Below are 57,671 nucleotides of genomic sequence, written 5' to 3' on the forward strand. Positions count from 1 at the left end.
CGCTCGGGCAGACCTCCGCGGGCGCGTTCCGGTACGTCACGCTCCCGCTGGTCGCGCCCGGGCTCTTCGGCGGCGCGGCGCTCGTGTTCCTGACGACGATGAAGGAGCTGCCGGCGACGCTGCTTCTGCGACCGTCGGGTTTTACCACGCTCGTCACGCATATCTGGACAGCCTATGAATCGGGGTACTTCGGACAGGCGGCGGTGCCGGCGCTGGTCTTGCTTTTCGTCTCGGGGCTCTCGATGCTCGTGATTCTCAGACAGGAGGGATACGATGTCAAATAGCACGCACGCTGCAGTAGAGTCGGACTCGGAGCAACGCACGGAGACAGGGGCTGGCGAGGGACCGGCGGACGCCGAATCGCCCGCCGGCCCCTCGGCAGCGGGTACCGACGGCGACGTCGTCCTCGAACTCGACGGACTCAGTAAGTCCTACGGGACCGAGACGGTCGTCGAGGGGCTCTCGCTGACTGTCAACGAGGGCGAGATCCTGACGCTTCTGGGCCCGTCCGGCTGCGGTAAGACGACGACGCTTCGGCTGGTCGCCGGGCTGGAGAGGCCCGACGGGGGCGCGGTGCGGCTGAACGGTCGCTCGGTGTCGGGGTCGACGTTCGTCCCGCCGGAGGAGCGCGGCGTCGGCGTCGTCTTCCAGGAGTTCGCGCTCTTTCCGCACCTCACGGCGCGGGAGAACGTCGCCTTCGGACTGAAGGACCGGCCCGACGAGGAGGTCCGAGAGCGCGTTGACGAACTGCTCGAACTCGTCGACCTGGCCGACCAGGGCGAGAGCTACCCGGATCAGCTCTCCGGCGGGCAGCAGCAGCGGGTCGCCCTCGCGCGCTCGCTCGCTCCCGAACCGGAGATCCTGCTCCTCGACGAGCCGTTCTCGAACCTCGACGTCGACCTCCGCGTCGAGATGCGCGAGGAGGTCCGTCAGATCATCAAAGAGACCGGCGTCACGGCCGTCTCGGTCACCCACGACCAGGAGGAGGCGCTCTCCATCTCGGATCGGGTCGCGGTGATGAACGACGGACAGATCGAACAGATCGGCGACCCCGAGGGCGTCTTCCAACACCCCGAGTCGCGCTTCGTCGCCGCCTTCCTGGGTTACGCGAGCTTCGTCCCGGGGTACGTCTCCGGCGACGTCGTCGAGACCGACCTCGGAACCGTCCCGCGCGACCAGATCCACGGCCTCGCGAGCGAGTACGACCACACCCGGATCGACCTGCTCGTCCGCCCCGACGACGTGAGCGTCCGTCACCTCGACTGCGAGGGCGTGGAGTCGAGCTGCGGCGAGGTCGTCGCCCGCCGGTACCTGGGCCCGACGTTCCTCTACGAGGTGGAACTGGACACCGGAGAGTCGATCCAGTGCATGCACAACCACGACGAGAACGTCCCGAAGGAGGGGCCGGTCGACCTCGAACTCGACGCCGACCACGAGCTCGCGTGGTTCCCGCGCGAGCAGCGCCCCGAAGACGACTCCCGATACGGCGAGTGAGCCGTGTCGCGACGACAGTTCACTTCTCGACTCCGGTCGCTCGTTCGCCGCCTCCGCCTCGCCCCGCGCTCGGTCGTCGCCGCAGTCCGCGACCGCCTGGAGCGAGTCGCCGTCGCCGCCCGTGCCGTCGTCGCCGCCGGACGCGACCGACCCGAGCGGGTCGTCGCCGCCGTCCTCGCGCTCGCGGTCGGCGGCCTCGTCTACTACCTCGCGATCGACCTCTTTCCGTACCACTCGGTCAACGACGACGAGGGCGTCTACCTCTATCAGGCCGCGATGCTCCTGGAGGGGAAGCTGTTCCTCCGCCCCGGCGACATCCCGTGGGAGGCGGTGCGCCCGTGGTTCTTCGTCGTCGACGAGGTCGGCGGCGAGGTCCGGATGTACAGCAAGTACTCGCCGGTCGCGCCGGCGGTCTTCGCGATCGGACGGCTCCTCGGCGACTGGAACATCGCGCTGGGGCTCGTCGCGGCGGCGACCGCGGGCGGGGTCTACCTCCTCGGATCGGCCGCCTTCGACCGCCGCGTGGGACTCCTCGCGGTGCCGATCCTCGCCGGGTCGCCGCTGTTCCTGCTCACCTCCGCGACGTTCTTCTCCTACGCGCCGGCGACGATGCTGAACGTCGCGTTCGCGGCCGCGTACGTCCGCGCGGCGCGGACCGGGAGCCGTCGGTGGGGCGCTGCGGCGGGGACGGCCGTCGGCGTGGCGTTCTTCTGTCGGCCCTACACGGCGGTGCTGTTCGCGCTCCCGTTCATCGGCCACACGCTCGCCTCTCTCGACGTGGCCTGGCGGCGGTCCGGGTGGTCGCCGGGGTTCCGGGGGGTACTCGGGCGGTCGCTCGCGATCGCGCTTCCGGGCGCGGCGTTCGTCGGCGTGACGCTCGCGTACAACGCGGTCGTGACCGGCGATCCGTTCCTCTTTCCCTACGCCGCGTTCGCGCCGAACGACGGCATCGGGTTCGGCACGCGGGAGATCCTCAACTACGAGCGGGAGTACACGCCCGCACTGGCGGCCGACGTGACAGAGCGGATCGTCGAGTACTTCTTCACCGAGTGGGTCGCCGCGGGGCTCCTCGGGACCGCGCTCGCCGCCGTCGGCGTCCTCGCGGCGCTGTGGCGCGAACGGGGGCGGAGCGGACCCGGTGCGATCGCTCGCTTCGATCCCGCGGCGGGGATGGGAAGCGGCGAGGTCGCCGCGGTCCTCTTCGCGGTCCTCCCGTCCGTCTTCCTCGGCGAGGCGTACTTCTGGGGGACCCACAACGGGCTCCGGAACGGCCTCATCGACCTCCTCGGGCCGTTCTATCACTTCGATGCGCTCGTCCCGGTCGCGGTGTTCGGCGCGGCAGGCGTCGCGTTCCTCGTCCGCGGTGCGGGGTCGCTGCTTCGGTCGGTGACCACCCGCCGCCGCGCCCGGATCGCGCTCCTCGTCGGCCTCGTCGTCTCCGCGCCGGTCGTCGCCTCCGCCGAGGCGGCCGTCGTCGAGGGGCCGTTCGCGGCGAACGAACGGCGGACCGACAGTCTGGAAGCGACCTACGAGCCGTTCGAGGACCGCTCCTTCGACGACGCGCTCGTGTTCACGCCCGACCCCTACGGCGACTGGCAGGCGCACCCGTTCCAGTACCTCCGCTCCGGCGGCGGCTACGACGGCGACGTCGTCTACGCGACCGACGGGAGTCCCGAGCGCGACCTGGCCGTCCTGGCCGCGACGAACCGGACGGCGTACCGGTTCACCTACCGGGGGGACTGGACCGGCGCGTACTTCCCCGTGAACTCGGAGCTCCGGCGGCTCCGCGTCCTCGAGGGCGAGTCGGTCCGGGCGACCACGACGGTCGGCGTGCCCGCGGCGGCGTCGAGTACGAGCGTCCGCGTCGAGACGCCGGAGGGGTACGCCCGCTACAGCGTCCCCGACGCCGCGCGGACGAACGACACGGTCCGCGTCGAGTGGACCATCGGCCCCGACGCCGCGCGGGCGGAGAACCTGGTGTACGAGGGCGGGTCGCGCTTCCGCGACGTTCCGCTCGCAGACGGCGGCGCGGAGGTCGACCTCGTCGTGACGTTCGTCGGCGTCGGCGGGTCGAGCGTCACCTACAGACAGGAGGTCACCATCGACGGCGACGCCGACGGAGGGGTCCGGGCCGTCTGGCCCCCGGAGACCCGCGTCTGCCGGCTGACGACCGAGTGCGGGTACGAGGGGACCTGGGTCGGCCCCGACGGTGACTACGTCGACGGCGTCTCCGTCGCGATGGACGCGCGCGTCGCGTCGTGACCGCCGAGCTTTCGGACGGTTCGCGGCAGCGCGCGTCGTGAGCGGCGGATCCCGGTGAAGTCCGCGGCTGCCGCGCGCCGTGCCGGCCGACGCTCAGATCGGTCCGGTGAAACTGATATCGAGGAGTTCCTCGCGGATCGCGTACCGGAGCCGATCGTCGAGCGGCATCTCCTCCCAGTCCTCGGGTCGCTGTGGTTCGGGTACCTCGTCCAGTCGGTCGGCGAGGGACCGGTGAATGAACCGCCCGTTCTCCCCGCAGTCGGGACAGGTGAGAACGATGAGCCGGACCCGGTAGGGGCGTTCCTCGATGTGCCCGCAGTGCGGGCAGACGTACGAGTCTGTCACTGCCCGATCATAGGGGCGGGGGTAACTCGTATCTGTGGGTTTCGAACGGCGTCTCGACGCCCCTCCGCGGCCGAGTCGGCAGACGGGCGCCCGGTCAGGGGTCCCGCCGCCAGACGACCGCCTCGGCGTTGTCGAGCGTCACCGCGGGGGCCGACCCGTCCGCGTCGCCGGGGCGCGCCTCGGCCCCCGGTGCGATCAGCGCGAGTTCCCACCCCGCCGTCGGGACCGACGGGGCGTTCGCGTCCGCCGCCGCGTCGGCCGCGAGCGAATCGGGGGCGACCTCGACCGCGACGCCCTCCATATTCGCCGCGAACAGGAGTTCCTCGTCGCCGTCTGCCTCGGGCGGCGCTCGGCGGAGGCCGTAGTAGAGCACGGTCCCCTCCGTCGGGTGCCGGTAGGCGAAGTACTCGTCCGCCCGGAGGTCCGCGCGGAGCCACTCGCGCGCCTGGCGGAACTCCCGGGTCCGCAGGCGGAACCCGGTCCGCTCTTCCTCCTGCGCGTCCCGCCAGTGGTCGAGCGTCGAGAACTCGCGGACGTCCCGCATCCACGCGTCGGCGAGGGCTTCGAGGTCCGCGGGGGAGACGTCGTCCTTCCCGAGCGGCGGATCCAGCGCCGACAGCATCGCCGCAACCGCCGTCAGGTCGTAGTCGGTGACGTCGACCGCCGCCGCCAGCGCGTCCATCACCGTCTGGAGTTCGGCGAGCGACTCGAAGCCCAGCGACTTCACCCGCTCGAAGAACCGGTCGTCGGCGAAGTCCGACTCCCGCACCTGCCAGTGGAGGAAGTTCGCCTCCTCGGCGACGACCTTGACGTTCCACGCGTCGTCGGTGTCGCGGACGAACCCCCAGGGCGCACGCATGTTCGCGTGGGCGAAATCCATCGGGACGCCCGGGAGGAAGGCGTGAAACAGCATCGACGCGGCGGCGTTGTCGTAGGCCTCGTCGAGGGTTTCGGGGTACCCGTCGCCCAGGTAGGGGTTGATCGGTGAGCGGGTGAACGCGGTCGTCGGATCGACCTGCGTGCCGCGGCGGACGGTGTCGTGGTTCGCGACGCCGGTGATCCAGCGGCTGCCGAACTCGCCGATCTCGCGGACGCGCCACCACTTCGTCGCCCAGAAGGTGAGGAGCGCGGGCGTGTTGTGCGCGAACGTGACCGGCGACCACTGGAACGCGTGGGGGTGCTGGTCGGTCAGCGCGCGGTACGACGAGGCCAACTCCCAGTCCTCGCGGGGCCACGGCCGGCCGTCCTCGTAGATCATCCACGGTCGGTACTCCGTGCCGGCGACCTCCTGGACGACCCGGTCCATCTCCGCGAGGAAGTCGTCGTCGTGGTACATCTCGCCCGTGTCGGGGTCGTAAGCGGTGAAGTCCTGCGCTCCGTCGACCCTGATCCCGTCCGCGCCGAAGTCCATCTTCCGACGCTGGAGTTCCAAGAAGACGGCGCGGGCGGTCGGCTCGGTGTAATCGAGGTGCTTGCCGTACATCCCGGGGCCGAGGACGTAGCGGTCGGCGAGCAGTTCCGCCCCCCGGTCGTCGGCGTGACCGAGCGCGACGTCGAAGACGACCTTGATCGGCCGCGGAAGCCCGTGACAGGCGGCGATGAAGTCGACAAGTTCGTCCGGGCGTCCGGTCTCCAGTACCGCCGGGTTCGGCGCCGAAAACGCCGAGACGACGATGTCGTACCCCCAGTTTATCTGCTCGGGCCGTGCGACGGTCGCCGTCAGCGACTCCTCTGTCGCCGTCTCGGCCGTCCAGAACTCGTGGGACGTCTCGTTCTGGGTGAGCGGTTCGACCGGCATCAGTTGCACGGCGTCGTAGCCGACGAAGTTCCGCTGCCAGGCGTCGAGGTCGCCGTCGCCCCGCTGGGCGTCGCCGATGGACTCGTACACGTCGGCGAGGCCGGCCAGCGACCCGCGGTCCGTGGCGGTTCCGGGGTGGATCTCGAGCATACTCGTCGCCGGTTCGATCCGCGGGAGGCCGTCGTCCTCGCGCGTCGGGACGCGCTCTCCGTCGGTCCCGAGGGCCTCGAAGTAGCCCCGGTCCGCTCGCGTCTCGTCGAGCCGATCGACGTCGTAGAACTCCGCGGGCGCGAACGGCCCGAACGGGACGGAGTACGCCAGCGGGTCCGCGACCGTCTCCCACTCCCCCTCCCGCGTGCGGTACGTCAACCGATAGAGCGACCCCAGGCGCTCTCGCGTCCCCGGTCGAAGCCCGGCCACGACGCCCCAGTGGTAGTCGCCCTCGCGCTCCAGCGGAACGCGCGAGCGGTCGAACGTCACCTCGCGGGCGTCCGTCGCGCCGGGATCGAGATCCGCGGGCGGCGTGAGTACCTCCAGAAACACCGCCGACTCGGGCACGCCGGCCTCGACGAGGTCGGGCGTCCAGAAGCCCACTTCCGCGTTGCCGTCGTCATTCGGGTGCGCTCCCAGTCGCCCCGTCAGTTCGGTCGCGGCCGCGAAGTCGTCCTCGTGACGCGATTTCACCGCCCGGTGCCACGCGAGCAGTTCCGCGGTCTGGTCTTCGAGCAGTCCGCAGGGGGTCGACTCTGAACTCCGATCCGCGGTCGAGTCTCGGCCCATCAGGCCGTCCGGAAGACCGCGACGTCGTCGACTTCGAGGCCGTCGGCGGTCGAGAGCGACTCGCCCGAGACGAGGTCGGTGGCGTCGACGTCCAGTCCATCGAGCGTCACCGTCGCCGACGACGCGCCGAAGTTCAGCGCGCAGACGTAGGTCTCGCCGTCGCGTTCCCTCGCGAAGGCGACCGCGCGGTCGGTGTCGGTCTCGTGGTCGACGCGCGCTATCGAGCCGTCGGGGCCGAGCGCGGGGACCTCCTCGCGGAGCGCGACGAGTCGCGCGTAGTGCTCGCGGAACTCCTCGCGGGCGTCGTCCCAGGCGATGGCGTCCCGGCGACCCCGCTGGCCGAGTTCCTGACCGCCGTAGAGCATCGGCACGCCCGGGAGGGTCACGAGCGCGCCCGCCGCGGCCATCGCGGCGTCGTCGCCGCACTCGACGAGGTAGCGCGTCTCGTCGTGGTTCTCGATGTAGAGCATGAACGCCGCGTGCGGCGGGAAGCCGACCGCGGTGCGCTGTTCGACGGCGTCGACGATCGACTCGGCGGGGGCGTCGCCGCGGCCGACCTGCCGCAGCGTGAAGTACAGCGTGGTGTCGAAGTGCATGTCGAACATCCCGTCGTGGAAGTCCGCGATGTACGGGATGGTCTCGTCGAGGAGGAGGAAGTCGGGATCGCGGGCCTTCACGCGGTCGCGGAGTTCCCGCCAGAACGTGTCGGGGACGGCCCACGCCATGTCGCACCGGAAGCCGTCTGCGACCTCGAACCACGTGTCCACGGCGTCGAGGAGGTGCCGGCGGACGGCGAGGTTCTCGAAGTTCCAGTTGGCGATGTACTCCCAGTCGAAGTACGTCTCCGGTTCGCCGTCCTCCCGCCAGTCGTACCAGTCGTAGTACTCCGAGTCGGGGTTCTTGTAGGCGTCCTGGTAGAACGGGTGGTCGCGCGCAGAGTGGTTCAACACGAGGTCGAAGAGCACCTTCATCCCGCGGTCGTGTGCGGCCTCGACGAACCGCTCGTAGTCCTCGCGATCGCCGAGGTCGTCGGCGATGCTGAAGAAGTCCGTGATGTTGTAGCCGTGCGGCGCGTGGTCGTTTTCGAGCACGGGCGTCAGCCACAGGCAGTCGACGCCGAGGTCCGCCAGGTAGTCGAGCCGCGCCTCGATCTGCTCGAAGACGGACGCCTCGCCCTCCTCCGTCCCGCCCGCGAACCCGCGGACGTAGATCTCATAGAGCGTGACCTCCGTCGCCCACTCCGGGGGGTCGTTCGGGCGGACGACCTCGAATCCCGTCTCCCGGACCGCGCCGCCGTCCGGGGCGTGGGCCTCCTCGGCGGTGGCGAACGCGTTTCCCGGGCCGCTCCCGTCCGGGAGGGCCTCACGGACGAACTCGATCGTGTCGGGGACGCTGTAGGCGTCCGCGACCGCGACGGCGTGGACCCGCACGCGGTCGCCCACCGCCGAGGTCGGGATCCGAAGCTCCCAGCCCTCGGTCTGGATTTCGTCCGGGTCGACGTCGTCGCGGTCGTCGAGCAGGAACTCGACGACGACCTCGTCGCGGTCGGTGTCGCTGTCGGGGTGCGGTTGCGGGTCGGCCCGGACGACGAGTTCGTCGCCCTCGATCGATCCGCGGAGCTGTATCCGCGGTCGACCGCTGCCGCCGCCCTCGGAGTGGGTGCCCGACCCCGAGCCCGAGACGCCGCCGCTCTCCGCCGGCGGCCGAGCCGATCCGCTCCCCCGGCCGCTGTAGCCGCTCGCGCCGCTCGCGCCGGCGGTCCGCCCCGCGGGTGCGAGCTCGCCCGGGAACGCCCTGACGGTGAGTCTGTGGGTCTGATCCGGCGCGGTGAGCTCGAACTGGTAGGTACCCGCCGCGTCGGGGACGAACTCCACCACCGCCTTGCGTTCGGGAAATTCGATCGTGCTGCTCGCCGGCGCGCTCCGTACCCGCCAGTCGTAGGTCGCGTCCGGGTCGGGGTCGCGGGGCGCGAGCTGGACGGATTCGCCGACGGCGACGAACCGGGGGGGGCCTGGATGGTCCATACCGGTTCGAACGGGACCTCGGGACTTTGTCTTTGCCCCGCCCGGCTGTCTCTGTCCATCTATCGTGTGGTATACGGGGGCGACGGGACGATTTCCGCCAATACTTATGTCGTAGGGACTCTGGTCCGTGTGTATGAGACTACGGACCGTGCTGAACGAATATAAGCGCGACCGAGACGGGCGGTTTCCCGGGGAACTGCCCACGACCGAGGGCGCGCTCTCCGGGCACGGCGACCGGCTCGTTCACGTCGGGAAACACGGATCACTGCGGGACTACTCGTCTGCGCTGTCGGGGCTGTACGGGATCGACCGTTCCAGATTCGCGATCGAAGCCGACGGCGAGATCCGCTGGTTCGACGACCTCGAACCGGTCAGACAGCACTACTACCGCGAGACGAGCCTCGTCGAAACCGAATACGACGCCGAATCGTACACCGTCCACCAGTACGACCTCACGCTCGGTCGGGCCCACGTCACCCACGTCGAACTCCGCGGGGCGATTCCGACCGACGCCCACCTGACTGCGTTCTTGACCCTCGCGCCCGAGGGCCGCGAGACGCAGGTCGGCCGGCTCATCCACGATGAGGGCGGCCCGAACGACACGCAGGCCGTCGAGGTGTTCCACCGGAACGAGCACGACTACGTCACCGCCTCGACCGGGATCGACGACGTTCGCGGTCAGGTCCCCGAGCGGTTCGAGGAGATGCTCTCGGCGGACGCCTTCGACTTCCCGCGCGACGCCGTCCTCGAACGGTACGAGGACACCCACCTCAGCGGCGACATCGTCGTCTCCGCGCCGCTGGAACAGGAGGGCCGCGGTGTCCAGACGACGCTCGTCACGCAGGTGTCCGACCACGACGAGGTGGACCGCGAGACCGCACTGGCCGACCTCCGGAACTGCGCGCTCTCGCACACGAGTGCGGCAGACATTCGAGCGGCCGCACGGGAGCGAGCGGAGATCGTCGTCCCCGAGGGGACGCCCCGCCAGCAGTCGGTCCGTTCGGACCTGCGCGCGCTCTCGCTGCTGACCGCACCGTCGGGGGCACACATCGCCGGCCCCGAGTTCGATCCGTTCTACACCCACACCGGTGGCTACGGCTACACCTGGTTCCGCGACGAGGCCGAGAGCGCGCGGCACCTGCTGCGAAGCGACGACGCGCTCGGACTGGACGCGACCTCGCGGCTCACGAAGGTCGGGTCGTTCTTCTGTGAGACCCAGCTCGACGACGGGTCGTGGCCCCACCGCGTGTGGGCGATCGACGGCTCGCTGGCGCCCGGCTGGGCGAACGCGCGGATCGAGGACTCGGAGGACCCCGAGTACCAGGCCGATCAGACCGCCAGCGTCGTCACCTACCTCGCGACGCTGCTGTCCGAGCGACGGTCCGACCTCACCGCCGAACAGCGGAGTCGGTTCCGCAGCGCCGTCGAGGACGGCATCGACGCGCTCGACGACGACCTCGAAGCCGACGGGCTTCCGACGACGTGTCAGAACGCCTGGGAGAACATGGTCGGTCGCTTCGTCCACACCGCCGCGACGTTCCTGCAGGCGTACGCGACGGTCGCCGAGGCGCCCGTCGGCGACGCGCTGGCGGAGCACGCGGCCTCCCAAGCGGAGTCGGTCTTCGAGGGACTCGATCGGCTCTGGGACGACGAGTACGAGGTGTACGCGCTTCGGGTGCGCGACGGCGGCCTCGACTCGCGGCTCGATTCGGGGTCGTTCGCCCTCGTCGAGGCGTTCGCCGCCTACGACGAGATCAGCGCGCTCGACGGACTCTCTCCGGGGGCGGTGTCGCGGCTCGAGCGCCATATGGAGACGGCGCTCGAGGACCTCTACCGCGAGTCCGACGACGGCGAGGTCGCGGGCCTGATTCGGTTCGAGGGCGACTACTGGCGAAGCGCCGACCAGGACGACGAGAAGGTGTGGTCGGTCTCGACCGCCTGGGGCGCGAACGCCGCCGCCGAGCTGGCGGCGCTGCTCGACGATCACGGGCGTTCGAGCGCGGCGGAGACCTTCCTCGAACACGCGACGAGGCTGTACGACTTACTGGGCCGCGACGGCTCGTTCTGCTCCGGGGCGGGGTACCTCGCCGAGCAGACGTTCGACGACGGCACGCGCGACAGCGCGACCCCGCTCGCGTGGTCGCACGCGATGCGCCTCAGGGCCACGGGGACCCTCGCGTCCTCCGACGCGCTGCCGGCACCGAAGCCCGCGCCCTCCGGCCCCGCCGGTCGACCCCGGTGGACGACGGGCGAAAAGTACGGCGTCGGGACGGTCGCCGACCACACGGCAGAGGACCCCTCGCGGGTCTGGTTCACGCTCACGGAGGGCTCGCTGACGGAGGTCCGGTTCCCGCGGGTCGACCTGATGAACCTCCGGACGTTCGACTTCCTGGTGGTCGACACCGGCGACGGCGCGGACTACACGGCGCGGACGCACAACGAGACGCGCCGCGACGACGACGCCGACACGATCGAGCGCCGGGCCGAGATCGTCGACGACGACGCCCTGTTGTTCCGACACGTGATCTCCGAGACCGGCGACGGCCGGGGTCACGAGTGGACGCTGACCGCGGAGTACGTGACCGATCCCGAACACGACGCGCTGCTCGTCGACGTCGCGTTCGAGGCCGCCGACGACAACGAGTACGAACTGTACGCCGTCGCCGACACCTCGCTCACCAACACCGGGTCGACCGACCGCGGCCTCCGACTCGGCGGATCCGCGGGGTATCAACTCGTCGCTCGCGACGCCAGCGCGTACGATCAGGGCGAGGACGTCGAACCGCTGCTCATCGACGAGGACGGCACCGAATACAGCGTCGCGGCCGCGATGGCCGCGGCGGGCCGCTTCGACTGGGCGACCGTCGGCGTCGCCGGATCGGAGTACCTCGCGGAGCTGTTCACGGACGGTATCGAACCCACGCCGGTCGACAGCGTCGACGACGAGAGCGTCGTGCTCGTCGGCCGGATCGGGTCCGGATCGGCGGTCGACCAGCACCTGGCCCTCGGGTTCGCCGAGGACGCCGATACGGCGGCCGCGCTCGGCGAGGCCGCCGGCGCACTCAGCCGCGGCTACGAGACGGTCCGCCGCGACTACGTCGGCTCCTGGGACGACTTCCTCGCCGATAAGGAGCTTCCGGCGTCGGTCCTCGACGACGAGTCCCTCGCGAAGCAGTACAAGACCTGTCTGATGTCGCTGCGCGCGGTCGAGGACAAGACGTTCCTGGGCGCCGGGATCGCCTCGCCGTCGGTGCCGTGGGGCGAGGCCGTCACCGCCGAGGAGGCGAAGGGCTACGGCTACAACTTCGTCTGGTCGCGCGACCTCTATCAGGTGTTCACGGTCTTCGAGGCGGTCGGAGACCTCGAGACGGCGCGCCTGGCGCTGGAGTACATCTACCGCTATCAGCAGGACGACCGCGGGTTCATCCCGCAGAACACCTACCTGAACGGGCGGGCCCGGTGGGGCGGCGAACAGATGGACAACATCTCGTTCCCGCAGGTGATGGCGTGGATGCTCCGGCAGCGCGGAGTCGGCTTCGCGGACGCCGAGTACGGCTACCAGAACGTCAAGCGGTCGGCGGACTACGTCGCGCGCAACGGCCCGCCGACCGCCCAGGAGCGCTGGGAGGAGGAGGCCGGCTACTCGCCGTCGTCGATCGCCGCCGAGATCGCCGGACTGGCCTGCGCGGCTGACATCGCGAGCGACGAGGGAGAGTCCGCCGACGCGCTCATCTGGCAGTCGCTGGCCGACGACTGGACCGACCGCGTCGAGGAGTGGACCGCGACCGAGACGGGGACGGAACGGCACACCAACACGCCGTACTACGTCCGGATCACCCGCGACGGCGATCCCGACGCCGGCCACCTGCGGACGCTCGCGAACAACGGACCGACGCTCGACGAGCGGGAGATCATCGACGCCGGCTTCCTCGAACTCACCCGACTCGGCATCAAGCCCGCCGACGACGAGGTGATCCGCAACTCGATCGCGGAGGTCGACGGGACGCTCCGCGTCGACACGCCGCACGGGCCTGCCTTCTACCGCTACAACGGCGACGGGTACGGCGAGCGCGCGGTCGACGAGGAGGGTGCGCCCTGGTCGATCGAGTCGAAGGGGAAGGGACGCCTCTGGCCGATCTTCACGGGCGAACGCGGCGAGTACGAACTGCTCTACGGGACCGACGAGGAGGCGCTCGAACCGGGGAACCTGCTGGAGACGATGGCCGGGTTCGCCAACTCCGGTCGGATGCTCTCCGAGCAGGTCTGGGACCGCGAGCACAGCACGGAGTACAACTGGGCGTTCGGCGAGGGCACCGGGGCGGCGACGCCGCTCGCGTGGTCGATGGCCCAGTTCGTCAGGCTGGCGCACAGCATCGACGCCGGCCGGCCGGTCGAGATGCCGTCGGTCCTGCGCGAGCGATACGTCGAGGGCGACCGCCCGGAGGGTCCGCGACTGCAGGTCAGTACCCGGTTCAAGGGCGACGAACTCGTCGTCTCGGGACGGACGGACGCCGCCGTCGTCGCGGTCAAGACGCCCTCGGAGACGGCGCTCGTCGACCCCGTCGAGGGGTCCTTCGAGACGTCGCTCGACATCGAACACGGGGAGAACCAGATCACCGTCGCGGCCGCCAGCGACGAGGAGTTGCAATCGGCCGGGACGAGCGTGACGCGCTTCACGCTGTGAGATCGAGGTAGTGGATGGATCGTCCGCGTCGACACGATCCGCTCGGACGGGAGAGCGTGGGGCGAACAGTCGGCACGGGGAGACAGTCGGTCGGTTCCGACGTTCGACCGACGACGTCGTTGGTGCGACGTTCGACCGTCGACGTTCTGTCCGACGCCCGATCGGCGACGTCGCTGCCGCTTTCGTGACCCGCGCCGGTGTGCCGAACAACCGCGGAGCGGCGCGGGACGAGAGTCAGATCACGGGGCGACTGGCCGCGCCTCCGTATATAAAGGTACGTCCGGTCGGTGCGGCGGTGTTAAGTTAAGGATGAGGCGGGACGGGGATTCAGTGCTCTATGCCGAAAACCGCCCCCCTCACCGAGTGTACCGAGTGGATCGACTTGGAGTTTGTGGAGCGAGAGCGGACACCCCGCGAGATCATTGAAAAAGGTATTCGCCACCATCTCGCAGGACTATCACTTTCGAATACAGTTATTCTTCTTGAGGATTTGGGTGTTGATCGAAGTCGTGTCGCTGTTCACAATTGGGTACAGAAAGCCGATCTACAGCCAGCTGACGGTGAGAGCCCGGATCGCGTTGCGGTCGATCAGAAAGCGATCCGGATCAACGACGAGCAGTACTGGCTGTACGCTGCGGTCGATCCTGAGACGAACAGTATCCTTCATTCACGGCTGTTTCCGACGTATACGATCGCGATCGCACGAGAGTTTCTCACTGAATTAGCTGAGAAACACGATGTCGAAGACGCGCTGTTTCTCGTCAATGATGCAGACGATTTGATCGGTGGTCTCCGCCGCGAAAACTACAGCTATCGCGTCGAACAACACGGCTTCAGAAATTCTGTCGAACGTATTTTTAGAGAAGTACAACGACGAACCTCTTCGTTTTCAAACTGTTTCAGCCACGTCGATCCACCGACCGCGGAAACGTGGTTGCAAGCCCACGCCGTCTGGTGGAATCATACTTAAGTTAACACGACCGTCGGTGCGCCGTCTTCTCGGGGTGACGGCGAGCCGGTCGGACGCCTCCCGCGCGGCCACGTCGCTTTTGCGTGGCGGGCGCGTCTCTCGACGTATGACCACGTACTCGCGTCTCACCCGCGTCGACGCGCCGCTGTCTGCGGTCTGGGAGTTCCACTCGCGGATCTCCGGCCTCGAAGCGCTCACGCCTGACTGGATGAACCTCCGCGTCGAGTCCGTCACCGGCCCCGACGGCGATCCCGACCCCGAGGTCTTAGAGACCGGCTCGGAGATACGCCTCTCGATGCGGCCTTTCGGTATCGGGCCGCGACAGCGGTGGACGTCGGTCGTCGTCGACCGCGAGGAGAGCGACGACCGGGCGGTCTTCCGCGACGAGATGCGCGGCGGGCCGTTCGCCGAGTGGGTCCACACGCATCGCTTCGTCGCCGACGGCGAGGAGACGATCGTCGAGGACGAGGTCGAGTACGAACTCCCCGGCGGGGCGGTCGGGCGCAACGTCTCGCCGCTCGCCGTCGTCGGGTTCGAGCCGATGTTCCGCGCGCGCCACCGCAAGACGAAGGAGCTACTGGAGTAACGACCGGGGATCGAGCCGCACCGAAGACACTTATCGACGGCCGAGACAGAGGGCGGTATGAAACGCCCTCCACGCGGTCCCGACTCGTCGGCCGAGGCCTCGCGGTCCGAGGACAGCGAGCGCATCTCGGACGCCGTCGATACCGCCGACCTCGATGGCGGTTCGAGAGCCACTGGACCCTCCCGACGCCGGTTTCTCGCCGGGATCGCCGTCGGTGTCGGTGGGGTGCTCGCCGGGTGCGGCGAGACGACGCCCGGCGGTCCCGGTACGGCCAGTGACACTGACGGAACCGACGGCTCGCCGACCGAGGCCACACCCGCCCGGCCCGGCCCCGCACCCGACGTCGCCGGCCCGTGGCCGCAGGCCCGCGCCGACGCGGGGAACACCGGCGCCGTCGACGCCTCGGGACCGACCGCGGCCCCGAGCGTCCGGTGGGCGACGGACAGCGCCGGGACGGTCGGCGCGGCAGTCGGTGCGGCCCCGGAGGCGCGGGTCGAGGGAGGCGACGGCGACGCCCGAGACGCGGCGGTCGGCCCGTACGTCGTCGCCGAAGACGGCCGCGTCGCGGCGCTCGATTCCGCGGGCGAGGTCCGCTGGCGAGCGACGCTCGGCGACGGCCAGTTCCCGCCGGCCGCCGGGTCCGGGTTCGTCGTGGTCCCGACGCGCGAGCGACTCGTCGTCTTCGACGCCGCGAGCGGTGAGCGGCTTCGGGAGATCGACCTCCCCGGCGGCGTCCTCTACGCGCCGACGCTCGTCGGGGCGCGAGCGCTCGTCGGGACGTTCTCGAACGGGGTCGTCGCCGTCGACGTCGAGAGCGGCGAGGTGCTCTGGGAGGCGGTCACGCCCAGTCGGGCGTTCCCGCCGCTCGTCGTCGACGGCGTCGCCTACGTCACCGCGCGACGCTGGGAGACGGGCGACGGCGGCGACGCACCGGGCGTGCTCGTCGCGCTCGACGCCGACTCGGGCGACCGGCTGTGGGAGCGACCGCTCGACGGCCCGCCGACCGCGCCGCCGGGCCATCGCGACGGCGTCGTCTACGCCGGTACGAACCGAGGTTCGGTGGACGCCGTCGACGCCGCGTCCGGCGATCGAATCTGGCGGGAGACCGTTGGCGACTGGGTGACCCGGGGACCGACCGCCGGCGCGGACGGCGTCTACGTCGTCGTGCTCGGGGAGGGCCCCGTGAAACTGGACCGCGACGGGACCGTGCTGTGGCGCTCCGACGTCGGCGGCGGGACGAATCCCGTGCTCACCGAGGACGACGTCGTCCTCGGCACCGACGGCGGCGTCGTCGCGGTCGGTCGAGACGACGGCGAGGTGAGTTGGCGCGGGGAGACCGGTTCCGTCGTTCAGTTCGACGTTCGACTCCGCGACGGTACCGTCTACGCCGGCGACCAGTTCGGGACGGTCGTGGGGTTCGACGCCTCGACCGGGGACCGGAACTGGGAGTTCCCGTTCCGCCCGGCGACGATGCCCGGACCGGTCGTCGGCCCGCGGACCGTCGCCGGCGCGGCCGGGGACGGCGGAACGTACGACGTCCTCGCGAGCGAGGGCCAGGAGCTGTCGCTCGTCGGCGGGGCGGCCACCCCCGCGATCACGCCGGTGTTCCTCGAAGACGAGGCGGATGAGAGCGGGTCCGAGACGGGCGGCGAGGGAAGCGCCGGATCGCCGACGAGGACGGACGCGGGGACGAGGACGACGACGGCAGGCGGGTCAGCGACAGCCGAGGCGGGAGCGGAGACGCTCCTCGGCGGCGGCACCGACGGGTCGCTGTACCGCGTCCGGACGGTCGACTACGGGGACCCACCGGGAGACGAACTCGAACCCACGCCGACGCCGACCGCGACCCCCGATCCGGGGGAGCCGACGCGGACGCCGACGCCGCACATCGACCTTCCGGAACCGGAGGCGCTCTGGGAGCGCGACCTCGACGTGCGCCCGCGCTCGCCGGTCACGTACGCCGACGGGCGAGCGTACCTCGGGACCGACGAGGGAGTCGCCGCCGTCGACCCCCGGAACGGGCGGTTGCTGTGGCGGCTCTCGCTGGCGACGGGAGACGACAGGAACGGGGACGACGGCGGCAGTGATGGGGGTAGCGGCGACGGGGGCAGCGGCGACGCAGACGACGGGTCGGAGGGCGGCGGCGGGCGCGTGAGCGGAGCGCCGGCGGTGACCGGAGAGCGCGCGTTCGTCGCGACCGACTCGGGGCGGCTCGTGGCCGTCGACCCGGGGACGGACTCGACGGCCGGCGGGGATGGCGACGGCGAGGGCGGAACCGCCCGCCCCGGGATCGAGTGGGAGGTGTCGCTGGGCGAGTCGGTCCGTGCCGGCCCCGTCGCGGTCGACGACTCGGTCTTCGTCGCCGACGAGTCGGGGCGAGTGACCGCCTACGACGTCGCCGGCGAGCGCCGCTGGCGGCGTGAAGTCGGCGGCGCGGTATACGGCGGCCCGTTGGTATCCGACGACCGCGTCTTCGTCGGAACGGACGCGGGCGAGGTCGTCGCGCTGAGTCGCGGCGACGGGTCCGTCTCGTGGCGACGCGAGACCGACGGCGGGGTCCGCGCGACGCCCGCGGTCGGACGCGAGACGGTGTACGCCGGTGATCACGAGGGGACACTCTGGGCGTTCGATGCGGCGAGCGGCGACGTCCGCTGGCGGCTGACGCTGGGGCGGTGGATGGATGCCCCGCCGGCGGTCGGTCACGGTGCAGTGTTCGTGGCCGATCAGACCGGGAACGTGTACGCGGTCGTCGGCGAGTGAGCGTCGGGAAGCGACGGTCGGTGAGTGAAGCCGGGGCCGACGGTTGGTGAGTGAGCGTCGACGGGTGAGCGCTGGCGAGTGAGGCCGGGGGCGACCCGAAACGAGATCGTCGCGAGAGGGAGTGGCTGTCGCTCAGGCCTCGTCGCGCAGGCCGCCGAAGACCTCCTCGGCGGTGGCCGGCGTGTCGAAGTCGTGGTAGTGTTCGCCCTTCTCCTTCGAGAGGATGTTCAGCGCCGCCGCGGCGCCGTCGCCGGCGGAGATGACCGCCTGCCACTCCTCGGCGCGGACCATCCCGCCGGTGGCGTAGGCGTCCTCGACGCTGGTCTCCATCGAGACGTCGACGTCGACGGTGTCGTCGTCGGAGAACGCACAGCCGAGCGACTCGGCGAGGTCGCGGTTCGCGCCGGTCGCGAGGACGAGGTAGTCGGCCTCGTGCGTCTCTCCGTCGGCGGTGACGACGAAGCCGTCGTCCGCGGACTCGACGCCTGTGACCTCCGCGCCCTGGTGGCGTTCCGCCCCGAAATCGTCCGCCTGCTGTCGCGCCGTCTGCACGAACGCCGACCCGTCGAGAGAGCCGACGCCGGGGTAGTTGAACAGGTGCGCCTTGTGCATCCACGTCCCGTCGGTGTCGAACACGACGGCGTCGAGGCCGTTCTTCGCAACGAACAGTGCTGCCGAGAGGCCGGCGGGGCCGCCGCCGACGATTGCAACTCGTGTCATTCGTTACCGATACGATTTCCAGGCGATTGAGTGTTTGGGCGGCGGAGGCGTCGTAGCGGGGGACGCCGGCCGAACGTCCGCGATCGCGTGACGCAGTTTTATTACGATCTCGGTCGAACTATAATGAGGTATGCCGATGGACACACGGCCCTTCGAGAACGAACGCACCCTCGCCGCCCACCGAGAGAACGGGAGCCTCGACGAGTTCCATCGGTCGTACGCCGACGCGGTCGCGAGCGTCGAGTCCGAGTTGGGCGCGTCCCACTCGCTGTGGATCGACGGTCGGTGGGTCGAGACCGACGAGACGTACACGGTCACGAGTCCGGCCGATGAAAACCTCGAAATCGGCCGGTTCGCCGCCGGCGGTTCCGACGAGGTCGACCGGGCGGTCGCGGCCGCGAGCGACGCCTTCGACGAGTGGCGCGGGACGCACTGGCGCGAGCGGGCCGAGATGTTCCGACGTGCGGCAGAGGTGATGCGAGAGCGAAAGTTCGAGCTCGCGGCGACGCTGACCCTCGAGAACGGGAAGAACCGAGCCGAGGCGATGGCCGACGTGGACGAGGGGATCGACTTCCTCCGCTTCTACGCCCGCGAACTCGAACGCAACGACGGCTACGAGTACGACACCGGCGAGCCGACGCCCGGCCAGCACTGCACGAACGCCCTGGAGCCGTTCGGCGTCTTCGCCGTCGTCGGCCCGTTCAACTTCCCCTTCGCCATCTTCTGCGGGATGCTCTCGGGCGCGTTGCTCACCGGGAACACGGCCGTCGCGAAGCCCGCGAGCGCGACGCCGTTGATCGCACACCGGGCCGTCGAGATCCTCGTCGAGGCCGGCGTTCCCGACGGCGTCGTGAACCTCGTCACCGGCAGCGGGCGGGCCGTCGGGCAGCCGCTCGTCGAACACGAGGACGTCGCGGGCGCCGTCTTCACCGGTTCCAGAACCGTCGGCCGAAGCATCCGCCGGACGTTCTTCGACCTCGAGAAGTCCGGCCCGGTGATAGCCGAACTCGGCGGCAAGAACCCGGTGATCGTCACCGCGAACGCCGACCTGGAGAAGGCGGTCTCGGGCGTCAGAAACGGGGCGTTCGGCTACAGCGGGCAGAAGTGCTCTGCGACCAGCCGCGTCTACGTCGACGAGCGCGTGATCGAGGCGTTCACCGATCGGTTGGTCGACGCGACCGAGGAGCTCGTGATCGATCGGCCCCGTGCGGAGGACGCCTTCGTCTCGCCGCTGATCGACGACGACGCGCTCGATCGCTACGTGGAGATCTGCGAGGCGGCGCGGGAGGTCGGCACGATTCGGACGGGCGGGCGGGTGGTCGCCGGCGGTGACGGCTCAGGCGGGAGCGGCGCCGAGGACCGAACGGGGGACCTCTCGGCCGGCCGGTTCGTCGAGCCGACGGTCGTGACGGGCGTGCCGCACGACCACGAACTCGCTCGCGATGAGCACTTCGTCCCCTTCGTGACGGTCCATCCCGTCTCGGGACTCGACGAGGCGATCACGAAGGCCAACGACAGCAGCTACGGGCTGTGTGCCGGGCTCTTCTCCGAGGACGAGGCCGAGATCGACGCCTGGTTCGAGCGGATCGAGTCGGGGATGTGCTACGTGAACCGAGAACAGAGCGCGACGACGGGCGCGCTCGTTCAGGCCCAGCCCTTCGGCGGCTGGAAGGCGTCGGGAACGACGAGCAAGTTCGCCGGCGGCTACTGGTACCTCCCGCAGTTCCTGCGCGAACAGAGCAGGACCGTCGTCGGGGACGTCGGTCGCCGGTAATCGTCTGGGACGTCGACTGGCGGTGGTCGTCGGGGACGTCGGTCGCCGGTAGTCGTCGGGAACTTGGGCTGGCGGTAATCGTCGGGGGCATCGGCTGGCGGTGGTCGTCGGGGCTGCGGTTCCGGCTATCGAACCTGCGCTCCGACCCACGTCGCGTAGGAGTCGAGGACGTCCGCCTCGTCGAACCGCTCGATGCAGGGAACGTCGTTCGGATGCTCGGATTCGAGCGTGTCTCGCAGTTCGGGGTATCGATCCGCCGTCGTCTTCGCGAAGAGGATCGCCTCCTCGTCGCCCTCGAAGGTCTCACCGTCCCAGCGGTAGTACGAGTCGCAGTCGACCACGTTGACGCAGGCGGCCAACTCCTCGTCGATCAACAGCGCGGCGAGATCGCCCGCGGCTTCTCGTGGGGCGGTAACGTATACCGTTGGCATCGTTCGGAGATGACACCGCAACCGGTTAATCGGTTCGGCGGGCCGTCCGTAGTCGGAGAGAAAATCCCAAAATTCTGAGTATCCGATACGGGCCGATACGGACGGGAAGATCCGGACCGAGCTTCGAGGAGATGTATGGGCTTAATCAGATCAGGGAGGGCATAAATAGCGAGTGAATCGCCGTATGAGGCCGATCGAAGCGTTTTCCACCGGTGTCGTTTTCCGGGTCCGAACGCTGCGGTTCGACGGCTCGTCCACCGCACTCTTCGTGTCATATATGTTGATATTACTCCCTGAAACTGGTTTCTAACAAAGTCCAAACGCTCGGACCAATGGGTGGAGATGTCCGCCCACGTCTTATCGATCACTCTCTCCGTCGTACTCGTTCTCGCGATGGGCGCTAGTGGCGCCGTCGGCAGTTACCACGAATCACCCGGAGCGGACACGTCCCCGGCGGTCGCGGGAGATACTGGAGACAGTGTTTGGAGTGATCGAGCCCCGGGTGAGCACGACCGATCCGTAGGCGATTTCGATCCGTCGGCCTCCACGCGCGACCGCGAACCGGTCCCTGACGATGCAAGAGCACGCGAGCGGATCGCGTCGGCGAGCACGACCCAAGAGATCCAAGAAGACGTCTCCTGGCTGAACGCCCCCGAAGGATTCCGCGTGACGGAGTTTTCGACGGCGGACGAACTCGGTGGGAGGGACACCTTTACGGCCGGTCCGACACCGGGTGCGCGGATCCTCCGCTTTCACAACGACACGCTCTACGTGTCGGTCCCGACCTTCGGTGCCGGAACTGACCGGATACTCGCCCTCCCGGACGACGACGGCGACGGAGAGGCCGATCGGGTCGTCACGGTGCTCGAGAGTCCCGAAATAAGCGACGCCCACGGCTTCGACTTCGCCGACGACCACCTGTATCTGGTCAATCACGGCCCCCATAGCGAACAGAACAACATCGTCCGGTATCGGATGTCGGGGCTCTCGGTCGACACCTCCTCGAGGACCGTTCTCAACGACAGCCTCCCGAGTAGAGGGGAGTACTGGCACTGGACGCGAACGCTCGAAGTGCGGGACGATCACCTCTACGTCGCCGCCGGCTCGGAGTCGAACGTCGACGAGTCCTCGGGCGGCTGGTACGCCCGGATGACGCGCTGTGACGTCGACGGATCCGACTGCACCTCCTACGCCGAGGGGCTCCGGAACGCCGTCGGATTCACTTTCCACGACGGCGAGCTGTTCGCGACGGACAACGCGCGGGACGACCTGACCGACGAACTCCCGCCCGACGAGATCAACGTCGTCCGGCAGGGGGCCCACTACGGGTGGCCGTACTGCTACGGGGACAACGTCGCCGACCCCGCCTTCGACGATCCGAGCAAGTGTACCGACAAGGCCACACCCGCGGTGAACCTCCGGGCGCACACGGTTCCGCTGGGCCTCGAGTTCTACACCGCGGACGCGTTCCCGAGCGAGTATCGGGGCGATCTGTACGTCGCGATGCACGGGAGCTACAGCGCGATTCCGCCGCGCGGGTACAAGGTCGTCCGCGTCCCCTACGACGACGGGACGCTCGGGACGCCCGAGGACTTCGTCACCGGGTGGTACGACAGCGACGGCGACGGAGATCCCTACGAGAAGGGCGAGGACATCCTCGGGCGGCCGGTCGACGTCGCGGTCGGCCCCGACGGGGCGATGTACGTCTCCGACGACTCCGGGGGCGCGATCTACCGGATCGCCCCGACGAACACCGCGCCGCGGGCGAACGTCTCGTGGTCGCCAGAGCGCCCGGAGACGAACGAGACGGTCGCGTTCGACGCGTCGAACTCGACCGATCCGGACGGGTCGATCGCGAGTTACGAGTGGGACTTCGACGGCGACGGGGCCGCAGACGCCACCGGCGAGACGGCCAACTGGACGTTCCCCACAAGCGGCGAGCGGACGGTGACCCTGACGGTCACCGACGACGGCGGGGCCACGGACGCCCAGCAAGTGACGCTCACCGTCGAGGAGCCACCGTCGCCGGCGAACTTCCGGATCGGGAACGTGACCGCGCCGGACAGCGTGACCCGGGGGGACCTCATCAACGTCTCAGCGGAGATAACCAACGTCGGCGATCGAGAGGCGACTCAAACCGTCGAATTCCGCCTCGATGCGGACGGTAACGGGACGCTCGAACCCAACGAATCGCTCGATTCGACGACGGTGAGGCTCGGCGGCACCGAATCGACGACCGTGGCGTTCGTCGGGATCGAGACGTCCGAACTCGCGCCGGGCGAGTACACCCACGGCGTCGTCACGGCGAACGAGACGGCCACCGCGACGGTCGCCGTCGAGGCACCGAACCGCCCGCCGACCGCCGACGCCGGTGAGAACCGGACTGTCGAGGAAGGGGACTCGGTGAGCCTCGACGGCTCCGGCTCCAGCGACCCCGACGGAGACACGCTCGCGTACGCCTGGACGCAGACGGCCGGTCCGACGGCGTCCGTGGCCGACGAGACCTCGGCCACGCCGACGGTCACAGCGCCCGAAGTCGACGCCAACCGGACGCTCGTCTTCGAGCTGTCGGTCTCCGACGGTAACGGCGGCACCGACACCGACGCGGTGACGGTCGAGGTACTGGACGATCCGGACCCGCCGGATCCGGCTCCGCCGGCGACGACGGTGACGCTCTCGCCCGAGCAGTCCGAGGTTCTGATCGGCGAGAACGCGACGTACGACGTCGTCGTCGACAGCGTCGACGGCGGGGTCGGCGCGTACAACCTGAGCGTCTCGGTGGAGAACGAGAGCGTCGCCACCGTCGCTGACGCCGGCGTCTCGGGCACCCCGAGCCGGACCGACGTGAGCTACGGGGCGGACGGCTCGACGGTTCGGATCGAGGCGACGGGCGCGGACACCGCAGACACCGGGAGCGTCGCCGTCGCGTCGGTCGTGGTCTCCGGATCGACGGCGGGAACGAGCGATCTCACCGTCGCAGCCCGGTCGATCGAGACCGAGAACGGGACCGGATACAACGTCACCGAGGAGCGCGACGCGTCGGTGACGGTCTCCGCGCTCGATCCGATCGGGGAGTTCGAGAACCCGCCGACGGATCCCGACGGAGACGGCCTGTACGAGGACGTCAACGGTGACTCGCAGTTCGACGTCGTCGACGTTCAGGCGCTTTTCGCCAACCGGAACGATCCGGCGGTTCGAAACCGGCCGGATCGATTCGACTTCAACGGAGACGGGCGCGTCGACGTCGTCGACGTGCAGAGACTGTACTACGAGGTGCTAACCAAATGAGCGTAACCGACAATAAATTCACATTAGACACGAAGAGTATCATCGTCCTGACGGTCGCCGCCCTCGTCGCGGTCGGAAGCATCGGCGGGGCGGCCGCGGGGGTCGGCTCTCTCGGCGGCCTCCAGATGGTGACAGCCCAGGAAGAAGAATCGAAAGAGACGGCGGTTCGTCTCGAACCGAGCAGTGCCACGGTCAATCCGGGACAGACGACGACGTACGACGTTGTCGTCCAGGACCCGGTCGCGACACCCAACGGCAGCATCGCCGCTTACGAGCTGACAGTCTGGATCGAGGAGTCGCAGGTCGCCTCCATCACCGATTTCAGTATCGTCGGAGATCCCGGGCTAGCGGACGTGAACGAGGACCCTAGTAACTCATCGGTTCGGGTCTCCGTGGCTCTGGCGAACATATCCGGGACCGACAACGTCTCGATCGGAACCGTAACCGTTCGTGGCCAGGCACCCGGAAACAGTGACATCGGGCTCAGCGTGAATTCTCTGGGTGATCCGGAGGGCAATTCTTATACCGTGACTGAGACGCCCGGCGCATCGATCACCGTCGAATCGCCGGGACAACCCGAATCCGACCCGGCTGACTTCGAGGTGTCGAACCTGCAGGCGCCGTCGAGTGCGATGCAGGGTGACTTGATCGACGTCTCCGCGGACGTCGAAAACGTCGGCGACTCCGAGGGAACGCAGACGGTCGGGTTCCGGATCGGATCCGGTTCTCTCGAATCGGATGACGACTTCCTCACACAGGAGGTGACGCTGGAGAGCGGCGAGACCGAGACCGTCACGTTCAGCGATATCGACACGAGTAGCCGCTCGCCCGGGGACTACACCCACGGCATCTTCACCGCCAACGACTCCGAGACGGCGACGATCACCATCGAGGAGCGACCGGAGACCAGCGTGAGTCTCCAGCCGAGTACCGCGACGGTCGACACCGGTGAGACGACGACCTACGACGTCGTCGCCGACAGCGCGTCCGAAGGCGTCGGCGCCTACAACTTCACCGTCAGCGTCGCGGACACGTCCGTCGCCTCGATAACCGACGCCGAGGCGTTGGCGAACGCGTCCACGACCGACGTCTCCGTCGCGAGCGACGGCTCGTCGGTCGAAGTCGTCGGCGCGATGGCGGACACGTCCGACACCGGGAGCGTCACGATCGGGAACGTGACCGTCGAAGGCGTCGACCCCGGAAATAGTGCAGTCGGACTCAGCGTGGAAGCGCTGGGCACGCAAGCGGGCGACGGGTACGAGGTAACTGACACGTCCGGCGCGTCGATCACCGTCGAGGCGCCCGGGGGCGATCCCGGTCCCAGTCCTGATCCTGGTCCGGCGGACTTCGGAGTGTCGAACCTCCAGGCCCCGTCGAGCGCGACGGTCGGTGACTCGATCGACGTCTCCGCGGAGATCACCAACACCGGCGACTCCGAGGGAACCCAGTCCGTCGACTTCCGCCTCGATCAGAACGACAACGACGACCTCGAAACCAACGAGACCCTCGACTCCCAGAACGTGACGCTGGGAGCGGGCGAGAGCACGACCGTGACGTTCAGCGATATCGACACCAGCGGCCTCGAACCGGGCGAGTACACCCACGGCGTGGCCACGGCGAACGAGACGGCCACCGCGACGATCGAACTCACGGCTGCCAACGAGCCGCCGACCGCTGACGCCGGCGAGGATCAGACCGTCGTGGAAGAGGCGTCCGTGACGCTCGACGCGAGCGACTCCACCGACCCGGACGACGACTCGCTCGCGTACGCGTGGACCCAGACCGACGGCCCGAACGTCTCGCTCCCTGATTCGAGCGCGGCGGATCCGTCCTTCACGGCTCCGGACGTCGACGAGGAGACGACGCTGACCTTCGAGGTGGAGGTCAGTGACGGCGAGGGCGGCACCGACACCGACGAGGTGACGGTGACCGTGCTCCCCGCCGAGGAGGAGGCGTTCTTCGCTGTCACCTCGCTGGACGTGCCGGCCGAAGTCCAGCAGGGCGAGTCCGTCGAGGTCACCGGCGAGATCACCAACACCGGTGACGTCGAGGAAACGCAGACCGTCGAGGTCCGCATCGACTTCGATCGGGACGGGACTCCGGAGACGGTCCAGTCGCGGTCGATAACCCTCGCGGGCGGGGAAAGCACCTCGCTGACGCTCACTCGAACCGTTCCCCCGGCCGTCTCACCGGGGACGTACACCGGCGGCCTGTTCACCGACGATGACTCCGAGACGGCGACGGTGACGGTCGTCCCGCCGTCACAGGGCCCGCCCGAGGAGAACGAACCGCCGACCGCCGACGCCGGCGATGATCGGACCGTCTCCGAAGAGAGCACTGTGACGCTCGACGCCAGTGGGTCCACGGACCCCGACGGCGACTCGCTGTCGTACACGTGGACCCAGACCGACGGCCCGGACGTCTCGCTCTCTGATTCGAGCGCGGCGGATCCGTCCTTCACGGCCCCATTGGTCGACGATGAGACGACGCTGACCTTCGAGGTGGAGGTCAGTGACGGCGAGGGCGGCACCGACACCGACGCGGTGACGGTGACCGTCGAGCCGGTCGAGACCGCCGGAGCGTTCTTCGAGGTCACGGCCCTCCACGTTCCGGATCGAGCGGCACAGGGCGAATCCGTCGAGGCCACCGGCGAGATCACCAACACCGGTGACGCCGAGGGCACTCAGACCGTCGAGGTCCGCATCGACGTCGACGGCGACGGTACCCCGGAGACGATACGGTCGCGCTCGATAACCCTCTCCGCCGGGGAAAGCTACTCGATGACGGCGACGCGAACCGTCCCGACGGATCTGGAACCGGGGACCTACACCGGCGGCCTGTTCACCGAGGACAGCAGCCTGACGGACACGATCGAGATCGTGGCGGCCCAGCCGGACGAGCGGTTCACGCGCGATGAGATCGCCCAGGCCAAGTACGGGTACGACTTCGACGAACTCAGCGACGAGACGTCACGGGAGGTCGAGGAGCTGTACAACCGTCAGCCGTTCGCAGACGGTGCACACCCCGAGGACGTCAAGACGCGCGACGAGATCGCACAGGAGCGTCACGACAGGGACTTCGACGAACTGAGCCGCGAAACCACGGTCGAGATCCAGTCCGACTTCGACGCGCAGTTCGGCGATACGGGCGACGACGCGGAGTACACCCGCGACGAGATCGCCCAGGCCAAGTACGGCCACGACTTCGACGAACTGAGCACCGAGACCTCCGGACAGGTCGAGGAGCTGTACAACCGCCAGCCGTTCGCAGACGGTGCGAGTCCGAGCGAAGTCCAGACTCGCGAGGAGATAGCGAACCAGAAGTACGGAATGGACCTCGACGAGCTCAGTCGTGAGACGCGACTGGAAATCGAGGGAACGTACCACGAACAGTTCGCGGCGTCCACGGAGGGATCCGAGCAGTCACCGGAGTAACTCCCGGTAGGTGACACGCCGTCGCGTCGGTTCGGCGACGGTGTCGATCCCCTCCTCTCGGAGGATCCGCCACGAGAGGGGCCTGTTTGCTCTTTGGAAGCCGTATCATCCACAATCACAGCACCGGTTGCTGCACCCGGTAGCCGCCATTATTTTGACGAAACCAAGCGAACGGTCAGTATGGCACGTACCGCAGTCATCGCCGGTGTCGGCCCCGGACTCGGCGAGTCGCTGGCCCGCAAGTTCGCCGCCGAAGGGTGTCAGGTCGCGTTGTTCGCCCGCACAGCATCGTTCATCGAGGAGCTAGCGGACGATCTCCCCGCACCGGGCGAGGGCCTCGCCGTCCCGACCGATCTGAGCGAGGTCGAATCGATTCGAGAGGGTTTCGAGACGGTCAGAGAGGCGTTCGGACCCGTCGACGTGCTCGTCAATCACGCGAGCGCGGCCTCCTGGGAGGGGCTGATGGATCTGAGCGTCGAGGAGTTCGAGAACGCGTGGGCGGTCGGCGGCCGCGGGGCGTTCGTCTGCTCGAAGGAGGCCGTCGGCGATATGCTGGAGACGGGCGGCGGGACGGTGATCTTCACGGGCGCGACCTCTGCGGTGCGGAGCCTCGGTGGCACGATCGGGTTCACCGCCGCGAAGTTCGCGGCTCGCGGGATGGCGATGGACGTCGCCCAGGAGTTCGGACCGGAGGGGGTCCACGTCGCCCACGTCGTCATCGACGGCCAGATCGACAATCCCGGGACCCGCGAGCGGCTCCCCGACCGGGAACCCGACACCTTCCTCGACCCCGACGAGATGGCCGAGACCTACTGGCACCTCGTCGAACAGGACGACGTCGGCACCCAACCCTTCGAGGTGCACATCACGAACGGACCACAGAACACGGAGTTCCTGTGAGCTCGGACACGGAGGTCGTCGTCCACGACGGAGCGACTGAGCTCCCGGTGTGGGTACATCGATCCCGACTCGCCGTCAACGGCTGTCTTCCGTTCGCTCCGCTTTCGGGAGCGAGAGACGAATCGGACCGCAATCGACTTCGAATCGGCTCGGAAGGAAGTCCGCCCTCCCCGGGAACAACTTCTCGATTGGCGTTGCTGATTCTCGTACGCTGACCGCTGTAAGCCGGTTTTTGGATCATCGGATTTCTCATAGGACTTCGATATGTTCGCGGCGCTGTTCCATCCGGTCGCGAAGCTTCTCCTCGCGGGGACGCTCGTCGTAGTGCTGTTCGATCACTTCTTGCGTCGCGTTCACCCGACGCTCGATCACCTCCGCCGGCAGCCCCTCTCGCTTCATCCGGATGATCGCCGCCGACCGGACGTCGTGGGGAGACCGCGACGACGGACACAGCGACCGCCGACCGGTTTCGGTAGCCTCGCACGTCTCGATCTCCCGATCGTGCGGACACCCACCGATCCAACACGGCGTCGTCAGCCGGTAGATTAGTTCCCGAATCGCTGACTCGGAGAACCGCCCCTGACGCGTCGAGATCAGCGGCCGTCGGCCCTGATCGTCGGTGACGTCGTGGCGGTTCACCCGGCGGTAGTCCTCGATCAGCTCGACGATCTCGTCGGTCAGGGCGACCCACCGCTCGCCCGACGTCCCGTTCTTCAGCGGCGTCGCCGGCGGTCGGTGATTGAACTCGACGAAGTTCTCGTCGGGGTGGAAGTCACCGACGTCGATCGCCCGGAGCCCGCCGAGACGACACCCGATATGGAAGAACAGCGCGAGCGTCACGTGATCGCGACTCGCGTACTCGAACTTCGCCAGATAGTCGAGCACGTCGTCGACGCGATCGGGCTGAAGATCGTGGGTCCGAACCAGTTCGTCCTCGTTCAGCGACGGGATGCGGACCTTCGAGGCGATCCCCTCCGGTGCGGCCTCGATCGATTCGCAGAACTCCAAGAACGCCTTGTAGGTAAAGGAGTTCCCGCGGAGTGTCGACGGTGCGACCTCGCAGTCCTCGATACGGTACCGCCGGTACCGAGCGAGATCACGGCCGGTCAGTTCGGTCAGGTCGTCGATTCCCTCCTCGTGGAGCCACTTCTTCAGCTGCTTCAGCCGATACTCGTGGGCCCGACGCGACCGCTGGCGAAGATCCACCCGATCCGAGAGGTACATTTGAATCGCTTCGTCGGGCGAGATCGGATTCAGGTCGTCGCTCACGCCCGATCACCGTCCCTATCGCCGCAGTACCCACAGTTCGCCTTCGGACAGAACACGCGCGACCCGACCGCGTCGCAGAAGTGGGAATTCGCTCGGTCGCGACGACGCGTCGGCTTCTCGTGACCCATCGGCGCGCCGCGGCCGTCGGTTCGAAGGCTGTACGTTCCGCTCGTCGTTGAAGGATTCCGATCCATAGGTTCGCTCGAAGTCAAAAATCCGATCTCGTGACCGCACGGCTTCAGCGTACGCCGACCCGGAGCGTCCGCGGAGATCCCCGCGACCTCGCACCCGCATATCGCGCACGCGCCGTTGTTCGTCGTTGATGCCGCTTTCGTGCCGGGAGTTTCAAGCCCCCGGAGAGAGTTGGTTTGCATAGGTTCTGCGCCACTTCGCAGGACCTCACGCGGGCCCGCTGCGCCCACAGCGGGGTCCGCTTCGATTTCGCAATGGACCCGATCGCCGAGCGACGGGTCCGCGATAGGCTCCTGCTGATTCCCCATCGTAACTAATTGGTAATAAGTATTGATGCCGAACGCTATCATAGAAGTAGTTAATGCTATCAAGCATCCAAACATCCATAATACTATGATAGAGCCTGCTAAGACCCGGATGTTATGCGTCGGCCGGTGGTGTCGTGGATGACAAAATCCGACGACGCCATTCTCGAACTTCTGGCAGAAGCGGGGATCGCTATTCCTCCGACAGCGATTGCGTTCAATATAGAAAATGTCTCGCGGCCGACCGTTGATCGTCGTCTCCCGAATCTGGAAGCTGTCGGTCTCGTAAAGCGCTTCGACGAGCCGCAAGGGTACACCGAAATCACCGAAAAAGGAAAATTGTACCTCGCGGGCGATCTCGACGAAGACGACCTCCCGGAACCGTAGCGACAGAACGCTTATTCGACCAGTGCTCAAAGAGAAGGTATGGCGAGCGCGACACGCGACGCACCCGATGAGGAGGGCGTCGAGTTCATCCACGAGGAAGACGGCAAGATCACCGCCAAGGATCTCGAAACCGGTGTCGCGTCCTTCGGCGACACGAAGGCCGAAGCCCTCCGGATGCTCGCGGAGGCGATCGAGCTTCACGAGGGCGGCGGCGAGCCCGTGACCGAGGAAGACCTCGAAGAATGGGGTCTCGACCCCGATCCGGTGCCGGACGAGCCGAAGGAACTCCCTGATTTTATGAAGTGAATGGTCCGGACGAACTTCTCCGGACACGATATCGCGTCGGTGCTCCACGACTTCGGCTACAAGCGTGTCGGCCGTGTCGGGAGCCACCTGAAGATGCGCTACGAGTCGCCGGACACTGACGAAGTTCGAATCGTCTCGATCCCGATGAAGTCCGAGGATGAAATCCCGACCGGAACCCTCCAGTCGATCGCTGATCAGTGCGGTGCGGAGGACTTCCACGCGTGGTGCGAGTGGATCGACGAGCATCGCTGACGCGTTCATACTTCCTCCGAACCGCCTCGGACGGCTCGAATCTCGATTCTCGATAAGACCGGCTCGATCCACTCGGGGAGCCGGCCGATCTCCCAGCGCGAGTACGCGATCTCGTCGTTGACGACGAACTCCCAGGTGTCGCTTCCGGCGTCGACGACGACTCGGCTATCTGGGTTGTCGAAAACTAACAGCGTGATCGCGCCGATGTCCGTCTCTTCGACGTCGTCGGGCTCGATCGTCGTGACGTGGTCTGCGTTCCGTGGATTTGGTGGTATTCGTTGCATCCACGAGATCCGACAATGGGTATGTAAAAAGTGAAACCGGGCGTGATATCGGAAACGGAACGGAAACGTCGATTTCGGCGTTTTTAGGTTATCCAGACGTCAGCGAACGGCAAAATATCGGAAATATCGGAAGTGTTGCCGTGATGCGATTAGCGGAATATCGGAAATGGCCTATGTGCTGGTCCCTTACGTATATAATGCCAGTTTACAACCTATTTGTGATGTCAGTTGAAAATAAAATACGGGATGCAACCTGTAGGGTGGATTCAAGAGGGTCACAATTGGGTTCTGCGTTTTGGGTGGATAGCAATTTGCTACTTACTGCTGCCCACGTTGTAGAGGCGAGTCCAGATGAGACTGTATCTATTCGGACTGTCGATGGCGAGTCATTTCAGGCAGATATTGTAAAAAAAGACGTGAATACCGATCAGAATTCGGGATCTGATCTCGCCCTACTGGAAGCAGATGTTCCTCCCGAGGATTATGAGGTTCTTCCAATGAATACAGAAATTCCTTCGATCGGCACCGAGGTATTGTGGTCTGGATACGCACGTCTCGTGGGAGAACCCAAAATAGACAGACAGCGTTTTGGCTGGGGGCGAGTCGCTTCCACTGAATACGGAGAAGGGGAAGGAAGTTTCTTCGAGGTAGACGGGCTGTTCAATCCCAGCCACAGCGGTGGACCTGTTATAGATAATGCTAGTGGAAATGTGGTTGGGGTTGTCTCTGCCAGTGCTGGTGGATTTGGCGATGTTGAGCAGAAGTGGACGGAACAAATTACCCAACTTCAGGAACTGTTCAAATTACAGTCCTCTTCGGACGGAATGCTCTTTCGAACATATGAATATGAAGACCCAGGAAGAGGCATTCAAGCAAAAACTGTTTTCCAGAGTATGGGTTTGAATGTTGACTCAGATGTAGATGATGATGGAAATATTCACCTTCAGATTAACACAGAAGAGATTCCCTTAGCAGCCGGGAAAATTCAGGCCGAACTTGCAAAGTTACTTCTCGATACCTCGCAAGCTACATTTCAAATGGGCGTTGGAATTGCCTCGGGTGGAAGCTTTCTAAAAGAATTCATTAGATGAATAGTTGAGACAGTATCAGGGTTCTTGAAACTCGTACCGTTTCCCCCGACCAGCCCCCGCCGACGTGATTAGTTCGTCCTGCTCCAGCGACTGCAAATACTTCCGCCGCGTACTCTTCACCCGTGGATTCTGAACCCGATCCTCATACGAGCGTGTAACGTCGACGCGTCGATCTCTCCGAACCGTAGCGACAGAACGCTTATTCGATCGGTCCCCAAAGAGAAGGTATGGCGAGCGCCACACGAGACGCGCCCGACGAGGAGGGCGTGATCTTCATCCGGGAGGAAGACGGCTCGATCACCGCGAAGGACTTGGAAACGGGTCTCGCTCGCGGTGGCGACACGCGAGCCCAGGCGCTCCGATTGCTCTCGGAGGTTCTCGAACTCCACGAGGGCGGCGGCGAGCCGATCACTGAGGAGGACCTCGAAGAGTTCGGAATCGAGGACCTCGAAACCCCCGACGAGCCGAAGGAACTCCCCGACTTCTTGCAGTAATCGATGGTGCGAACGACGTTCTCGGGCCGCAATATCATCGGCGTACTCACTGATTTCGGCTGGACGCCGGTCTCTCGCGAGGGAAGCCATATTCGGCTTCGATACGAGAACAGCGATACCGACGAGGTGCGTCTCGTCGACGTCCCGATGCACGACGAGATCGCGATCGGGACGTTGCACTCGATCGCCGATCAGTGCGGAGCCGACGACTTCCACGCGTGGTGCCGCTGGATCGACGAGCATCGGTAGCGCGCGTCTGTCCCGATCGTCGAAGACGGACAGGGTGATTGCTCCGACGTCGGCCTCGTCGATATCGTCGGGCTCAATCCTCGTGACGTGGTCCGCGTTCCGTGGATTTGGTGGTATTCGTTGCATCCACGAGATCCGACAATGGGTATGTAAAAAGTGAAACCGGGCGTGATATCGGAAACGGAACGGAAACATCGATTACAGCGTTCTTAGGTGCTTCAGACGTCAGCTAACGTCGAAATACCCGGAGTGCCGCTGTGATGCGATTAGCGGAATATCGGAAGCAAAAAATTAGCGACGGTCTTTTGACATCGGATAGCCAATTAGGGCATCTATGCCGTGCCCGAGTTGTGGTAATCTTCTCTGCGTTTCAGACGACCGTGAGTATCTATTTTGCCCATCTTGTGATGGACTAAGAGTTGAGTCGGATGCTGTAATTCAAGCAACAATGAATTGGCATCTGAAAGATCGGTTCCCCGAGGAACGCATTCTGACAGCAGCCGAGGATTACAGCAAGAGAGCTTTAGTTTTGTACTTGTTATCTCGTCTAAATCATATCACAAACGTCCATCGTTCAGACGATAAATTCGGGTTCCCCGTCGACGAATTTGGTTACCTTTTCTACATTCTAAAGCAGTTATACGAAAAACCGCAATCTGATTTTGGTAACGAAATCACCTCGGGTGATTTTCGGGAATTAGACGAGAATATCGAAATTCTCCGAGACGCATATACAAAAATAATCAAGATATATACGGAGGTGAAAAATGGTTTCCAAATTTGCGTTCGGAAACGTCATTATAACGGTCGGATAGATGATTTTCCGACTAACTACAGGCGGTACCAGTCTGAACTAGGACTCTGTTTCGACCGATGTATGAAAAGCATCGTGTGTGGTGATCCAGATACATACGAGGATTTTACTTTTGTGGTGGATACACTTCGCTCAACCGATAAGACAGATCCAGAGAACGTAGAAAATTCCTGGGACTTCGCCGATGCCTGGTATCATTATATTCTTCAACTCCGACTACTGGCATCTTCGGATCAAATGGTCGGCAATGTCTATTATACTCGATTACCTGAGGAAGTAACCATTTTCCATATTGAGGAGTTTCTCGACAGACTCGACAGTCGAATCACGGACAAACAACACCAAGAACTACAGGAGAATAGCTATCTGAATATGAAAGAAATTCAAGAAGTAGAACAATGTGGGAGAGCCGCCTTTGGAGATCTGTGGGATGATGTTTGGGATTCTCTAGTCCTGAGTGAGCATAATCTGGGTGCTCATCCGTTCCTAGTAGCTGTAGATGTCGAAGAAGAATATGAGCCTAACCGGAATCTACCTCCAAGGAAACGTGAAACCACGAAAGTTGTATATCCTCGATTCTTTGCACAGACTCTCAAATTTCAGCTGTTTCCACTTCTTAAGAACGGTGACGAACCTAGAAGTCACACAATTCTCTCTCAATTAACGGCTGAAAGGGGAGAGTCATATGAAAGAAATATGTATGAATATCTCGATAAGAGCGGATTGGAATGCTACCAAGGCGCAGAAGTGACAAAATCTAATCCCAATGAGATCGATTTGATCGTGGAATTACCTGAGAAGATCTTATTCATTGAAATGAAATATCTGATGCCCCCTGCTAAGATCAATGAACGAGAGGGAATAATGGAACTCAACGAGAAGTTTGATCGAACTATCTTTAATGAGGTTTCTGAGGATTCAGACCGCGAACCTGAGGGTAAACCTTTCCCTGAAAAAGTTGGTACTTGGATGGATCTCGCACCGGGAGATCGGTTTGTTTCGCGAGATGGATCGGAAAACAATAATCGAAATAAGCACAAAATTAGCGAAGATTGGAACAACTTAGAGTCTGAGATGATCGTACTGTCTAACGTTGTTCCCTCTTATCCAGTGAAAGAAGGAGTTCGGTTCCTCACTGATTTGGAGTTCTACCAGTGGATGGAACACGGAGACAAGAGTGCGTTTTACTAGAAATCGGATCTCGATAGTCCCTTTTCAGCACAAGAAAAGACTGCTCTCAAGGTGAATTAAACCGATACTTTGTACCGCGACCCGTGCCTGAAGATGAGACCAATTCATAGTGCTCTAACGACTGCAAATACTTCCGCCGAGTACTCTTCACTCGCGGATCCCCGGCACGCTTCTCGTACCTTTCGTGCAACTCCGAAGCCCCGATCTCGCCGGCGTCTTTGATGATCTCGTAGAGGTGGCGCTGATGCGTCCCGAGCGTATCGACGTGGCGCTCGTGGATCTCCTCACGTGCCTCTTCCCGGATCGGTCGAACGTTCCCCACGGTCAGCTTCTCGTCGTCTCTCTCGACGACGTCACGGACCGCGCGCCGAAGCAACGTGATCGCGTGGCGGGCGTCGCCGGCGGCGATATCGGCGATCGTCTCGACGGCGTCTTCGTCGACGACGCCGGAAGCGAGCCCGGCGTTGATCCGACTCCAGAGAATATCCACGAGTTGGTCGTGGTGATAGCGCTCCAGAGAGACCTTCGCCGCGCCGCGAACCCGCGAAGCGACGGTTGAATCAAGGCCGGCGAAGAAGTCGTCTTCGTCGATGCAGATCAGCACGAGGGTCACGTTCGGGATCTGCCAGAGCGCTTGAATGGTCTTCTCGTCGTCGAGCACGTTGACCTCGTCGACGATCGCGACGAAGTGATCGTCCATATCGCGAAGGCGATCGAACATCAGCGACCTCGGCGTTCCCTTCTCCCGGAGATCGTTGGCACGGCCGGCGTCGCGAACGAGCGAGTAGACGATCGACGTCATCGACGTGTTAGAGATCGCGTTGACGTATCCCCATCGAATCCCGAGCACTTCTTGCTCCAGCTGGCGAACGATGTACTTCGCGATCGTCGTCTTCCCTGTCCCGGACGGTCCGGTGATCATCACCGTCGCCGGACCGAGATCGTGAGCGACCGGTTTGAGGTGTGCTGATAGATTCTGGAGTTGACCTTCTCTGTGTTTGAGTTCTTGTGGGACCCAATCTTCCTTGAGAACGCGGGCGTTTTGGATCACGGGTCGGGGTACTCGGCTCGGTTACTTGTAGGCGAGCCGTCCGGAGTGGAAGTGGTTTTAAAATCACACTGAAGGAAGGGTTATGCGTGTTGTATGGAGACAGGAAATATGACAGAAGGCTACTCGGCTGGAGCGCTTTTAGGTGCTCTCACGCAGGCTGCTGACGGCGCTTCTGATTATCTTGGATTCTGGAGGCTACTGAGCGATTCGTTACTCGATTTCACGTGTGTGTCGATCACTCAGCCGAGCGAACGAGCGTGCGTATCACTCAGAGGGGCCTGATTCAGGATCCTGACTCGCAGCGTTCAGCGACGAAAAGAAACTCCCGATAAGTCCAAACAGTCCAACCGCGAGAGACGTGAGAACGATCGTATTCGAGGCCCCGTATCCGCTGGCTTCAATTTGAACTGCCCACAACATCAACACGATACTGAATAGGAGGATATCTCTTGACAGGGACATACCTCACCTGCTAACAGCAGACTGTTTAGCTTTTCCCGATTGGTTGCCTCAACACCCGTACTAACCGATTTGTGAACCTGCTTTTCTAACAGATTTCTGGTACTTTCAGGACGTGCTTTTGATACACTGGGTGCACAAGTAACTGGGATAATTCCGGTATAGGGAGAAAAACGCCGTGCGTCCGGCGGTCTTCGCCGGCCCTTGGAAGTAGTGGCAGTTACTGAAGGCATCATTTCAGCTATCTTGTACACTAAGGTGTGAGAAACGGATCCCCCTCTATGGGATCGATCTTGGCAGCAGCCCTCACTGACTATGAGGTAATGACGACTGAAGGCACGCAGCTCGGGACGGTGGAGAACATCACGATGAATCCCAAGACGGGAGACCTGCACGCTCTCCGATTGGGGTCACACGACGGTGGCTCAGGTGGTTACCACGAGATCGACGACGGCCAACTCATCGTCCCGGCCGATCGGATCGAAGCGAAAGAGGACTACCTGCTCGTCCGGCCCCCAAAGTAGAAAACCACCGTTACGGCTCTCTTGAAATGCTCATAGATGACAAGAACGGCGTGCTAGATACCGAGAGAGTATTCCTCACAGAAGGTGGTTCATTTCTGTGTCTTCTCTCCTGAATCGGACGTCGGCCTCGCGATCCCACGTGATGATCGCCCGATAGTCACCGGCGCGGAGCATGTAGTAGGGCCATCCGCTCAGCGGATCGAGGTGGTGTTCGGTCCAATCTCGCCCCTCGGCGGCTTCTTCAGAATCCGCTCGCGGGCTTCGTCTTCGAGTTGTGCCACTGCTCGTCTGCTTGCGGCGTAATCTCGACCTCCGCATTCGTGACTACTCGTCAAGGTCGACGTCGTACTTCTCCGCGACGTCGTCGAGGGATCGGGTCTCGCCACACTCGCGCTGCTCGCGGCTCGTCGCCAGGGCGTCGATCGTCTCCTCCGACAGCGTCACCGAGGGGTTCAGCCAATCGCGAAGGGCGTCACGGATCGCCTCCGAACGCGAGGCGTACCCACGGCGCTCGTACTCCTCGTCGATCTCCTCCAGTACCGAGGCCGGAACGCGGGCGTCGATCTTCACCATTCGCCCGGTCTCAGGCGCGTCGGTGCTCATATGTTGTGAGACGCTTATCTCACAGATATCGTTTTTCCACGGTCTCAGGGAGCTACCGATTTGTTACTCATACCAGAAGCGGCGGCGAGCATTTTATCAATTGATCATCCATTCGCAACACCAATTGACGATGGGAAGTTATGGCGATCACTACGTTGTTGGAGAGGAGTACCGAAACTCCCGAGATCTCGAAACGAACGAGTTCCTCCGGTGGTTAAACGGACCGCTCGACGGCGGGGTCAACTTCGGCCGGGGGATCGCGCAGCTCAAGCAACCGGGAACTGACGAGTGTGAGTTCCTCGTATTCTACTCTTCTGATGGCGGTTCTAAATCGCCAGACCCGTGGGAGGATATCATCAACCTAGAAGACGGCATCGTCCACTACTGGGGAGATTCAAAAGCCGGCGACGGGCCTGATCCGTCTCAACGAGACGGCAACCAGATTGTGAAGCAGCAGTACTGCGAGACCTACGCGAAGAACAACCGCGAGGAAGCTCCCCCGGTTCTCCTGTTCGTCAAAGAGGAATCGGGCTGGGTAACGTTCAACGGGCTCTGTATCATCTCCGGGTTAGAGATCGGCCGACACAACCACGATGGGGAGACCGTCGTCAACTACCGAATATCCTTAGATATTCTCGATATCGACGCCGTCGACTTGGAATGGATTCACCGAAAAGCCCGAACTGGCGTCGACGTCGGAGGCCCGGAGGCGTGGGATCACTGGGTAGAAACGGGAACTGTCAATCGGTACTCGATCTACAACGATCAGATCCGCTCTCGATCGGCTCAACAGCCTACGGGACGGTTCAAGGAGTTGCACTCGAATATCCGCGCTCACTTCGAGGGCAATACCAGAGAGCAGGGAAAGAAGCTTGAGCACCTGATCAAACGGATTTTGGAGAACCTGGATCACATAGACGATGTCCAGCTGACGCCGGATAGCGGCGATCGAGGCGTTGACCTAACGGGGAAGATCGACTTACTGGCGGATACTCCGGTCCCGGGCCCCGATACGAAGATCCAATTCAAAGCCCAGGTCAAAAACAAGGCGAGCAGCGTGGGAGGAAGAGAACTCAGCCGTCTCGCGTCGAGGATTGACGACGGCGAAATTGGACTGTTCTTTACGATGTCTCATTATACTACGAATGCTCAAGAAGAGAACCTCTCAACGTATCCAGTCCGACTCTTTGCCGGGAAGGATCTCATCTCGCTACTGGTTCAAACCGATCTTGTCGACGACACTGATCTGAACCCACGGGTCGTCGACGAGATCAACGACGCTGTTTGAGGTGAGTTTGTTTTCAGATTTTACGCGGGTCGATAGTAGAGATCTCCTCGATCGAGGGATAGAGCGTATCAGTCGATACGAGTGTTTCGTCGAGTACGTCGGCAGTTCCGAGATGAACCGCGTCAAAGAGATTGAGACGATCGTACCGCCGCTGGAGTGCACCACCTGCCTCGATGTGCTCCTCGCGAAGCGGAACGAGGGCGATCCCTTCAGCAGCGAGTGATTCATTCACTGTAGTGAGACGCGTACGGTCCCATTCGCCTTCCATCGCGTACTGGACTTCGATACAGGTAGAGACCGAGGTCTTCGGATCGTCGATAGATTCGAGATCGACCTCGGAACTCAGCCAGTCGTCGGCCTTCAGAACGGCGAGAACGACGTCGGTATCAAGATACACGTTTGCGATCGAGCCGTTCCTTGATGTCGTCTTTCGCCGATTCGGAGGTTCGTTCGTGGAGCCGTTTCTGCATATCCTCGCGGATCACGAGCCGAGCCCCGTACCGGAGGGCCTCGGAGCGCGAGCCGAACTGTCCCTCTTCGACGAGTTCGTCCAGTTCGCGTACGAGTTCCGGCGGGAGTGAAACCGGAACGGGTTGTCTATCAGTGCTCATCAGTATACAGTGAGTATACGATGCGTATAATATTTCCGCCGGTTGGATCAGACCGTCTCGAAGTGATCATACCGCTGTTCTGTCGTCGCGAGCCGAGAGTGTCGAAGTCGATTCCGGACATCGTACAGCGTGTATCCGTCGTAGGCGTGGAGCATCCGATAAGCGACGCTGTGCCGTAGCGTGTGGGCGGTGACGTCGTCGGTCTCGCCGCGGCCGACGTGAGTGAACGGCCGGACGTCAGCACGTCGGGCGGCGCGCTTCACCGCGTCGTTGATCCCCTTCCCGGTGATTCGGTCAGACTTCCGGCTCGGGAACAGCGCGGCGCTGTCCCGATCTCGTTGATCCAGGAAGACGCGAAGCGTCCGCTCGGTCTTCAGCTCCCCTTCGGGATCGAGCCGGAGCGTCGCCGGGTCCGGAGAGCCGGCGTTCGGGTAGTCCTTCTGGACGTGGGACGGGAGTCGAAGCACTCCGTCGTCGAGATCGAGGTTGTCGCGATCGACGGCGGCGAGTTCGGCACGGCGAAGCCCGGTATCGTAGAGCACGGTGATCAGCGCGTCATCGCGCGCGCCTTGGCGACCCTCGTGGGCGGCGTCGCGCATCGCTTCGACTTGGTCGGGCTTCAGGAATCGAATGTTCGATTTCGTGTCTCGGTGGGGTTCGGGCATAGGGAGTATAAAAGCGGAGGCAGGTCGGTGGGGCTTGAATGTTCGGGTCTGTGTACTAGAATCGAACATTAGGTATGACAAACACTCAGTGCTTAAAAGTACAGCAATACCTACCGTTTTTATAATAATTATGCGCTAAAATTCCAATAATAAATAAGAATAAAAAAGAACCCAACAACATTATACAGTGAACAAATAACGAAATATGCGAAGCTCGGGAAATGCGGGAATACTAGGCTATTTGTAGCAAGTTCTACTTCCTCTGAATTCTCTATACGTGGTTTTACGAATTCTCGACTCCAAATATTCCAACCGCCAGCTAGTAAGCTACCAATACTTATCAAGAATAAAGAAATTGTAGTCAAAAATGGAAAAGGATATACAAATGAAATGGTCGCTGTGATTGATAAAAAATATTAGGACACCATCTAAGAAGAACTTGGACCACGAAGCACCTCCAATAATTTGTGATACGGAAATCACCAACACAGTAATGGCGAGAATTTCCTGATATTCCCCTATCAATAGTGATTGGAGGTTCTGAGACGGAAGGGGCGGTAGAAACGAAGTGAAATATACATACAAAATTATACTGCTAAGAATACCAGCTAAGACAGAGCCAACATATCCTGCTTGTCGAGGGAGCTCAACATCTGGATTCGCGAACATCGGCAGACCAAATCTTATTTTCTCATAAAAATCTCTTGTATAATATGTATGCATTCCAGAGCTAAGCAGGATTCCGATCCCAACATATAATGAGATTAGAATAAATCTCATAGCTTGAACTCTGACTGAATCGTGTCAGTCGTAATGATTTAGAGATTTTGATAATGGGTTTCAATCGGCACGTAGATCACGGGCTAAGGAGTCTATCTGAAGGATCCGCTGTGCCGCCAGCCGCTCGATCTCCTCGCACTCGATGAGATCGGGGTAGTGACCGTCGTCGACGAGCCGGACCACGTACGTCCGCTCCCCGAGCCGATCGACGGTGAGGTTCTGTTCGTCTGGGACTTCCCCATCGTCGTCGAAGACGTCGTCGCGTTCGAGGAAGTTCTTCGGGATCGTGACGAGTCCGGAGCCGTTGTCGTCTCGGAGTTTCTGCATAGTCGCCGCGTGCCGTCTACCCGTCTTAAAACTATGGCTCGGCTAGCTCTCGGCGGGTATTTTCCTCTCTTTGGCCCCCGTTCAACGGTGCTTTCACACGACGGCGACGGCTCGCGAGAGCATCAGTCGACGTAGTCGACTGATCGAAACACTATGTCGAGTGAAGCACGGGCTGAAAGCCCGAACTCGCCGGAAACGGCGGGACCGACTGACGAACTGATCTCGAAGAAAACGACGCGGCGGCGGTTCATCCAGGGCGCGGGCGTCGCGGCGGCGACCGCGGCGTCGGCGGGCCCGGCGACGGCACAGTCGACGCGCGACAAGGCGTGGACCGAGGGTCGCTCGGGGCTCGACTTCTCGTCGGACTTCGTCCCGAACGCGTACAACGAGGAAGACGGACTGACGCGGGCGAAGCACCGGATGAAGTGGGGCGCGACGCTCGAAGCGCTGGAGTTCTACGAAGACGACAGCGGGAACAAGGCCCGGCTTCCGGGCTACGTCCCGACGAAGTCGAGCACGCCCGAGCACGACACGGACAACGTCGTCACCGTGCGGGCGGACAAGTTCGACTTCCCGGACGGCTACAACTTCCCGCGCGGGGAGACCTACGACGGGGACGGCGACGGCGAGAGCGACGAAGACGTCTACGCGCTCGACGCGACGCACTGGAGCACGACGGACGCGTCGACCGGAACGGTCAGCGTCACCGACGCGGATCTCGACGTCTCGAAGGCGCTCAACGTGGCGTCGAGTTCGCTCGCGGACGGCGAGACGGTGTCGGCGACGTTCACGGACGTCTCCGTCTCCGACGACGTCGAAAAGTCGTACTTCCAGGGCGTCATCAACGTCAACAGCGTCGGGTCGAACGCGCTCGTCAAGATCGCTCTTCGCGACGACGACGGCGACGAGAAGATCCTGACCGTCGACCCGTCCGGAGACGCGTCGACGGCGAAGGTGATCACCACCGGAGCCGGAAACGGGATCGTCTTCCAGCAGCGGATCGGCGATCTCGCGACGGACGGCTCGGGCGACGGCACCTTCGACTCGATCGAGGAAGTCGAGATCCGGATCTCCGCGTCGGGCGGGGCGTCGGACGCCGACGTGACGCTGACCGCGTTCAACGCGGAGAAGCCCGCGAAGTGGGTCTTCGGGTCGTACCTGAAGAACGAGGGCACCGACAGCGAAGAGCGCGTGAAGCGGGAGCGGCCGGGTCCGGGCACGTTCACGATGACGTCGCTCGATACGATGAGCGACGAACTCAAAGACGACTCGGCGGTGATCTACGACGTCGAACAGCCGATGCGGTACACGATGCAGGAGTCAGATCACCCCTTCGAGTTCCGGTTCCTCGAAGCGAGCGACTACCCGGGGTACGACTACCGGCTTCAGATCCGCGGGAAGCAGTCGGTACCGACGGGCTACGACCTGACGCACACGGCGCTGTCGTGGTTCGATCAGGTGACGGCCCCCGCGAGCCGGTACGTCGAAGTGTGGACCGCGACGGGGACCGAAGATGTCGACTTCGCCGACATCGACGACACGTCAAAGACGGCCCACGCGGGGAACTACGACTCCCGGGGCGCGGAGGTGACGCTGAAGTCGTCGGCGTCGGCCGGGAACGTGAACACGTTCTTCGCCGACATCCTTCTGACGTCGTCGAACAAGTCCGACGCGGAGTCCTCGGGCGGGGGCGGCGGGGGCGCTCCACCGTCCGCGAAGGGCGGTAACGGGATCCTCAGTGTGATCGCCGCGATCTTCGGCGGACTCGGGATCACGGGGCTACTCGCGCGGCTTTCGGGGTGATCCGATGCGGATCACCCGAGAAGCGTTCGCGTACCTCGCCGTGCTGTGGGCGTGGCTTCGCGGACTGACTGACGCCCTACCCCGGCCCCGGATGCGGGTGGGGGAGTTCGCCACGGACTCGCGTGCTCAGAGCACCGAGAAGATCGTCGCGACGGGCGCGGGGATCGCGGGGAGCGGCGGGCTCGTCGTGCTGATCAAGGACTACCTGATCGGCGGGACCCTCTACGCGACTGCTCTGGAAGCGGCGGGTTTCGTCCGAACGGTCGGCTCGATCGGGACGATCATCGGGACGTTCTTCGACAACCTCGCGGAGCTGATCGGGGCGGCGATCCCGGCGGAGATCGTGCTGGCGGGCGTTCGCGTCTCGTCGAACTCTCTCGGTCCGTACGGCGTCGCGGCGTTCGTGGTCTCGATCGCGGCGACGATCGCGGGTGTGTGGCTCTTCGTCGCCTGGATCCGGAACGTCGACTGGAGCCCCATCGGGCTGTTCCTCGGGGGGCGAGAGTGAGCGATGTCCCGCGAGCTATTCGGCGTGACGGTCGCTGAAGGGACGACGATCCGATGGGGAGCCATTGGAACGATCGTCTTCGGAACGCCGATCTACATCGTAGCTCGCGGATGGGCAAGAGGCGTCTCGCTCGTCATCGGAGGCATCGACAGCTTCGTCGCCGGCTTGATCGCTTGGTATCAGACGCTCCTATCCGTCGGCTTGATCCAGGCGACGCGCGGGTGGCGTCGAGCGGCGACCGAGTTCGCTGGATCGATAGACGTCTTCGGGATCTCCGCCTACGCGGTCGCACTCGCGGTGGCGGCGCTCTCGCTCGGGATCCTACTCGTGGGGGTAACCAATGTCTTCGAGTAGTTCCGACGGCGGCGGCAGCGTCCCGGGATGGGTGTTCAATCCGCGTGCGAAGATCCTAGGAGTCGTCATCAGCTTCGTGATCTCCGGGATCTCGGCGTTCGTCACGGCGACGTCGGCCGGACTCCTGGAAGCTCAGTCGATCGTCTTCGGAGCCGTCCGATCGGCGGGGAGCGCCGTCGATAGTTCGTTCGCGTCTGTCGGTGATTCCCTCCTGGCCGTCGAATCGGATCTGTTCGGAATCCTCGTGTCGGTCGGAGCCGGGGCGGGGGTCGCGGCCCCGATTGCACAAGCCGTCGCGACGCTGATCGCGGTGGCGTTGGTCGCCGCGTTGGTGTTCGCGACGTACTGGGTGGCGAAGGTGATCATCGGTCTGATCGTCCCACCATGAAACGAACACTTCCCATCGCCGGCGGCACGAGCGTCGGCGCACTGATCTACGCGTTCGCGGAGTTCGGCGTGCACAATCTCGACGTGCTGATGGCCGCACTCGGCCCGTTCGCGTTCCGTATCGCTCCCGCCGTTCCGTATCTCGACGCCACGGCGGTGCAACGTATCTACATCGCGCTGGCGATCCTCTCCGCGCTGATCGCGGCGTGGACGCTTCTCCAGCGTGCGAAACAGAGGTTCCTATGAACGAAGCAAACGCGTCGGCGGGGATCGGGAACGACCCGGAGACCGCCGGTACCGACTCGGCTGAAGACGTATCGACTTCACGATTACCGACGGGAGGGCTCGACGACACCGCGCTCGAAGAGACCGGTGCGGATCTCGCCTTCGGGCTGATCGTCGGCGGCGTGGGCGTGACTGCGTGGTCGCTCCCGTCGTCGACGCTGGCGGTCGCGGCGTTCGCGCTGTCGGGCGTGCTGATTATGTTCGCGAACGACCGCCGGATTCGGCTCGTCGGACCGTTCATCCTCGGAGCGTCGCTGTTCGCGGTGGTCTCGGGGCTGGCGGCGACGTTCGTGACGGCGGCCGTCTACGCGCTCGTGGCGGCGTTGTATCACCACCGACTGATCGACGTCGAGGAGGTGATCTAAATGCCGCTCGGGTCGACGCTGACGATCGTTCTGATCGCGGTCTTCGTCGTGATCGTCGGCGCGATCGCGGTGATCGCCTTCCAAGAGCGAAGCCCGCGACGGACGAAGCGTCGAGCGAAGGGTGGAGCGAAGAAGTTCGCCTTCGGCGCATCGCTGGGAATCGCGGGACTCGTCGGAGCGCTCGAAGGGTTCGGGATGGGGATCGCGGGCGGGATCGGCCAAATCGGTTCGGTGTTCATCGCGAACCCGAACTTCGTCGTCGATCTCGGACTGATCGGGCTCGGGGCGTTCGTCGTCTCGGGGAACCTCGCGATCTCGCTCCCGATCTTCCTGACGGTGTCGCTGTTGATCGTCTCGTTCGGTCTGGCACTGAAGACGAGCTAACTATGACGGACAACCGATCGACGACGAGCGGTCTGAGCGCGGCAGCGAGGGTCGTATTCGCACTCGTGCTCGTCGCCGGGGCGATCGCTCCGGCCTTCGCCGGCGCTGCTACGGCGGCCCCGGATGCGGGTGGGGACGAACGGCGCTTCCAGGCGTCGGATAGCGACGGTCCCGATTGGCCGATCCCGTTCGGAAACGACAACGAGTCGTCGTCGGACTCGGCGTCGGAACCGGAAGGTCCACCGAAGACTGAGTTCAACGCCTCGAAACTGCGTCAACAGGGGAAGATCGTCTCTTCCCGGCCGTCAGTGCGACAGTTCGGTCCGGGGGCGATATGGCTCCGACACGTCCCGACGTGTCTCACGTGCGTCGACGACGCGGCGAACCACTCGCGGTACGTTCGTCCGTACACGGTCGTCGAGCGCGATCACGTGTGGATCGGCGGGATGCTCGGATGGGACGTGCCTGACGAAGATATCACGGTCCACGTCGTGACGTGGCGGCCGAAGACGGTCAACTACCGCACGACGGAAGGGAACCGGACGGTCGTCAGGTCGGAGACGATCCCGGCGAACGTGACGCATAACCGCGTCGACGTCACCCTCTCCGGAGACGGGTTCTTCAGAAAGGAGGTGTCGCTTCCGTCGCTGTACGGCGAACAGCGCTGGGTGACAATGTGGATCGATGGAGCGCGATGGCAGACGCAGTGGGCGTTCCGTATGCAGGTGAACCCGGCGACCGCGTCGGTGCCGTCGTCGTCGATCGGTGATCGGATCAAGTGGGCCGTGGTCAACGTCGGCGGGATCACCCTGATCACGGCGATCGCGTTGCTGTTCGTCGTGAAGAAGGCGCTCGAAAAGATGGGCGCGGTAGTGATCCATCCGGTGGAAATCGCCTTCGCGACGTTCGTCCCGACCGTGCCGGTCGTCCTTCTCTTCTGGAGCGGGATCGTCGGCTCGTTGGCACAGCGGCCCCAACTGATCGGGGCGCTCTTCGGCGTCTTCGTCGCGACGTCGGCGGCGTGGCTGATCAGGGAGAAGCCCGAAGAGTGGCTGTTCCTGAAGCCGTCGGCCGTCGACGCGGAGATCGACGAAGACGGTCGCGGGACGTGGCGGTGGGGGAACCGCGCCCACAAGGTGATCGAGCGGGATCGCGACGGCCGACTCGCGGTCCCGCGACCTGGATGGATCCCGGCGCTCGCTCGCGTGTGGCCGTTCTACGACGCGACTCCGCTCCTGGAATTCGACGCTCACCGGCTCGACGCGCACAAACTCGACAGCGTGCCGACCGACGTCGAGATCCGCGACGACGCGACGGCGCTGGATCAGCTGAAGACGCGGCTCGTCGGGCAGAAGTCCCAAGACGAGTACGACGAGATCGTCGTCGTCGACCCGACGGCGGAGCACGTGATCGATCACTCGGGCGAGACTCTGGAGATCGGTCTTCCCGAACTCTGGAGTTGGCCCGAGACCGAAGACGACGGCGTCTGGATTATGGGAGTTCCGCTCCCGTCGATCCGGTTCGGACTGATCGCCTTCGGGATCGCCTTCATCGGAGTCGTGACCGCGTTCACGACGTGGTTTACGACGTCCGCGATATGGGGCGCGTTCGCGTTCTTCGCGTCGATCCTGATCCTCGTGGTCCATCCGGCGACAGACACGACGGCGAAGGTGTCGCTCGCGCCGGCTCACTTCGACGCGACGATCGCGAATATGATCTCGACGCTCGAAGGGTACAGCGAGAAGGCGACGGCGGATCACTGGCGCGATAGAGCGCTCGAAGCCGACGCGAAGCGACGCGTCGAGCGGGCGAACGAAGCCGAGTCCCAGGAGATGACGAAACTCCGGGAACTCGCCGACCGGATCGCGCCGCCGGCCGAAGACGCCGGGACGAACGGGACCGCCGACGAGCGCGAGTCCTACGAGATCGACACCGACGGCGGCCGGAAGGGTGGTCGGGATGAGTAGCGACGTTCGTGGGGCGACCGACTTCGACATAGGGTCCGACGCCGCGGAACTCGCGGGCATACTTGATGATCCGGCGGTTCGGGAGTTACTCGACGACCGGCCCGAGACGCTGGAGCTTCGGCCGGCGATGCGGACCCTGACGACCGATCAGCGTGATCTTCTCGCCGAACTGATTGCGGGCTTCGACGATCGGCGGTCGTTCGTCGAGTGGGGACTTCGCGCCCTCGTGCATACGCTCGGGGAGTTCTCCGCCGAGTGGATCGCGACGGCGCTGTCGAGCCGAGCCGATCTCTCGATCCTGATCGACGAGTATCCAGCGCCCGACACCCGGCCGGCGCTCAACGGCGATCGAGCTATCCGCATCCGGGTGGCGCTCGCGACGGCCGACTTCGTGCCGGCGTGCCGTGACGCACAGCGTCGACTTCGGTTCAAATCCCGCGAGTGGACTCCAGGGGAGTACGACGGCGGTCTTCCCGACGGGAAGGATCAGCGGCACCCAGGGATGATGCCGGCGCTGACGGAGATCAGCGAGCGGCTGACGTGGGCGCTCGGGGAGTTCCTGGAGGGCTTCGAGAGCCGAACGACGCTCCTGATCTGGTACAGCGAGACGATCGAGGGATCGTTCGTCGAACTCGACGGCGGCTTCGTCGAACAGGCGATTCTGGATCGGCCGGCGCTCGCCGACGACATCCTGATCGAGCCGGCCGGCCCGGAAGCGTCGGAACTCCGGCTCGTGCTCGCGGCCGACGAAGTGCTTCCCGCGGCGGCGCGGGCGGTCGACGAGCGGATCGAGCACGCGAACGAGTTCGTGGAAGAAGAACAGACTGCGAGCAACCGACCTTCACTGTGATTATGAACGGACACACTTCGAGAGACGAACAGCGCACGAGTAGACGGGCGCTGGCCGTGGTCTTCGCGTTGATCGTCGCGACGTCGATACTGTTGCCCTTCGCGACAGCGGCGGTCGCGGCGGCACCGGGGAACAGCGGCTCGCCCGGCAACGGTGGTCCGCCGTCGAACGCGGGACCGCCAGCGAGTCCGCCCGGTCACGCGGGCGTTCCGTCCGGGAGCGTCAGCGTCAGCGGATTCCCGGGCAACGGAAACGGCCCACCGAAGCACGCGGCGGCGTGGGGCGTGACCGCGGGGAAACACGCCGGGACGATGCTCGTCGAGATCACGACGAACGCCGACGGCGACGTCGTGCTCAAGGCGACCGACGATCAGTATCACGCCGGCCGTGAGGTTTCGGTGAACGCGTCAGCACTGACTGAAGCACTCGGGTACCAACCTGAGTTCGCGAACGTCGAACACGAGTCGGGAGAGACGTACGAAGTCCCTATCTCCTACGAAGGCGGTCGTGCAATTTGGGAGATCGAACACTTCAGTACCAACACAGTTACGTTCTCCGGCGAGTTCGTCGCGACTCTCAATCCGGCGACGGATGGGTCAACGATCACTTACGATATTGCTGATCTCGACGCTGCGTCAGATATTACATTAAATCTGACAGGCCAACTCTCGACAGAGAATGAGAGTAAGTCGTTCGGATTTACTCGAACCGACAACCGGAGTATAACGGTTGCTGGTACGGAATCCGTGAGCGCAAATCTGACCGTAACGGGAGCCTCGTCGGGTGAGGCGACCGATATTAAACCACTTGGTGATGAGACGACCGCTATCCCCTTCCCTGAGGTAATTGAACTGAAATTCGATTCATATTTTGATTCAGGAGCGGGCGACTACTCTTATACCGTCTATATCGACGGCGAGGAGTACGCGAGCGGCGGCAACCCCAATATGGCTGAAGACACAGAGGAGTATCCGACTGTTGATATGCCTGAGAGAGCGGTCGATTCTATCACCGTCGACGTGTCGACAAGTGGTAATGTTGATCACGACTGGACACAGGTTACTGAACGGCCTCCCGCATCTGACGTATCTGTCTCTATTGACGGCTCTACATACTCCTTTGGCAACTTGACCGACGGAGAATCAGGCTATCGGACCCTGAGCCTCTCCCCGACTACCTATCAATTAGATGGGAGTACTTCGGAGGGTGGCGCGATAGCGACTCTCAATTACACGGAAAAAAGCGCGACAATCAATCCCGCTGTCGAACTTAATAGCGATTGGAAGAATTACACTGGTACTCTTAGCGAGGGGGAAACGGCCTCGGTAACGATCAACAAATCTTCGCTTCAGGAGGGGACAAACCGGGTCAACGTTTCACTCTCATCGCTGTCAGCGGACGCTCCCGCACCCTCTGTGGGAGTCGAGTACCGGCACGACACAGTCGCGAATCAGTCGGTCGACTATACTGGCGAGAAGTGGTCGGAGCGGTACAACGTCTCAAAAACCTACCAAAGCGATCGAGCGAACGCGACAGTGACGATCCCCTTCGAGGGTACTGTCGTCGACGTGCGTGACTTCGAGTATCGAATCAACGACTCGTCTTGGTCGGACGTTCCGAAGTGGTCGATGACGGGTACGACGCTCGAAGCCGAGATCGGTGACGTCGAGGCCGGAGCGACGCTCGACGTGCGGGCGAACGGCTCGAAAGTCGTCGTTCACAACGGAGCGATCGAAGTCACCGAACCGACTGTAATGGGCTCGAAGCTATCGAGCGGCATCGAGATCACGTCGCACTCGTCGGACTTCCATATCGAAGTCAGCGACTCGACGGGAGCTGATCGGATCAACTATCTCGCGAACGAGTCGTGGTCGTCGAGCGACTATGCACACGTGACGAACGGCGGAGACGATCAGTCGATATACGCGCCGAACGCGGGCGCGGGCAGTACCGCGACCGCGCGGGTCGCACCGATCGACGTCGAGCCCCAAACGGACGCGAAGGTCTCGATCATCGATGCGGACCGTCCAGAGTTCAAGATCGAACCCGGCTCGACGACCGGCGACTCGATGAAGATCCGATACTACGACACGACGTCGGGATCGACGTACGCGCTGAAGTCGAAGACGCGCGATGGGTACAAGGTCGACTCTGACACCGCTGAATCCCCGGCGATCTTCGATCTCGGTGACGACGACAGCGAAGTCTTCTACATCGAACTCGTGGAGCAAACTACGGGATCGAGCGGTGGCGGTGGTGGCGGCGGTGGCGTTCCCGTGCCCACCAAATCGGGCGCTCCGCTGTCGAATCCGCTTCTCCTGATCCCGATCGCCGGAGTCGTCGTCTTCGGTGGCGCTGTGGGCGCGTCGAAGACAGGCGTCGGTCGCTGGGCGGTCGTCGCGATCGCTGTCGTGGCAGCACTACTCTCCGTCGTCGCGCTCGTACCGAACGCGATCTCTCGATCGACGCTGTTCATCAGTCGTCAACTCGGAAGCGGGCTCGGTCAGGTCTCGCCGGTTCTCTGGCTCGCCGGCGGCGGGATCGGTCTCTATGCGATCTACCGGTTCGTAAAGGCGGTGACAACGAGAGATAGCGTCGTGATCGAAGCCGTTCGACGGGGGCGCTGATATGCCGCTTCCGCCGATCTTCGCGGACGTGAACGCGCTCGCACTCGTGGGAAAATTACTCGCGGGCGGTGGCGTCGCGGCGGCGCTGTTTATGCTCGGTAGAGTGCTGATGCGTGCCCAAGCGATCCAGACGTGGCTGTGGCTCGGGGCAGTAATAATGTTCGCTCTCGCCGGGATGACGGCCGTCGGTGTCGTCGACGTGAATATCGGGAGAATAGTCGATGGAGCGCGTCTATCGTGGAAAGTCGGGAACTGGATCGCCCGGAATTTCGGAGGGCTTCCCTGATGCGCCCGCGAGTGCCGACGCGCCCGCACGGCGACGGGAGCGTGCTCGTGGGCGCGATCGAGAGCGCTCGCGACCGCGCCCACAGTACCGCGGCGGCGTGCGCTCGCGTGAATACGCGAATCCGCACACGGCGCGGGGGCGCGTACGCTATAATCACGCGGTCGAGCGCGCGAATCGCATTACGGCGCGTGTGTATGAACGCACGCGCTCGTGAAATTGAGCGCGTGATAGGTTATAGTATTCAATTGGGGGCACCGACCGGTTCCCGCGTGGCGGGGCGCGGCGCACCCGTGCGACCCCGGGGGAGCCGAACTGATCTCGATCCGATCTCCACCGACCTATGAGCGACATCGATACCGTAGATCCGACCCACAACACCCCAACCACAGTCAACGAACAGGCACTCGAAGGACACAACTGGTACGCCGAAGTCGGCGCTCGACGTCGAATCCGGTCGCGGTTCCCCGAAGCGGCGCGGCTCGATATGATCTATCCGGTGAAGCCCGATGCAGCACGGGCGAGTTACTTCGAGCCGGGAGGAAGACACAGCGAGTACGCGCTTCACGACGACCTCGAAGCGCTCGACGGGATCGTCGTCGAGTCCACGCATATTCTGATCCCCCACGAGACCGTCGCCGATCTCTACGTCGACGAAGACGAGCGCGACGAGCTGGACGATCTCGTCTACCGGGTGCTATCGAAGATGCGCGTCGACGAGATCGAACGCGACGGGGAGATCCATTACCGGATCCCGGACGATCCGAACAACGTCACCGACGACAAGCGGCGTACCGATCCCCGACCCGTACTCGTAGAGTGCGAACCGGGACACCACTGGAATGCCCTCCAGGAACTCAAGAGCCGTCGGAACGCGGAGAACCGAGACATCAAGGGGCTCGTGACGGCTCGCGACAGCGAGACCGGAACGGGGAAGACGACGCTGGCGGAGACGCTGTCGATCGATTGGGATCACTCTCCCGGCGGGTGGGACGCCGAAGATCAGGGAACGCTCCACTCCAAGGAGTACACGCGAGCGTACCTGAATCTCGATCCCGGGGCGATGCTACTCGGCGATGAGATGGAACAAATGGCCGACAACCGACGCTCGACGTCTTCGAACAACGTGACGCTGACGCAGTTCTGGAGCACGATGCGAGCGTGGCAAGTGTCGACGCTCGCGACGCTCCCATCGACGTCGATGCTGGATAAGCGGCTGAAGGAACTCGCTGACTTCCGGATCAACGTGATCGAGCGGGGCGTCGGGATCGTCTATCTCTCGAAGGTCGACGATCACTCGGGGGAAGTCTTCGAGAAGCGGCTTCATCGGATCCGTTGGGGCGATCTCGCCGGGAACCCGGAGCACGAGAAAATGAAGGAAAAGAAGATCGAGCATATGGAGAACTTCAGCGAGCGGTCGTATCTCGTCGATGACGAAGACGACGAACTCGGCCTCGACGATCTCCCGCTCGATCTCCGGAACGAGATATGGGCCTTGCTCGTCGACGCCGGCGTCGAGCAAAGCGTGATCGCCGAAGCGTGGGATATGAGTCGATCGACGGTCTCGAAGGCGATCAAGCCGTTCCGTGACGAGGGCGAGAGTGGGGGAGGTGAAGCGGCCGTATGAACGCGCTCGTGTACGTGAGCGGGCTTACGTTCGCGTTCGTGCTCGTGCTCGCGCTCGCAGTATGGGATGGCTCTGTCGAGATTTTCAATCGCTTAGTAAGGAGTTTATTCAATATATCCCATATTGTGCAGTTCCTCTTGTAATTCGTCATTGAGGTCAGCATTCTCAAGAGAATCCAATAGATCGTCGTTCCGAGATTGTACAACATCGACTAATTGGCTGGCTGTCCGGAGTTTGAACCGTATACCGCTGTCGTCTGTTTCTTCGATAGCGCTGTCTACAAGTTGCTTGATTGTATTCAGAGGTGTATTGGTCATATACCCAGATATGTCTTCACCGCAAAAGATTATTCGATTGACTATTATTTTAACATAGAGATTGCTCCCCAACCGGCTAGAATAAAAAATGAGTTTCAGACGTATATTTATCAGATATGCTTAATTAATGGTGTGGGAACCAGTGACGTTGTATTGGATTAGCATCTCACTAGCTTTATTTTGGTGGTGGGTCGGTGAAAGGCTTGACCCGGATACTATAATATTTATCGTGCTGTTTATGAAACTCGGAGGAGGATTAGCGACACTTCAATTCTTGGCCGGTCTAGAGTCAGCAAGTACGACACAAATATTGAACAGTCTTCTGTCACTAATAGCATATCTGATCGTTCTTGTTGCACTCGGAGCAGATATTGGTTTCAAAAATCTATTCAGAGGATTTTATACTTGGATCAAGTAATAGGCCGTTTTCTCGGTTGGGTCGTTATGACCGGACGCGAAATCAAGATTAGCGGATCATTCAGTTTATGAAACTTATGTACCGGTAAGAGATCTACACTATCCGTACTATACCAAAACTGTTGGGAGATACAGAGGCTGTATTCATCACTGTGGTAGAAATGGTCGTCAGGTTTATTTGATATTCATTTGAAAAATGTAGCAAGTTTTGGGGAATCCATAATGGAATTTCAGACTGTCGAACAATACAGGGCACTCATCGACCACTCTACGGACGTCATCGTACTATTCGATAAAACCGGGGTCATTCAGTTTGCTAGTCCCGCTGTCGAGACGATGCTCGGATACGATCCCAATGAACTAATCGGGGAACAGGCGTTTAGTCTGATTCACCCCGACGACAGGGAGCAAGCTGTCGAAGCGTTCAACCAGATTGTCGGAGCACCCAGTCAATCAACGAAAAAACAGGAACACCGGCTTCGACACGCAGACGGTTCGTGGGTCTGGGCGGAATCAGTCACGACCAACAGGACCGAGTCCGATATCGAGGGATTCGTCATCAATACCCGCGAGATCACCGAGCGCAAGCGCAACGAGAAACAGTTGGAGAAGAGAACTGAGCAGCTAGAGGCACTGAATCGCGTGGTTCGCCACGATATTCGAAACGATATGTCTGTGATTCTCGGGTGGGGTGAACAGCTTCAAAAACACGTGACTGACGAGGGACAAGACGCGCTCGACCGCGTGTTGCGAAAATCTCGTCACGTAATTGAACTCACAGAGATCTCCCGGGATTTCGTCGAATCGCTAGTTAGCGACGACACGACCGAGGTGAAACCCGTTGATCTCCAGCAGTATATAAAAACGGAACTCGCTGCGGTACGTGAGTCCTATCCAAATGCTCAGTTTGACGTGTCAGGTGACATCTCCGACGTATCCGTTCGCGCAAACGAGATGCTCTCATCAGTCTTCAGGAATCTCTTCGAGAATGCGGTGCAACACAACAACGAAGAGACACCCGTAATCACGGTCACATACGTTGATCGAGACGAAACCGTTCGGGTTCGGATTGCGGATAACGGCCCTGGAATCCCAGATGAGCAAAAAGAGCAGATATTCGGGAAGGGAAAAAGAGGATTAGATAGTTCTGGATCCGGGATTGGCCTGTATCTCGTTCACACATTGACAGACCAGTTCGGGGGTGACGTTTGGGTTGAAGACAATGATCCCAAAGGGGCCGTCTTTATTGTCGAACTTCAAAAAGCAGAGTGAAACGACCGCCGGGATTCGGACCGCATACGGTAAAAAACGAGTGGACTTGCCGGCTCCATAGTTGAGAAAGAACTGTCGTAGGCGCTTCTGACAACTCCGTTCACGGTATCGTGCCTTACCCTGTTCTCGGCGTGTAGCGGCGTCTCTGGTTCTCTCGCGGTCGCACGTGGGACTATGGGTGCGGGGAGCGGGCGCGCGTTCTGCGCGCCCGCGATATTGTCTCTCCCCCTTAGGGGCAACTACGGTAGGTGTCCCTGGCAACCGGGGCCGATGGCCCAGCCACCGAGACCGCCGATCTCGCGACTGCTCGACGCCGCTCGCGACCGCTTCTCGATCTTGGTCAACGTCGGGACACTGGCGGAAACTGGCGACAGAACTGGCGTTAACACCTCGATGAGAGTAAAACCAGTAAGGAAGATTCTAAAATTAATCTGATATCTCGTGGTCGGACTTCTACACACTGAATCGAAGCGCGAAAAGAAAGATCGAGAGACAGAGTCGAGACTATCCGCCGGGGCGAACCCAAAGCGCGAGCGCCTATCTCAGACGCTCGCGCAACGCGTCGACGCGTATGCGTATGTCTTCGTCACCGAGTCGGCCGTCGTGGAACTCGTCACGGATCGAGTCGAGATCAGCCGAGATCCCCGCTAGGTACCGGAAACCGATCCGATCGTCGTCGACGTCGTCGCTTCCCTCCAGGTCGTCGCGATCGACGTCGCCGGCGTCGTCGTCATCGTTCCGGCGCTGGCGACGCTCTTCGGCGTCATCAGCGACGTCTTCTCGGGTACGTTCGGGACGAGCTTCCCGGATTTTCTCGCGAGCACGGTCGCGGAGGTTCCACGACTCGAAGCAGACGAGCACCGGGTTTCCGATGCGCTTCAGCACCCCCTTTTCAGCGAGCCGAGCGACGTGGTACCGCACCGTCGACCGGGCGAGTCCCGTCACCTCTTCGAGCTTATCGTAGGTGGCTCCGTTCTCTTGTACGACGGTCGCGAGAATGTCGTGAACAGCCGTCGTCAGCTTCGACGCGGCTTCCATAAACACCGTCGTCGCGGCGTCTTCGTACCGTCTCCGAAGCATCTCCCGTCGACCGGTCGGTCGCTCGAAGCTCCAGGGCGCGGCGGCCGGGCCGTCGAAGAAGTCGTCGGCGACGAGATCGCCGCGATCGACGCCGGCCCATAACGCGTGCGTGGCGACGATCCGACGAAGGTGATCGAGCACGTCGTCGAACTCGCTGACGTGCGGGAGCGGACCTCGATCGACGCCGGCGAAGGACGCTTCGAGCTTCGGGTGGTGAAGCGGATCATCGACGCTGATCCGATCCCAATTCGAGTGCTGATAGACCTTCACCTCGGTCGAGAAGGGCTGTTCCTCGAATCCGAGTGAATCCCACCGATCCGATTCGACGATGCACTCAAGCCATCCTTCCCGCTGTCGACGCGATCGCGACTCGATCTCGGCGGTGCCGCCGTAGTCGATCAGGTCTTTCGAGTCGTTCACCGTCTCGACGACCGCTCCCTTCTTGTCGATGTCAAAACGAACGTGGGCTTCGGCCTTCGGAACGCGCCGACTCTCGTCGACGCGATCGGGCTCGACGTCGATCACGTCGTCACCATAGGCGGCGCGGAGTACGTCGTAGGCGCGCCGCTCGATCTCTTCGGCGGTCTCCGCCCACGTAGTCCACGCGAGGATTCGCGAGCCCTCTCCGTGGGGGAGATCGAGTTCGTCACCACTCTTGTAGACCATGCCCGGGTACTGCGGCATAATCTCGACGTGCAAGGCGACCGGCGGCTTCTGATACTCGACGCCGTCGACGGTCTCGATCCGGTCGCGGATCTTCAGGTGTTGCTCGTGGTACGCGCTGTAATCGGATCCGGTACCGGTGCCGGCCTTCCACCGGCTCGACGACTGAAGAACGACCCACTCGCCGGTCGGCTCGGGAAGCCACTCGGGATCGAAGCCTTCGACGACCGGGTACGGCTCCAGGTCTGGATCCCCGATCTCGTCGATCCACAGCTGAAGCGCGGCGTCGTAGAGCGTTCCCTTCTCTCCACGGGGTGCGTCGCGCTTCGAGGGTGCGAGGTCGGCGAAGACTTCGGTGATCGCGGCGCCGTGAGCGCGCGGCTCGGGGAACGACGTCTTCTCGACGCCGGTGACGTCCGTGTGGAGTTCGCTCGTCGGCGGGCTGTCGGTACTCAAGACGAATCACCCCCGATCTCCGCGTACTCGACGGTGTGATCCGTTCGTTTTCGGTGAGTGATCGTCTTCGTCGCCGCGAGCACTCGATCGTTCTCGATGATCTCTTCGCAGAGACACCCGTGACAGACGACGTGATAGACGGCGTCTTCAGATCGATCACTCGTCAACGAGATCACCCCCACCGGTCTCGATCAGATCCCACCGGACCGCGATCACGTTGAACCAGCAACCCTTCCGACAGCCGTGACAGACGTGCCTGAAGGTCCCTGTTTCGCTGTCGGTGTCGATCTCGTCAGCGGATACCCGCTTCACGCGTTCCGTCTTACAGCCGGTACAGATCGCGTCGACGGGGACACCGCACTCGCCGGCGGTCGGTCCGAGTTTGACGTCGTCACGGATCTCGACGGCTTCGAGATCGACGTCGCCGCGGCCTTCCAGGGCGTCGCGACCGTCTTCGACGGACTTGACGGCGGAACTCAAGCGGAATCACCCCCTTCCAAGGCGCGCGCGTTGGGGAGCACGCGACCGCCGTCGGTGACGAGTACGTCTGAATCGGGGCGACAGCCGTCACACAGCCACACACCGGGATTCCCTTCGAGGTAGTCACCGTCGACGTCGTCGCTCGTCGAACCGC

49 protein-coding genes (2 of these 49 only partly in view) are annotated in these 57,671 nt (G+C 63.5%); 33 read left to right on the plus strand and 16 right to left on the minus strand.

The window, feature by feature from the left end:
- The 3 genes from DV707_RS07390 to DV707_RS07400 all read left to right on the plus strand — a co-directional run.
- Positions 1 to 284 carry the 3' portion of an ABC transporter permease gene (locus DV707_RS07390; RefSeq protein WP_103989902.1) on the plus strand. 1,330 nt of this gene lie to the left of the window's left edge, so 284 of the gene's 1,614 nt are visible here — the last part of the coding sequence; its start codon lies beyond the left edge, outside the window; its stop codon occupies positions 282 to 284.
- Positions 274 to 1,494 (plus strand): ABC transporter ATP-binding protein, encoded by a 1,221-nt coding sequence (locus tag DV707_RS07395; RefSeq protein WP_103989901.1) that lies wholly within the window; start codon positions 274 to 276, stop codon positions 1,492 to 1,494. Before DV707_RS07390 ends, DV707_RS07395 begins: the two co-directional genes overlap by 11 nt.
- A gap of 96 nt (positions 1,495 to 1,590) precedes the next feature.
- Positions 1,591 to 3,756: a DUF7846 domain-containing protein gene (locus tag DV707_RS07400; protein ID WP_103991182.1), complete on the plus strand. Its 2,166-nt coding sequence runs from the start codon at positions 1,591 to 1,593 to the stop codon at positions 3,754 to 3,756.
- Between the two features lie 93 nt (positions 3,757 to 3,849).
- On the opposite strand, the gene DV707_RS07405 is transcribed toward DV707_RS07400, so the two are convergent.
- The 3 genes from DV707_RS07405 to malA form a co-directional block, all read right to left on the minus strand.
- Positions 3,850 to 4,101, minus strand: a complete 252-nt coding sequence (locus DV707_RS07405; protein WP_103989900.1) for a hypothetical protein — start codon at positions 4,099 to 4,101, stop codon at positions 3,850 to 3,852.
- 94 nt (positions 4,102 to 4,195) lie between these two features.
- Entirely contained in the window at positions 4,196 to 6,679 is a 2,484-nt protein-coding gene (gene gghA, locus DV707_RS07410) for a glucosylglycerol hydrolase (RefSeq protein WP_103989899.1), read from the minus strand.
- Entirely contained in the window at positions 6,679 to 8,703 is a 2,025-nt protein-coding gene (gene malA, locus DV707_RS07415) for an alpha-amylase MalA (RefSeq protein WP_103989898.1), read from the minus strand. The genes gghA and malA overlap by 1 nt, the downstream gene beginning before the upstream one ends.
- Before the next feature lie 133 nt (positions 8,704 to 8,836).
- On the opposite strand from malA, the gene DV707_RS07420 reads away from it, so the two are divergent.
- From DV707_RS07420 to DV707_RS07435, 4 genes are all read left to right on the plus strand, one after another.
- Positions 8,837 to 13,387 carry a glycoside hydrolase family 15 protein gene (locus tag DV707_RS07420; protein ID WP_103989897.1) on the plus strand — a complete coding sequence of 1,517 codons (4,551 nt, stop codon included), beginning with the start codon at positions 8,837 to 8,839 and terminating at the stop codon, positions 13,385 to 13,387.
- Positions 13,388 to 13,724: 337 nt separating this feature from the next.
- Positions 13,725 to 14,357, plus strand: coding sequence for an IS6 family transposase (locus DV707_RS07425; RefSeq protein WP_103989896.1), 633 nt, complete (start codon positions 13,725 to 13,727; stop codon positions 14,355 to 14,357).
- Positions 14,358 to 14,463: 106 nt separating this feature from the next.
- Complete coding sequence (locus DV707_RS07430) at positions 14,464 to 14,943, plus strand: SRPBCC family protein (protein ID WP_103989895.1); 480 nt, start codon at positions 14,464 to 14,466, stop codon at positions 14,941 to 14,943.
- A 57-nt stretch (positions 14,944 to 15,000) separates the two neighbouring features.
- The gene (locus tag DV707_RS07435) at positions 15,001 to 17,703 is read left to right on the plus strand and encodes an outer membrane protein assembly factor BamB family protein (protein ID WP_103989894.1); all 2,703 of its coding nucleotides are present in this window, start codon (positions 15,001 to 15,003) and stop codon (positions 17,701 to 17,703) included.
- 132 nt (positions 17,704 to 17,835) lie between these two features.
- Here the strand turns inward: DV707_RS07435 and DV707_RS07440 are convergent, their stop codons facing one another.
- Positions 17,836 to 18,423 (minus strand): NAD(P)/FAD-dependent oxidoreductase, encoded by a 588-nt coding sequence (locus DV707_RS07440; RefSeq protein WP_103989893.1) that lies wholly within the window; start codon positions 18,421 to 18,423, stop codon positions 17,836 to 17,838.
- 130 nt (positions 18,424 to 18,553) lie between these two features.
- On the opposite strand from DV707_RS07440, the gene DV707_RS07445 reads away from it, so the two are divergent.
- The gene (locus DV707_RS07445; protein WP_235010695.1) at positions 18,554 to 20,197 is read left to right on the plus strand and encodes an aldehyde dehydrogenase family protein; all 1,644 of its coding nucleotides are present in this window, start codon (positions 18,554 to 18,556) and stop codon (positions 20,195 to 20,197) included.
- A 125-nt stretch (positions 20,198 to 20,322) separates the two neighbouring features.
- Here DV707_RS07445 and cutA read toward each other — a convergent pair whose 3' ends face one another.
- Positions 20,323 to 20,628 (minus strand): divalent-cation tolerance protein CutA, encoded by a 306-nt coding sequence (gene cutA, locus DV707_RS07450; protein WP_103989891.1) that lies wholly within the window; start codon positions 20,626 to 20,628, stop codon positions 20,323 to 20,325.
- Between the two features lie 393 nt (positions 20,629 to 21,021).
- Between cutA and DV707_RS07455 the strand changes: the two genes are divergently transcribed.
- The 3 genes from DV707_RS07455 to DV707_RS07465 all read left to right on the plus strand — a co-directional run bounded on the left by DV707_RS07455 (position 21,022) and on the right by DV707_RS07465 (position 28,250).
- Positions 21,022 to 23,916, plus strand: coding sequence for a PKD domain-containing protein (locus tag DV707_RS07455; RefSeq protein ID WP_160113898.1), 2,895 nt, complete (start codon positions 21,022 to 21,024; stop codon positions 23,914 to 23,916).
- Positions 23,913 to 27,350: a PKD domain-containing protein gene (locus tag DV707_RS07460; RefSeq protein ID WP_103989889.1), complete on the plus strand. Its 3,438-nt coding sequence runs from the start codon at positions 23,913 to 23,915 to the stop codon at positions 27,348 to 27,350. Before DV707_RS07455 ends, DV707_RS07460 begins: the two co-directional genes overlap by 4 nt.
- Before the next feature lie 180 nt (positions 27,351 to 27,530).
- Positions 27,531 to 28,250, plus strand: a complete 720-nt coding sequence (locus DV707_RS07465; protein WP_103989888.1) for an SDR family NAD(P)-dependent oxidoreductase — start codon at positions 27,531 to 27,533, stop codon at positions 28,248 to 28,250.
- Between the two features lie 249 nt (positions 28,251 to 28,499).
- Here the strand turns inward: DV707_RS07465 and DV707_RS07470 are convergent, their stop codons facing one another.
- A complete protein-coding gene (locus DV707_RS07470; RefSeq protein ID WP_103989887.1) occupies positions 28,500 to 29,519 on the minus strand; it encodes a tyrosine-type recombinase/integrase in 1,020 nt (339 codons plus the stop codon).
- A gap of 638 nt (positions 29,520 to 30,157) precedes the next feature.
- Between DV707_RS07470 and DV707_RS07475 the strand changes: the two genes are divergently transcribed.
- From DV707_RS07475 to DV707_RS07485, 3 genes are read left to right on the plus strand one after another with little or no spacing between them, the layout of a single operon-like run.
- Positions 30,158 to 30,403: a helix-turn-helix domain-containing protein gene (locus tag DV707_RS07475; RefSeq protein WP_103989885.1), complete on the plus strand. Its 246-nt coding sequence runs from the start codon at positions 30,158 to 30,160 to the stop codon at positions 30,401 to 30,403.
- A gap of 39 nt (positions 30,404 to 30,442) precedes the next feature.
- The gene (locus DV707_RS07480) at positions 30,443 to 30,709 is read left to right on the plus strand and encodes a type II toxin-antitoxin system HicB family antitoxin (protein WP_103989884.1); all 267 of its coding nucleotides are present in this window, start codon (positions 30,443 to 30,445) and stop codon (positions 30,707 to 30,709) included.
- The gene (locus DV707_RS07485; RefSeq protein ID WP_103989883.1) at positions 30,710 to 30,961 is read left to right on the plus strand and encodes a type II toxin-antitoxin system HicA family toxin; all 252 of its coding nucleotides are present in this window, start codon (positions 30,710 to 30,712) and stop codon (positions 30,959 to 30,961) included. It abuts the gene before it with no gap.
- A gap of 5 nt (positions 30,962 to 30,966) precedes the next feature.
- Here DV707_RS07485 and DV707_RS07490 read toward each other — a convergent pair whose 3' ends face one another.
- Positions 30,967 to 31,245 carry a hypothetical protein gene (locus tag DV707_RS07490; protein WP_103989882.1) on the minus strand — a complete coding sequence of 93 codons (279 nt, stop codon included), beginning with the start codon at positions 31,243 to 31,245 and terminating at the stop codon, positions 30,967 to 30,969.
- 221 nt (positions 31,246 to 31,466) lie between these two features.
- On the opposite strand from DV707_RS07490, the gene DV707_RS07495 reads away from it, so the two are divergent.
- From DV707_RS07495 to DV707_RS07510, 4 genes are all read left to right on the plus strand, one after another.
- Positions 31,467 to 32,336: a S1 family peptidase gene (locus DV707_RS07495; RefSeq protein ID WP_160113897.1), complete on the plus strand. Its 870-nt coding sequence runs from the start codon at positions 31,467 to 31,469 to the stop codon at positions 32,334 to 32,336.
- A gap of 227 nt (positions 32,337 to 32,563) precedes the next feature.
- Entirely contained in the window at positions 32,564 to 32,830 is a 267-nt protein-coding gene (locus tag DV707_RS07500) for a type II toxin-antitoxin system HicB family antitoxin (protein WP_103989880.1), read from the plus strand.
- Between the two features lie 3 nt (positions 32,831 to 32,833).
- Positions 32,834 to 33,079: a type II toxin-antitoxin system HicA family toxin gene (locus DV707_RS07505; protein ID WP_103989879.1), complete on the plus strand. Its 246-nt coding sequence runs from the start codon at positions 32,834 to 32,836 to the stop codon at positions 33,077 to 33,079.
- 877 nt (positions 33,080 to 33,956) lie between these two features.
- Positions 33,957 to 35,084: a hypothetical protein gene (locus tag DV707_RS07510; RefSeq protein ID WP_136361817.1), complete on the plus strand. Its 1,128-nt coding sequence runs from the start codon at positions 33,957 to 33,959 to the stop codon at positions 35,082 to 35,084.
- A 46-nt stretch (positions 35,085 to 35,130) separates the two neighbouring features.
- Here the strand turns inward: DV707_RS07510 and DV707_RS07515 are convergent, their stop codons facing one another.
- The gene (locus DV707_RS07515; protein WP_103989878.1) at positions 35,131 to 36,135 is read right to left on the minus strand and encodes a Cdc6/Cdc18 family protein; all 1,005 of its coding nucleotides are present in this window, start codon (positions 36,133 to 36,135) and stop codon (positions 35,131 to 35,133) included.
- 782 nt (positions 36,136 to 36,917) lie between these two features.
- Here DV707_RS07515 and DV707_RS07525 point away from each other — a divergent pair.
- Positions 36,918 to 37,118: a PRC-barrel domain-containing protein gene (locus DV707_RS07525; protein ID WP_235010694.1), complete on the plus strand. Its 201-nt coding sequence runs from the start codon at positions 36,918 to 36,920 to the stop codon at positions 37,116 to 37,118.
- Positions 37,119 to 37,442: 324 nt separating this feature from the next.
- On the opposite strand, the gene DV707_RS07535 is transcribed toward DV707_RS07525, so the two are convergent.
- The gene (locus DV707_RS07535; RefSeq protein ID WP_136361818.1) at positions 37,443 to 37,721 is read right to left on the minus strand and encodes a ribbon-helix-helix domain-containing protein; all 279 of its coding nucleotides are present in this window, start codon (positions 37,719 to 37,721) and stop codon (positions 37,443 to 37,445) included.
- 130 nt (positions 37,722 to 37,851) lie between these two features.
- On the opposite strand from DV707_RS07535, the gene DV707_RS07540 reads away from it, so the two are divergent.
- On the plus strand, positions 37,852 to 39,009 hold the full coding sequence (locus tag DV707_RS07540) for a restriction endonuclease (protein ID WP_136361819.1): 1,158 nt from the start codon (positions 37,852 to 37,854) through the stop codon (positions 39,007 to 39,009).
- A gap of 13 nt (positions 39,010 to 39,022) precedes the next feature.
- Here DV707_RS07540 and DV707_RS07545 read toward each other — a convergent pair whose 3' ends face one another.
- The 4 genes from DV707_RS07545 to DV707_RS07560 all read right to left on the minus strand — a co-directional run bounded on the left by DV707_RS07545 (position 39,023) and on the right by DV707_RS07560 (position 41,392).
- Entirely contained in the window at positions 39,023 to 39,406 is a 384-nt protein-coding gene (locus tag DV707_RS07545; protein ID WP_103989872.1) for a type II toxin-antitoxin system VapC family toxin, read from the minus strand.
- Positions 39,396 to 39,620 carry a ribbon-helix-helix domain-containing protein gene (locus DV707_RS07550; protein WP_103989871.1) on the minus strand — a complete coding sequence of 75 codons (225 nt, stop codon included), beginning with the start codon at positions 39,618 to 39,620 and terminating at the stop codon, positions 39,396 to 39,398. The genes DV707_RS07545 and DV707_RS07550 overlap by 11 nt, the downstream gene beginning before the upstream one ends.
- A gap of 47 nt (positions 39,621 to 39,667) precedes the next feature.
- Positions 39,668 to 40,285, minus strand: a complete 618-nt coding sequence (locus DV707_RS07555; RefSeq protein ID WP_103989870.1) for a tyrosine-type recombinase/integrase — start codon at positions 40,283 to 40,285, stop codon at positions 39,668 to 39,670.
- A gap of 840 nt (positions 40,286 to 41,125) precedes the next feature.
- On the minus strand, positions 41,126 to 41,392 hold the full coding sequence (locus tag DV707_RS07560) for a hypothetical protein (RefSeq protein WP_103989869.1): 267 nt from the start codon (positions 41,390 to 41,392) through the stop codon (positions 41,126 to 41,128).
- 153 nt (positions 41,393 to 41,545) lie between these two features.
- Here DV707_RS07560 and DV707_RS07565 point away from each other — a divergent pair, with 153 nt between their 5' ends.
- From DV707_RS07565 to DV707_RS07625, 13 genes are all read left to right on the plus strand, one after another.
- Positions 41,546 to 43,195, plus strand: coding sequence for a twin-arginine translocation signal domain-containing protein (locus DV707_RS07565; RefSeq protein ID WP_103989868.1), 1,650 nt, complete (start codon positions 41,546 to 41,548; stop codon positions 43,193 to 43,195).
- Between the two features lie 4 nt (positions 43,196 to 43,199).
- A complete protein-coding gene (locus tag DV707_RS07570; protein WP_103989867.1) occupies positions 43,200 to 43,703 on the plus strand; it encodes a hypothetical protein in 504 nt (167 codons plus the stop codon).
- Positions 43,704 to 43,706: 3 nt separating this feature from the next.
- The gene (locus tag DV707_RS07575; RefSeq protein ID WP_103989866.1) at positions 43,707 to 44,057 is read left to right on the plus strand and encodes a hypothetical protein; all 351 of its coding nucleotides are present in this window, start codon (positions 43,707 to 43,709) and stop codon (positions 44,055 to 44,057) included.
- Positions 44,044 to 44,445, plus strand: a complete 402-nt coding sequence (locus DV707_RS07580; RefSeq protein WP_136361820.1) for a hypothetical protein — start codon at positions 44,044 to 44,046, stop codon at positions 44,443 to 44,445. The genes DV707_RS07575 and DV707_RS07580 overlap by 14 nt, the downstream gene beginning before the upstream one ends.
- Complete coding sequence (locus DV707_RS07585) at positions 44,442 to 44,690, plus strand: hypothetical protein (RefSeq protein ID WP_103989864.1); 249 nt, start codon at positions 44,442 to 44,444, stop codon at positions 44,688 to 44,690. Before DV707_RS07580 ends, DV707_RS07585 begins: the two co-directional genes overlap by 4 nt.
- Positions 44,687 to 45,094 (plus strand): hypothetical protein, encoded by a 408-nt coding sequence (locus tag DV707_RS07590; protein WP_103989863.1) that lies wholly within the window; start codon positions 44,687 to 44,689, stop codon positions 45,092 to 45,094. The genes DV707_RS07585 and DV707_RS07590 overlap by 4 nt, the downstream gene beginning before the upstream one ends.
- Complete coding sequence (locus DV707_RS07595) at positions 45,095 to 45,478, plus strand: hypothetical protein (RefSeq protein WP_103989862.1); 384 nt, start codon at positions 45,095 to 45,097, stop codon at positions 45,476 to 45,478.
- Positions 45,479 to 45,480: 2 nt separating this feature from the next.
- Positions 45,481 to 47,445 carry a hypothetical protein gene (locus DV707_RS07600; RefSeq protein WP_103989861.1) on the plus strand — a complete coding sequence of 655 codons (1,965 nt, stop codon included), beginning with the start codon at positions 45,481 to 45,483 and terminating at the stop codon, positions 47,443 to 47,445.
- Positions 47,438 to 48,295: a hypothetical protein gene (locus DV707_RS07605; protein ID WP_136361821.1), complete on the plus strand. Its 858-nt coding sequence runs from the start codon at positions 47,438 to 47,440 to the stop codon at positions 48,293 to 48,295. Before DV707_RS07600 ends, DV707_RS07605 begins: the two co-directional genes overlap by 8 nt.
- A 2-nt stretch (positions 48,296 to 48,297) precedes the next feature.
- Positions 48,298 to 50,922 (plus strand): hypothetical protein, encoded by a 2,625-nt coding sequence (locus DV707_RS07610; RefSeq protein ID WP_136361822.1) that lies wholly within the window; start codon positions 48,298 to 48,300, stop codon positions 50,920 to 50,922.
- 1 nt (position 50,923) lies between these two features.
- Positions 50,924 to 51,208: a hypothetical protein gene (locus tag DV707_RS07615; RefSeq protein WP_103989858.1), complete on the plus strand. Its 285-nt coding sequence runs from the start codon at positions 50,924 to 50,926 to the stop codon at positions 51,206 to 51,208.
- Positions 51,209 to 51,548: 340 nt separating this feature from the next.
- Complete coding sequence (locus tag DV707_RS07620) at positions 51,549 to 52,832, plus strand: helix-turn-helix domain-containing protein (RefSeq protein ID WP_103989857.1); 1,284 nt, start codon at positions 51,549 to 51,551, stop codon at positions 52,830 to 52,832.
- 956 nt (positions 52,833 to 53,788) lie between these two features.
- Positions 53,789 to 54,838: a two-component system sensor histidine kinase NtrB gene (locus tag DV707_RS07625; RefSeq protein WP_103989856.1), complete on the plus strand. Its 1,050-nt coding sequence runs from the start codon at positions 53,789 to 53,791 to the stop codon at positions 54,836 to 54,838.
- Positions 54,839 to 55,375: 537 nt separating this feature from the next.
- On the opposite strand, the gene DV707_RS07630 is transcribed toward DV707_RS07625, so the two are convergent.
- The 3 genes from DV707_RS07630 to DV707_RS07640 all read right to left on the minus strand — a co-directional run.
- A complete protein-coding gene (locus DV707_RS07630) occupies positions 55,376 to 57,037 on the minus strand; it encodes a MarR family transcriptional regulator (protein WP_103989855.1) in 1,662 nt (553 codons plus the stop codon).
- 156 nt (positions 57,038 to 57,193) lie between these two features.
- Positions 57,194 to 57,517: a hypothetical protein gene (locus DV707_RS07635; protein ID WP_200820831.1), complete on the minus strand. Its 324-nt coding sequence runs from the start codon at positions 57,515 to 57,517 to the stop codon at positions 57,194 to 57,196.
- Positions 57,514 to 57,671: the 3' portion of a hypothetical protein gene (locus tag DV707_RS07640; RefSeq protein ID WP_103989853.1), read on the minus strand. It continues 142 nt past the right edge of the window; 158 of the gene's 300 nt are visible here — the last part of the coding sequence; its start codon lies beyond the right edge, outside the window — the gene reads right to left on this strand; it ends in the stop codon at positions 57,514 to 57,516. The genes DV707_RS07635 and DV707_RS07640 overlap by 4 nt, the downstream gene beginning before the upstream one ends.

The organism is Halobellus limi, from assembly GCF_004799685.1.
In the GTDB taxonomy this organism is placed as follows: domain Archaea; phylum Halobacteriota; class Halobacteria; order Halobacteriales; family Haloferacaceae; genus Haloquadratum; species Haloquadratum limi.

Excerpts from the sequence above, each read along its gene's own strand:
- DV707_RS07395 (WP_103989901.1), top strand. The coding sequence starts at position 274 with ATGTCAAATAGCACGCACGCTGCAGTAGAGTCGGACTCGGAGCAACGC.
- gghA (WP_103989899.1), bottom strand. The coding sequence starts at position 6,679 with ATGGGCCGAGACTCGACCGCGGATCGGAGTTCAGAGTCGACCCCCTGC.
- malA (WP_103989898.1), bottom strand. The coding sequence starts at position 8,703 with ATGGACCATCCAGGCCCCCCCCGGTTCGTCGCCGTCGGCGAATCCGTC.
- DV707_RS07420 (WP_103989897.1), top strand. The coding sequence starts at position 8,837 with ATGAGACTACGGACCGTGCTGAACGAATATAAGCGCGACCGAGACGGG.
- DV707_RS07425 (WP_103989896.1), top strand. The coding sequence starts at position 13,725 with ATGCCGAAAACCGCCCCCCTCACCGAGTGTACCGAGTGGATCGACTTG.
- DV707_RS07430 (WP_103989895.1), top strand. The coding sequence starts at position 14,464 with ATGACCACGTACTCGCGTCTCACCCGCGTCGACGCGCCGCTGTCTGCG.
- DV707_RS07435 (WP_103989894.1), top strand. The coding sequence starts at position 15,001 with ATGAAACGCCCTCCACGCGGTCCCGACTCGTCGGCCGAGGCCTCGCGG.
- DV707_RS07440 (WP_103989893.1), bottom strand. The coding sequence starts at position 18,423 with ATGACACGAGTTGCAATCGTCGGCGGCGGCCCCGCCGGCCTCTCGGCA.
- DV707_RS07445 (WP_235010695.1), top strand. The coding sequence starts at position 18,554 with ATGCCGATGGACACACGGCCCTTCGAGAACGAACGCACCCTCGCCGCC.
- cutA (WP_103989891.1), bottom strand. The coding sequence starts at position 20,628 with ATGCCAACGGTATACGTTACCGCCCCACGAGAAGCCGCGGGCGATCTC.
- DV707_RS07455 (WP_160113898.1), top strand. The coding sequence starts at position 21,022 with ATGGGCGCTAGTGGCGCCGTCGGCAGTTACCACGAATCACCCGGAGCG.
- DV707_RS07460 (WP_103989889.1), top strand. The coding sequence starts at position 23,913 with ATGAGCGTAACCGACAATAAATTCACATTAGACACGAAGAGTATCATC.
- DV707_RS07465 (WP_103989888.1), top strand. The coding sequence starts at position 27,531 with ATGGCACGTACCGCAGTCATCGCCGGTGTCGGCCCCGGACTCGGCGAG.
- DV707_RS07475 (WP_103989885.1), top strand. The coding sequence starts at position 30,158 with ATGACAAAATCCGACGACGCCATTCTCGAACTTCTGGCAGAAGCGGGG.
- DV707_RS07480 (WP_103989884.1), top strand. The coding sequence starts at position 30,443 with ATGGCGAGCGCGACACGCGACGCACCCGATGAGGAGGGCGTCGAGTTC.
- DV707_RS07485 (WP_103989883.1), top strand. The coding sequence starts at position 30,710 with ATGGTCCGGACGAACTTCTCCGGACACGATATCGCGTCGGTGCTCCAC.
- DV707_RS07490 (WP_103989882.1), bottom strand. The coding sequence starts at position 31,245 with ATGCAACGAATACCACCAAATCCACGGAACGCAGACCACGTCACGACG.
- DV707_RS07495 (WP_160113897.1), top strand. The coding sequence starts at position 31,467 with ATGTCAGTTGAAAATAAAATACGGGATGCAACCTGTAGGGTGGATTCA.
- DV707_RS07500 (WP_103989880.1), top strand. The coding sequence starts at position 32,564 with ATGGCGAGCGCCACACGAGACGCGCCCGACGAGGAGGGCGTGATCTTC.
- DV707_RS07505 (WP_103989879.1), top strand. The coding sequence starts at position 32,834 with ATGGTGCGAACGACGTTCTCGGGCCGCAATATCATCGGCGTACTCACT.
- DV707_RS07510 (WP_136361817.1), top strand. The coding sequence starts at position 33,957 with ATGAAAAGCATCGTGTGTGGTGATCCAGATACATACGAGGATTTTACT.
- DV707_RS07525 (WP_235010694.1), top strand. The coding sequence starts at position 36,918 with ATGACGACTGAAGGCACGCAGCTCGGGACGGTGGAGAACATCACGATG.
- DV707_RS07535 (WP_136361818.1), bottom strand. The coding sequence starts at position 37,721 with ATGAGCACCGACGCGCCTGAGACCGGGCGAATGGTGAAGATCGACGCC.
- DV707_RS07540 (WP_136361819.1), top strand. The coding sequence starts at position 37,852 with ATGGGAAGTTATGGCGATCACTACGTTGTTGGAGAGGAGTACCGAAAC.
- DV707_RS07550 (WP_103989871.1), bottom strand. The coding sequence starts at position 39,620 with ATGAGCACTGATAGACAACCCGTTCCGGTTTCACTCCCGCCGGAACTC.
- DV707_RS07555 (WP_103989870.1), bottom strand. The coding sequence starts at position 40,285 with ATGCCCGAACCCCACCGAGACACGAAATCGAACATTCGATTCCTGAAG.
- DV707_RS07560 (WP_103989869.1), bottom strand. The coding sequence starts at position 41,392 with ATGCAGAAACTCCGAGACGACAACGGCTCCGGACTCGTCACGATCCCG.
- DV707_RS07565 (WP_103989868.1), top strand. The coding sequence starts at position 41,546 with ATGTCGAGTGAAGCACGGGCTGAAAGCCCGAACTCGCCGGAAACGGCG.
- DV707_RS07570 (WP_103989867.1), top strand. The coding sequence starts at position 43,200 with ATGCGGATCACCCGAGAAGCGTTCGCGTACCTCGCCGTGCTGTGGGCG.
- DV707_RS07575 (WP_103989866.1), top strand. The coding sequence starts at position 43,707 with ATGTCCCGCGAGCTATTCGGCGTGACGGTCGCTGAAGGGACGACGATC.
- DV707_RS07580 (WP_136361820.1), top strand. The coding sequence starts at position 44,044 with ATGTCTTCGAGTAGTTCCGACGGCGGCGGCAGCGTCCCGGGATGGGTG.
- DV707_RS07585 (WP_103989864.1), top strand. The coding sequence starts at position 44,442 with ATGAAACGAACACTTCCCATCGCCGGCGGCACGAGCGTCGGCGCACTG.
- DV707_RS07590 (WP_103989863.1), top strand. The coding sequence starts at position 44,687 with ATGAACGAAGCAAACGCGTCGGCGGGGATCGGGAACGACCCGGAGACC.
- DV707_RS07595 (WP_103989862.1), top strand. The coding sequence starts at position 45,095 with ATGCCGCTCGGGTCGACGCTGACGATCGTTCTGATCGCGGTCTTCGTC.
- DV707_RS07600 (WP_103989861.1), top strand. The coding sequence starts at position 45,481 with ATGACGGACAACCGATCGACGACGAGCGGTCTGAGCGCGGCAGCGAGG.
- DV707_RS07605 (WP_136361821.1), top strand. The coding sequence starts at position 47,438 with ATGAGTAGCGACGTTCGTGGGGCGACCGACTTCGACATAGGGTCCGAC.
- DV707_RS07610 (WP_136361822.1), top strand. The coding sequence starts at position 48,298 with ATGAACGGACACACTTCGAGAGACGAACAGCGCACGAGTAGACGGGCG.
- DV707_RS07615 (WP_103989858.1), top strand. The coding sequence starts at position 50,924 with ATGCCGCTTCCGCCGATCTTCGCGGACGTGAACGCGCTCGCACTCGTG.
- DV707_RS07620 (WP_103989857.1), top strand. The coding sequence starts at position 51,549 with ATGAGCGACATCGATACCGTAGATCCGACCCACAACACCCCAACCACA.
- DV707_RS07625 (WP_103989856.1), top strand. The coding sequence starts at position 53,789 with ATGGAATTTCAGACTGTCGAACAATACAGGGCACTCATCGACCACTCT.